Source organism: Streptomyces sp. NPDC001549 (assembly GCF_042894025.1).
In the GTDB taxonomy this organism is placed as follows: domain Bacteria; phylum Actinomycetota; class Actinomycetes; order Streptomycetales; family Streptomycetaceae; genus Streptomyces; species Streptomyces kutzneri.
Genome location: NZ_JBIAVJ010000040.1, coordinates 1 through 52,161, shown reverse-complemented (window position 1 = coordinate 52,161; position 52,161 = coordinate 1). Strand labels below are relative to the sequence as shown.

Genomic DNA, 52,161 nt, shown 5'->3' with positions numbered 1-52,161 from the left:
TCGCCCAGCTTGACCGAGATGATCGCCGTCAGACCCTCGCGGATGTCCTCGCCCGCGAGGTTGTCGTCCTTCTCCCGCAGCAGCTTCTTGTCGCGCGCATAGCGATTGACGACCGTCGTCAGAGCGGTCCGGAAGCCTTCTTCATGGGTGCCGCCGCCGTGGGTGTGGATCGTGTTCGCGTACGAGTACACGCTCTCGGTGTACTGGCTGTTCCACTGCATCGCGATCTCCACCGACAGCAACCGTCCCGGGTCCTGCGCCTCCACGCCGATCACGCTCGGGTGTACCGGCTCACCCTTGCGGCCGTTGAGGTGCCGGACGAAGTCCGCGATGCCCCCGTCGTACCGGTAGGACACCACCCGCGGCGACCCCTCGTCGCCGCCCTCGGCCGCCGAGGCGGCGGCCCGCTCATCGGTGAGGGTCAGGGTAAGACCCTTGTTGAGGAAGGCCATCTCCTGGAAGCGGCGCGAAAGCGTCTCGAAGGAGTACTCGGTCGTCTCGAATATGGCGTCGTTGGCCCAGAAGGTGATCGTGGTGCCGGTCCGGTCGGTCTCCTCGTGGCGAGCGATCGGTCCGGTCGGCTCTCCGTGCTCGAAGAACTGGCTCCACCGGAACCCGTCCGCCAGCACCTCGGCCGTCAGGCGGCTCGACAGGGCGTTGACCACGGAAAGGCCCACCCCGTGCAGACCGCCGGAGACCGAGTAGCCGCCGCCTCCGAACTTGCCGCCCGCATGCAGGACCGTGAGCACCACCTCCAGCGCCGGCCGGCCCGTCCCCGGGTGCAACCCGACCGGGATCCCGCGGCCGTTGTCGGTGACCCGTACTCCACCGTCGGCCTGGATCGTCACGTCGATCCGGTCGGCGACACCTGCCATCGCCTCGTCCACGGAGTTGTCCACGATCTCCTGCACCATGTGGTGCAGGCCCGGCGCCCCGGTCGAGCCGATGTACATGCCGGGCCGCTTGCGGACCGCGTCCAGGCCGTCCAGAACCTGGATCGCACGGGCGTCGTAGGAATCTGACGCGGGGCCCGCGTCGGTGATCTTGGCGCTGGTATTGAGTGCCGGAACGCCGGATTCGGTCAAGGCGATGCTCACTTTCAGACACGACGAACTCCGCTGACGCGCACGCGCACGACAGCGATGGGGACGCTGACTGGTGGGCCGCTCCAGGGCATGGCGAAGCACGCCCTCGGCCGTTGAAGTCCGGTCGCGCACCTCGTGACCGGACTGCTCCACTGTACCGGCCCACCTGACTCGCGATAGGGCAAGGAAGACCCTGAAGGCTACTGTGCGGCGATATCAGGAGTGGAGATTAATCCCCCCACTAAAGTTTCACCAGAAGGCTTCAGATCGCCTCTCACGGGCCCTGCCGGGCTGCCTGAGGTGAGCGATCAAGGCACGAGTTCACCATCACGCTGCGTTGCCTGGTGTCGCCATGGCGGCGAGCTGCGGACGGCAGCGACCAGGAGCGCCGGGAGGCTGAGTGGCGAGCGAGTGGCGAGCCCGGTGAACCGGAGTCACCTTGCCCGCCGATGGCGGCCGAGCGGCCCGAACGGCCGCCATCGCAGAGAAGTGACCAGGCCGGACGAGAGGGTGCCGGACCAGACGGGCCGCATCGGACCTCACCCCTGCCTGGCAGGGTTCCGTCCATGAATGATCATCTGATGGACGCGGACTGACCGCCCTGAGCCCTCCGTCACGACCACCGCCTCGCCGCCCGCTCACGTTCCGCGGGCTACGGATGGCGGTGTTCGCACTCGCCTGCCTGCCCGCAGTGCAGCTCAGCCCACTACAGCGCTCATCGTGTCGACCGCGCAGTGCCATGCACAGTGTCAGGCGTCAGGCGTCAGGCGTCAGGCCTCAGGCGTTCGTGGCTGGTTGGCGTGCGGTGAGCTCCGCCTGGTGCAGCCAGTCGATGTACCAGTGGGCGAAGGTGACCGGCTTCCCGGCCTGGTCGAGGAGCGGGACGAGGTCGGCGTCGTCCGCCCGGCAGTCGGACCAGATGGTGCCGCGGTGGGTGCCGTTGACGATCAACCACTCTCTCTGGGCGCAGCCGAGGTGGGAGATCACGATGGCGCCGACGGTGCGCTCGGGGGCGAACATCAGGGCGTCCCAGCGTTCGTCCCACGCTTCGATGGCGTCGTCGAAGTCCTCGATCTCGTCGAAGTCCTCTTCTTCAGGGCGAACAGCGAGAAGCGCGTCGAGGTCTTCGGGATCCGGGCCGTGGTCAGGAAAAGGCTGGGCGAGCATGGCCAGATCGGCCAGGTCGGCGCCGTCTCCTTCCCAACGCCAGCGACCTTGCACGCGGCGAACGGGGAAGAGGCCGTACGCAGGACCCGCGCCGCCGGCACCCACGCAGGTGAGGAAGCTCCGGTAGTCATCCGGCAACCGCACACCCACCTGCGCTTCGAGTTCGGCAAGTCCCTCATCGTCCAGTGGGTCTTCCAGGACCCACCCGTGCCAGAGCGAGCCGAACACCTTGCCGTTCGACGGCTGGGCGCCCAACGCCACCACACGCTGACGGACCCCGCTCCACTGCTGATCGACCATGCCCAGACCGTACGCGGAGCCAGTGACAGCGGAAACGGCCTGGTGTCACGCACGCCCTGCGGGATACCGCAAGCGCCCCTACGGGCCGAGCGACGGGCTCAGCCGTACGTCGGCGGACGGCCCCGCCTGCGTCGCGTGCGGCAGAACGTGTGAAACTCCTGCCACAGCTGCCCTGTCCCGACCGACCGGGCAGCACCGTCACGGGGTGGGGACGTACATGAGTGGGACCGAGAACACCGTCGAAGCCGTGCCCGAAGCCGTGCCCGACGACGGGAGCGGTGCTGAGACCGGGGCCGGGAGCGGCGCCAGGAACAGGAAGAGACTCAAAGCAACCGCCGTCGTGCTCGCCGGACTGGGGTTCATCGTCGGCGGTTCACTGCTGGCTCCGGATCCGGAGCCTTCCGGGTGGGTGGCGGAGCCGGCCTCGTCGAAGCCCCAGTACTCCGGTCCGGGGCCGACGATTGAGCAGGTCACGGCGGACTTCGAGGCCGCGGCCGCCACTGCCGGACTGGGGCCGGCGGCCCCGTCCCGATCGTTCGTGGCGCCTGGGTGCCTGGCACCCTGGGAATCCTACGAGCGCGTGAGTGATGCGCGGTTGGCCGCGCTCCTGGACGACCTCACCGGCCGCCAATGGCGGCTCACCGGGCGGCACAAGAGGCCCCCCACCGTCGCGTCTTCGCTGACCAAAGGCACATGGCGTCTCCTGGTCGTGCACGAGAAGAGGCCCGGCTCGCGTGAGCATCTCTCGCTCCTGGCCGCGAACAGCACTCCTGCCTGTGAGGAGGCGTTCAAGCAGGCGCAGGATGCCGGCACCCAAGCCGTCTAGGGCTTGCCGCCTCTACCGGGTCGGTGAGGCCCGGTAGGAAACGGTGACCGGACCCCTGAACTCCTCGGCAGGCACCCCGGTCTGGCCGGACGGGGCCCAGGACTACTCGTCGATGTTCAGGCGGGCGATGTCCGCGGCGTACGCGGCGGTGCGGAGCGCCGTGGTACCCGACACGAACAGGCCGGCACCTCCGATGGCGAAGGGGAGGGAGAGCAGCAGGCCGGCGGTGATCGGGCCCCAGTCACGCGCGCCGTCGCAGGTGTCGCCCTCGTCCACGAGGTAGGACTCGCGGAGGTATCCGGTCTCGTGGAAGGCCCGGGACTTGCACTCGACAGCACCGCGCTGGCCGTCGACGCTGAAGGGGAACACGAGCAAGTACCCCAGCCACAGCCAGATGAGTACGGCCACGGCCATCAGGCCACGGCCCCAGCCCTGTTCGCGCAGCCCCCGCACCCGGAACTCCGTGTCGTACACCTGGGCCGATGAGTTCATAGGGGTGACGTCCATACGGGTGAATCTAACCGAAACGGTTGACCTCGTCCTCTCGACTTCGGGGTGACCCACTGGGCTCCTGGTCCTGGACGGAACCGATGTGCGCGACCGGCTGCGGGACGAGGCCCGGATGCTGGAGCAGCTCGCACCGCTGGGGGTCACGCCCGGGAAGGTGCATCTGTTCGACGAGCAGGGGGACTTGTTCCTCGCCGAGGAACTCGTGCCCGGACAGCCCCTGAACCTGTGGCAGTCGGCGCGCGCCCGGGACGGCGGCCCCGGCGCGGACGAGGCGGCGGCCGCCCACGGCGTCCCCGAGGAGGAGAACGGCCTGGAGCGGTTCCTGACGGCGACACGGTGCCAGAACTTCCTGACGCCGCCGCGTCGCCACCGGGCCTTCCCCCTCGTCGAATTCCTCTGAGGCCCGCGCCGGCCCGCCGCTTCGTGCCGGCGTCGACGCGAGGAGGACGTCGGCACGAAGCGCCCGAGGGCGACAGGGGACGGCAGGGGCGACCCGCGCGCGGACCGCGCTCCCCCGCTCCCGGCACCGCGCGTCAACCGGCCGTGCAGGGCGGGACCGCCGACGGTCACCAGGACGAACAGGAACCCGGCAGTGATCAGAGCCGGTTCGGAGAACCACAGTCCGGCGAGCCAGTCGACGACCAGGGCCACGGCCACGAGGAGCACCTTCGCCGCCACCAGACCGAAGAACAGACCCCGGTCCACCGGGGTGTGCCCGCCGCGGGCGAGACGGCGGCCGACGAAGCGTCCGGCCACGCTGACACAGAGCACCACCACGAGGACGCGCAGTGCGTGCTCCCACGCGGGCGTGTCCCCGCCGAAGGCCCAGACGCCGCCCACGGCCGCACCCGCGGCGGCGTAGGCGAGCATGCGCGTGGGCCGGGCCGACCGCGTACGCGCCCCGGTTCGGCTCGGCCGGGAACAGACTCGGGTGCTGTAGACGGACATGTCTCGCCTTTCATTACAGAAAGCAAGCATTAGTTACAAATATTTACAAAACAACTTGCACTCCGAGTGTCATATCTTCGAGCGTGAATCGTCAAGCCCCGACCTCGGCGACGCGGCCGGATCCACGCGGTGACCCGGTCGGGTGGCACCGCCGCCCCGCAAGGCCTCCGCGGCGGAAAGTCCCCGGTAGAGGTGGTCCATGGCGCCACAGCTGCGGACATTGGAGGCCCAGGAATGGGACACCTGGTACCGGACCCTGGAACGGGCCTTCGGCGGCCCGCCCACACCCCCGGAGGCGCGCGAGCTGTGGGAGAGCCTGACCGAACACGACCGGTCCATCGGCGCCTGGGACGGCGACGCGTGCGTGGGCACCGCAGGAGCCTTCTCGCTGCGCCTGTCGGTACCGGGCACAGCCCTGGTCGACACGGCCGGGGTGACGATGGTGAGCGTGGCCGCCACGCACCGCAGACAGGGGCTCATGGCGGCGATGATGCGACGCCGGCTGGACGACGTCCGCGAGCGGGGTGAACCGCTGGCGGCCCTGGTGGCGTCCGAGCCCGGCATCTACGGCCGCTTCGGCTACGGCATGGCCACGCAGCAGCTGTCCGCGACGATCGACACGGCGCGCGTACGACTGGAGGTACCGGCCGGCCCCGGCACGGTCGGGGTACACCTGCGGTACGCCGACCCGCTGTCCGCACTGCCGGCCTGCGAAGCGGTGTACACGGACCAGGTGGCGGCCGCCCGGGCATGCCGGCCCGCGCACCCGGGTGGGAGCGCTTGGCCGTGCTGGCACCCCAGGGCGGCGTCCCGCTGACCGCCCCCGCCCGGGCCGGGCGGGCCGGTGAGCTGAGCGGGGGAACGCTCGAACGGGCCTCACTGGCCTTCGGCAACGAGGCCGCCCCCTGGCTGCCGCACTCCTTCCAGGGGCCGCCGGCCCGGCTTCCCCACCGGCCTTCGCGCCGCGGGACACCCTTCCAAAATACCCCCGGGGGTACCTCTGCTACGCTCGAAATATACCCCCGGGGGTAAACTTCAAGAGAAGGAGTGACCGCGTGTTCTTCATAGACACCCTTGACCTGGAAGGGCTCGGCAACCGCAGCTACCTGGCCGGCGGCGCCCGCACGGCCGTGGCGGTGGACCCCCCGCGCGACATCGACCAGGTACTCGCCGCGGCGGCCCGCCGAGGGGTGCGGATCTCCCACGTCGTGGAGACCCACATCCACAACGACTACGTCACCGGCGGCCTGGACCTGGCCCGCATCTCGGGCGCCGCATACCTGGTGCCCGCCGCGGCCCGCGTGTCCTTCGCCCGCACCTCCGTCCATGACGGCGACACCGTCACCGTGGACGAGGGAATCACCCTGCGGGCACTGGCCACCCCCGGACACACCCCGCACCACACCTCCTACGTCCTGGAGGAGCAGGGTGCGGCCGTAGCCGTGTTCACGGGGGGCTCCCTGCTGATCGGCACGGTCGGACGGCCCGACCTGGTCGAACCGCGACTGACCGAGGAACTGGCCCGTGCCCAGCACGCCTCCGCGCACCGGCTGGCCGCCGAGCTGGCGGACGAGACCGAGGTGCTGCCCACCCACGGGTTCGGAAGCTTCTGCTCCGCGGCCCAGGCGGACGGGGACACCACCACCATCGGCGAGGAGAAGGCGCGCAACGACGCCCTGGTCCAGGACGTCGACGCCTTCGTCTCCGCCCTGCTGGCGGGGCTCGACGACGTGCCCGCCTACTACGCCCACATGGCACCGGCCAACGCCGCGGGCCCGGCCCCGGTCGACCTCACCCCACCTCCCGTGGCGGACGCCGCCGACATCGCGGCCCGGCTGGCCGCCGGCGAGTGGGTGGTCGACCTGCGCAACCGCATCGCCTTCGCCCAAGGGCACGTCGCGGGGTCCTTCAACTTCGAGGCCGACGGGAAGATCGCCACGTACTTGGCGTGGATGATCCCGTGGGGCAGGCCCGTCACCCTCCTCGCGGAATCCCCCGAGCAGCTGGCGAAGGCTCAGCGCGAACTGACCCGGGTCGGTATCGACCGGCCCGCGGCCGCAGCCACCGGAGAGCCGGCCGAGTGGCTTTCGGCGGGTGAGCGGCTCCAGAGCTTCCCGCGGGCGACGTTCGCCGACCTCGCCGCCCTGGACCCGTACGAGCACCGGATCGTGCTCGACGTACGGCGGGACTCCGAGCGTGCGGAAAGCCGGATCAAGGGCTCGCTGCACATCCCGATCCACCAGCTCCACCGCCGCCAGGACGAGGTACCAGCCGGAGTGGTGTGGGTGCACTGCGCCGGCGGGATGCGCGCGGGGATCGCAGCCTCCCTGCTCGACGCCGCCGGACGCGATGTCGTAGCCGTCGACGACGCCTTCGACGCCGCCCGGCACGCAGGCCTCCAGATGGCCACGGGCCTCGACGGTCTCGGCAGCTGACGTTCGCCCTCCCCACTTCCGAAGAGAGAAGGACCCGCACATGTTCCTGTTCCGCCGCGGCCCCGTCCGCGTGACTCCGGCCCAGGCCCTGCAACGCACCCGCGACACGGACGCCGTCCTGTTCGACGTACGCGAGCGCGCCGAGTGGGCGGCCGGGCGCGCGCCCGGAGCCGTACACGCCCCGCTCTCCACCCTGATGACCGGTGCCGGCCTGCCGCCGGCCGCCCAGGGCCGGCCGCTGGTGGTGATCTGCCGCTCCGGGCACCGCTCCCGGCAGGCCGTGAAACTCCTGACCGGCCGCGGGGCGGAGGCCGTCGACGTCAAGGGCGGCATGAACGCCTGGGCCGCAGCCGGGCTGCCCGTTGTCGACGGCCGTGGAAGCAGCGGCTCGATAGCGTGAGCGCGGTCATCCTCGCGCTGGTCGCCGGGGCCGTCATCGGCCTCGCCCTCGGCGCCCTGGGAGGCGGCGGGAGCGTACTCGCGGTCCCCGCCCTGATCTACCTGCTCGGCTTCACCCCGGCGGCGGCCACCACAGCGTCCCTGATCATCGTCACCGCCACATCCGCCACCGCCCTTTACCCGCACGCCACCTCCGGCAACGTCCGCTGGAAGACCGGGGCCCTCTTCGCAGCCACCGGCATACTCCCCGCCGTGGCGGCGGCCGGCCTCGCCGCGCGGCTGCCCGAACCACTGCTGACCGCGGCGTTCGCCGCCGTCGCGGGCCTCGCCGCGCTGCGCATGCTCAGAATCCCGGCAACCTCCGACGGGTTGCGCCCGGTGCGGCCGATACGAGCCGCCGGAGCCGGGGCGGGGCTGGGCGCCGTCACCGGGTTGCTGGGCGTCGGCGGCGGATTCCTCGCCGTCCCGGCCCTCGTCGGAGCCCTGGGCCTGCGCATGCGGGCGGCCGTCGGCACCAGCCTGCTCGTGATCACCGTCAACTCGCTCGCTGCGTTCGCCGCCCGCACCGACAGCACCACACCTCTGCACTGGGCGGTCATCGCACCTTTCACCGGCGCCGCGATCCTCGGCGCCTGGGACGGCAAACGCCTCGCCGCCAAGGTCACGGGTTCCACCCTGCAACGGAGCTTCGCCGTCGTGTTGCTGGCCGTCGCGGCCTTCATGCTGACCGACGCGATCCGCTGACGCCGTAGGGGGTGTCTTGCCGCAGCACGCCCACACAGCTCACCCGGCGTCCGACCCCGGACGCCGGACCTCCTGAAAGGAAGAAGTCCGCCATGGCCATCCCCCACACCCTCGACCCCGCGCAGGCCCGCACCCGCCTGCAAGAGCTCACCGTCCTCGACGTCCGCACCCCCGGCGAATACGCCGCAGGGCACCTGCCCGGCGCCCTGAACATCCCCCTCGATCAGATCTCACGCGCACTGCCCGACATCCGCCACGCCGCTGACCGCAGGGGCATCCTCGTCGTCTGCGCCTCCGGAGCACGCTCCGACCGTGCCTGCAGGACGCTCGCCGAGCACGGCATCACCGCTGCCACCCTCACCGGTGGTACCGGTGCCTGGTCGGCCGCCGGCCACGGCCTCCATCGTCCCGAGCGCCCCTTCCGCACCACGTGGGGCATGGAACGCCAGGTACGTCTGACGGCCGGCGCCCTCGTCCTGGCAGGCTTCGGGCTCGGGGTGATCCACCCCGCCTTCCGGTTCCTCTCCGTCGCGGTCGCCGGCGGTCTGGCCTACTCCGCGCTCTCCGACACCTGCGGCATGGCAGCCGTCCTCGCCCGGCTCCCCCACAACCGTCCCCGCCGGGGCGACCTCGATGCCGCGCGCGCAGCCCTCCGCAGCGACTGACCGCCACACATACCCCCTGGGGTACCATGCACGGGAGAGATGTCAATCAGGAGGCACCCGGTGAAGGTCGACGAAGCAGCGGTCAGCTCAGTCCTCAACCGGCTGCGCCGCGCCCAGGGGCAGCTCGCAGGAGTCATCGCCATGATCGAAGCCGGACGTGACTGCAAGGACGTCGTCACCCAGCTCGCCGCCGTCTCCAAGGCACTCGACCGCGCCGGCTTCAAGATCGTCGCCAGCGGCATGCGCCAGTGCATGAACAACGCCGACGAGACCCAGGCCCCCATGACCGAGGAAGAACTCGAAAAGCTCTTCCTCGCCCTGGCCTGAGCGTCGTCGCCGCCGCCGTCCGGAAGACGGCGAGGACGGCCCGGCCGGCGGAGCCCACGTGGCTTCGACCCGCCTGGTGTCACCGATCGAGCGCACGGTTCGCCATGGCCACGGAGCACCCCTCCGCTGCTGTGACAAGAGGGAACTCCGTCCAGACGGTCTTGCCGTCCCGGGTGTAGCGGGTGCCCCATCGTTCGGTGAGCTGGGCCACCAGGAAGAGACCACGCCCGCCCTCATCGGTGGTGCGTGCCCGTCGTAGGTGCGGAGCGGTGCTGCTGCTGTCGGAGACCTCGCAGATCAGGCTGCGATCACGGATGAGCCGCAGGGTCACCGGCGTGCCGCCGCCGTACCGGTAGGCGTTGGTGACCAGTTCGCTGATGACCAGTTCGGCGGTGAAGGCCATCTCCTCCAGGCCCCACCCGATCAGTGTGGCCTCCGCCAGGTGCCGCGCCCGGGCGGCGGCGGTCGGTTCTGCGGGCAGTTCCCAGGAGGCGACCTGCTCCGGCGCCAGCACGCGGGTGCGGGCGAGGAGCAGTGCGACGTCATCCGGTGGGTGATCCGGCAGCAGGGCGTCCTGCACCGCCGCGCAGGTCTCCTCCAGCGAGCGGCCGGGCCGGGCCAGGGCTTCCCGCAGCCGCTCGAGTCCCTCGTCGAGGTCGAGGCCACGGGCCTCGACCAGGCCGTCCGTGTACAGCGCCAGCAGGCTTCCCTCGGCGAGTTCCAGTTCGGCGGACTCGAACGGGAGTCCGCCCAGACCCAGTGGCGGCCCCTCGGGAAGGTCGGGCAGGCTCACCGTGCCGTCGGAGGTCACCACGGCGGGCGGCAGGTGGCCCGCCCGCGCCAGGGTGCAGCGCCGGGAGGTGGGATCGTAGACCGCGTAGAGACACGTCGCGCCGACGATCTGCCGGCCCCCCGAGCTTCCGTCGGCAGGCTCCTGCTCATCTGCCAGGCGGTTGACCAGGTCGTCCAGGTGGGAGAGGACCTCGTCCGGAGCGTAGTCGAGGCCGGCCAGGGTGTGCACGGCCGTGCGCAGGCGGCCCATGGTGGCCGCGGCGTGCAGACCGTGGCCGACGACATCGCCGACGACGAGGGCGACGCGTGCCCCGGAGAGGGGGATGACATCGAACCAGTCGCCGCCGACGCCGGTGGCGGGATCGGCCGGCAGATAGAGGTGCGCGACCTCGACCGCGCTGTGTTCGGGCAACTCCTGCGGCAGCAGGCTGCGCTGCAAGGTCAGCGCGGCCTGATGCTGCTGGGTGTAGCGGCGGGCGTTGTCGATGCACAGGGCGGCCCGCGCGGCGAATTCCTCCGCGAGCGTGAGGTCGTCCTCCTCGAACGGCTCGGGCCGCTCGGCCCGCCACAGGCTGAGCAGGCCGAGGAGCAGGCCGCGGGCCGTCAGCGGTACGACGATCAGTGAGTGCGCGTCCAGGTCGAGGGCGCGCCGTCTGCGCTCATGGTCCTGGAAGTACCAGGCGGGGCTGCTCCGGAGCACCGGTTCGAGGATGGACTGCTGTTCGGCGAGGCACCTGGCGTGCGGGGTACGAGGGTCGAAGCGGAAGACCTCTCCGGCGGAGTGCATCACCTGCAGCGCCTCTGCCACGACCGACTGGACGGCCATTCTGCGGACCGGTCCGCTCGTCTCCTCGGCGGTCTCGTCGCCCCGGGCCACCGACTCCAGCAGATCCACCGAGACGGCGTCCGCGAGCTCGGGGACGGCGACGTCGGCCAGCTCCCGGGTGGTCTGGGCGAGATCCAGTGTGGTCCCGATGCGGGCGCTCGCCCGGTTGAGCAGGGCGAGCCGCCGCCGGGCCCGGTAGCGGTCGGTGACATCCTCCACCAGTTGGGTGACCCCGAGGATCCCGCCGGAGGGGTCCTCCATCCGGAACGCCGACACCGACACCACCCGTTCGTGGTCGGGGTCACTCCTCAGGCGGCAGGGCTGCTCGGTGAAGATCAGCGGGGCGCCCGTGTCCAGCACCCGTTGCAGCCGGGTTTCGATGGTCTTCAGGTCCGGACCGATGAGGAAGTCGCCGATCCGGCGGCTCCGGATCTCCGCCGCGGGAAGTTGCGTGAACCGGGCCAGCGCCCGGTTGATCCGCAGGATGCTCAGATCGGGGGCGTGGACGGACAGACCGATCGGGGAGCGCCGGAACAGACCGTCCAGGACCGACCGGTCCGTCTCCCACCGCAGCACCTCCTCCGCCGGGGCGACGACGAGGAACCACTCGCGGGCCGATCCGGCACGGATGACGGCGCGGGCGCGGAAACCCAGCTCCACCCGCCGCCCGCTGCGGTGCAGGACGGGCAGGACACCGGACCAGCCCCGGTCGCGCTCGCACGCGGCCACCGCGTCCAGAATCGCCTCGCGATCACGCGAATCGAACAGGAACTCGGCCGCCTTGCGCCCCAGCACCTCATCGGGCGGGTAGCCGAGGTGCTCCTGTGCGCGCTCGCTCCAGCCGACGACCCTTCCGTGGCCGTCCAGTACCGCCGAGGCCGAGTTGTGCAGCGCGAACGGGTCCTCGGGCACCTCGCCCGATCCCGGCACCGGCGCGTCCATCGCTGCCACCCTTCGACCTGCCGAACGGACCGCACAGCGGGCATTGCCACAGCGACTACCCGGCGTGATCAGAGACCAGGGGTCGAGCAGTCGGCATACCTTCAGTATCCCCGCGCCGCCGCACGTCGGCAGAGGGTCGCCCGCCGTGCGCCCCCGAGTCCGCCGGGCCCCGCCCGCCCGGCCCGTCGGCGGGGCCGGGCAGGGGCCGTGGACGGCGCGGATGCCGCACACCGGAGCTGGGGATCCTGACGACATGAATGCCGTCCTCACCAGTCTCGTCGCCGTCTTCGCAACGCTGGCCGGGTCCAGCCTCACCTTCGTCTTCCAACGGCATACCGCCCGGCAGGCGGAACGGTTCGCCCGAGATCAACGGCTGTGGCACGAACGGATCGGCGCCTACAGCGCCTTCGCGGCGGCTCTCACCGACTTCCGCCGGAGTCAGAACGACCGCTGGCACTTGGAACAGGACGACCCGGACAGCCCTCGGTCGATCAGCGCTCGTGAAGCGTCCTACCAGCGGCGGGCGGACTCGACAGCGGCACTCTGCCGAGTCCACCTCATCTGCGGCGATTCCGCCTTGATCCAGCTGGCCCAGGAGGCTCTTGACGCCACGGCCGGGATTCATGTGGCACAGGACGAAGAGGACCGCGCGGGGCGGGGGGAGACGGCACGTCTCGCGCTCGAAAGGTTCCTTGCCGGCGCCTCACCGCAGGCTCGCTGACCGCGCGGTCGACCCGGCCCCCGGGGACAGCCACGGGCTGCCCCCGGACGGCCCTGGGCGAGCCGGGGGCCGGGCCGCCGTCAGCCCTGCGGGGCGGCCGGTTTGGCGTCCTTGGACAGCGGCACCTCTCCGGTGTTGTCGACGTGACGGGCGGCGACCCACACGGCCTGGTCGCGCAGCAGGTACCAGATGCTGTTGCCGTCGATGGTCTGCGCGTGCACCTTGCTGTGCAGGCCGATCACGGTGCCGTGGTTCAGGTTGCCGACGAGGGAGGCGTCGGTACTCGGGTATCGCCGCAGGTTGACGCCGCTACTGCTGACGACCGTGCCGAACGGCTGAGCTGGACTGGGCATCGTGACCTCCAAGGGAACGCCTGAGCGGCGGGACGTGGTCCGGTATGCGGACGGGTTGCCTGCACGGTAGAGCCAATGCCCGTCGGGGAGCCGGAGGCGTGCGGGGCATCACCACGACCGCGACCGGGCGTCATTCCGATGGTTCCGTCCCGCGTCGTCGGACGCCGCTTTCAACGATTCAGCTGAACAATGATGACGGTTCAATTACCCTCTGTAGTGGACATCCAGCCGTCGAGCACGGCTCCGCAGATCGCGATCAGCACGGATACGGCGTGCTGCACGGCCCGATGACCGCCGATCCGGATCGCGAACCCGGTGCGCACGCCGGCCTTCCGGTTGCCGCGTTCATTACGGTGCGTGACGATCGAGGAGGGGGTGTCGAGGAGGGGGTGTCGAGACGCCGGCGACACAGCCGCACGAACGGGCGCGCTGACGGCCGTTGACGACGCCTGTCGGAGTGCCGGCATCGCATGGGACACACCGAGCCGCATGACGACGGCCGCAGGGCTTCCCCCACACCCGGAACCATCGGAGGCACCGAGATGACCACACTCTTCTTCGACATCGGGGCGACATTGGCGGACGGCCGTGTCGAGGCAGACGGATCCTGGCTGTTGCGTCCTCGCCCCCGGGTCCTGCAGGTTCTCGATGCTTTCGCAGGGGAACCCCAGGGCATCATCTCCGACCCGGGCACCGAACAGGATGCGGTCGCGCAGGTCACGGAAGCCCTCCATGAGGCGTTCCCCGACCGGTTCACGGATGACCGCCTCATTCACTTCGGCCCCAAGACCAGCCGCGCGATCTTCGACGACGCGGTCGCGAGCACCGGCGGCGCGGCCGACGACTGCGTCTTCGTGGGTGAGGACCACGACGAGCGCGCGTTCGCCCGCACGGCGGGCATGCGTGTCGCACCCCACCCCGTGTTCACGCGGGCCGCCATCGAGAACCGCCCGGTCTTCTGGACGAGGATCGACGTGCCGGAGGGCGGGAGCCTGGGCGTGCTGGAGTCGGTGGCGAACAGCACGGAGGCCGTTCCCGCGCATGTCGCCTCCCCTCGGCTCGTGCTCGCGATGGCGACCGCACTCGGAGTCGAGACGCTCCGACAGGCAGGGTTCACGGCCGACGTCCGGGAACAGGTGGAGGACACGGCGGCATTCCTGATCAGGGACGACCGCTCGGTCCCGGTGCCGGAGGCCCTCGCGGGCGCCTCGGCGGAGTCCCGGACGGCGGCCGAAGGGGCGATGCGCGCAGCGGCCGCGTTCTGCTTCGCCTCCGGCGAACTGACCGGGTACCCGCGGCAGATCTCGTCGCTCGGGCCGGCGCCCGGCGGTGTCTACGTCGCCGCGCCCGCCGGTGTCCCGATCGAGGAGGTGCACCCGCAGGGAGCCAAGCCCGGACACACCGAGCGGCTGCTCCCGGACCCGGCGCTCCTGTCACGTCCTGGTGAAACGCAGGCCGAGGCGTTCGCCCCGGCCCTGCCGGCCGGGTTCGCCGAGACGGGGAACGGTCTTCCCTCCCCCGAGACTCTCGCGGCCGTACGCGCGACCGTGACGCCCGAGGTGCTGCGTGCCCACGTGGCACGCATCTCCGGCGTCGAGCCGCTGGTCCCGGGCGAGCCGCTGAAGATCCGCAGCCGTGACGCGGCGAATGCCGACAACGGGCTCGTCGTGGACGCCCTGGTCCGGCACTTCCAGGATCTGGGGCTGGTGGTCCGACGGCATGCGTTCAGGTGGCGGGGACACCGATTGTTCAATGTCGAAGCCGAGCACCGCGTCGAGGGGGCCGACTCCGCCGTTCTCATCACGGGACATCTGGATTCGACGGCGGAGAGTGGTGACTTCGTCGATGCGAACGGCGATCCCCGCCCCTACGACCCCTTGGTGGACCCGGCGCCCGGCGCGGACGACGACGGGAGCGGCACCGCAGCGGTCATGGCCGCGGCGGAATGTCTGCACGCGCTCGTCGCGGAGGGCAGAGAGCCGACGCGTCACGTGCGCTTCGTCCTCTTCAACGCCGAGGAACAGGCGCTCTTCGGCAGCAAGCGCTACGCGCGCGCCGCCGCGGCGGCGGACGACCGCATCGCGGGCGTCTTCCAGATGGACATGATCGCCGGTTTGCAGGACGGCAGCGCTCCCGCGGTGGAGATCCATGCCGGCTCCTCCGTACCCGGGCCGGTCGCGGCCGCCTCCGACGCGCTCGGTGACCTGGTCGCGCGGACCATCCCTGCCATCGCCTCCGGCTTCGCGGTCCAGCAGCTCACCGGACCCGGGGACCCCGCCCTGGGGCGGAGCGACCATGCGAGCTTCCACGAGCGGGGATGGGCGGCCATCGCCGTCTCCGAGGACCTCTTCCGTGCTGACGGCAGCCAGGGGGGAACCGGCACCCGGAAGTACCACACGCCCGGCGACACCCTCCTCGACGAGGACCACGACACGCAGTACGCGGCCGCGATCGCGCGCTCCGTCACCGCGACCGCCCTGACCTTCGCGGGCCTGTAGTGCTGTGACCGGAAAGGTTCACCGGGCCGCGGCGGGCCGAAGGCCCGTCAGGTACGGCTCCCCTGCCCCGCTTCGCCAGCGGGGCCGGGCCTCCGGCTGACGCGCTGGAGCGGGAGCGCGAGCCCTCCGGGACGGAGGAGGCGTCCGCGTCTCGCCGTGGCGGCGCGCCGGGTGACCGCCTGAATGCCTCCGGCGTGTCAGGGCCGGCCCATCGCGCTCGGCGGAGAGCACCAGGCAACCGACGGCCACCATCAGGACAGGAACATGGCGCTTGGGCATGAGAGAAGCCCCCTGGTGACACGTCGATCAGGATGATCCGCCCCGAACAGCAACCGTGCCCGCTACCGGGTCTCCGACGCCCTTCCGGGCCCCACCCCTTCCGCGCCTGCGCCCGCTCGGCGAGCCCGGTCACACGGCCGTCCGAAAAACTGTTTCACAATTGACAGTTGTGGGATCGCCGCGCCGGGGGCGGTGGATGATGAGCCCGACATGGCCGGAGTCCGTGCAGGGACGCGCTCGTGTCCGCAGCCTGCGTGGCGGAGCGGACGGTGGCTGCGGGCTGCCGTGTTCACGCTGCTCAGCTCGGCGTTGGCCGTCGTAGGCCATCACCTGGCCTCGGAGCACCCGGTTTCCTGGCGGCGGGCGACGGTCGGGGCGCTGGCCGTCTTCGCTCTCTCGTGGCCGACAGCCCGTCCGTCCCTGCCTGGCCGGCACGTTCTTGCGGCGACCGGGCTGGCTCAGCTCCTCCTGCACGGGGCTCTGTCCCTGCAGCGTCACGTACGCCACGGGCACGCCGCAGCACACGACGGTGTGCTGCTGGAGATCGGGCATGCCCCACACCACGCGGCGTGGGCGATGACGGCGGCTCATTGCGTGGCCACATGCGTGATGGCTCTGCTCATGTACCGCGCGGACGAGGCGCTGAGCCGTCTGCCGGAGATGGTGGGCCGATGGGCCCAAGCGGCGGTTGCGCTTGCCGTCGCGGCTTTCGGTACAAGCCGCCGGCCGTGGTTGCGGACTGGTCCGCATGGCGTACCCGTTGCGCTCAACGGGCCTGCCGTACGGCCGGCGGTGACGACCATGCTCTGGCACGCGGTGGTGCGTCGGGGGCCTCCTGCCGGATGTGCAGGAGACGTTCCCCTGATCCTGGCGGACTCTTCACCTGCAGGGTGAGGCCCGTCCCGCGTACCGAGAGGGTTTCTCCATCATGAACAGGTCACACACCCATCTCCCGTTCTCCAGGGCGGCCTTTACGGTCGCCTGCGCCCTGGTGGTCCTGGGCGTGGCTGCCGGGCCGGCCGCCGCGCACGCCGAGGTCACCGCCTCCGATCCGCGCGCGCTCGCCGAGAACGTCACGCTGTCCTTCACCTCCGAGGCGGAGTCGGACACCGCGGGCATCGCGGAGCTGAAGGTGGTCCTCCCGAAGGGCATCACTCCGGACGCCGTGACGCTCAAGGACGCTCCCAAGGAGTGGAAGCTGACGGCCACCCCGGACGGGTACGCGATCGGTGGCCCGGCTCTGGCGACCGGCACCGATGCCGAGTACAGCATCACCGTGCGCCAGCTGCCCGACGAGAAGTCCCTGGCCTTCAAGACCCTGGAGACCTACGGCGACGGAAAGGTCTCCCGCTGGATCGAGGTGCCCACCAGCGGCGAGAAGGTCGACAACCCGGCTCCCGTGCTCGAGCTGAAGGCAGCGGCCCCCGGGGCCAAGCCGATCGCGCCGAGCGCCTCGCCGTCTCCGACGCCGAGCGCCTCGCCGTCTCCGACGCCGAGCGCCGCCCCGTCCGTCCAGCCGTCGGCCGCGCCGCCCGCTCCCGCCGCGCCCGCCGCGTCCACCGACGCGCAGGCCACGGGCGAGGAGGAAGCGGGCAACAGCACCGGCGCCATCGTCGGCGCGGTTGCGGCCGTGCTTCTGCTCGTCGCTGCCGGCACCTTCTGGTGGGTGCGTCGCAGCCGTAGCCGGGTCTGACCCACACGATCGGGGTCGGCACGCGGCTCACGCCGAGCGCCGGCCCCGATCGCGCGTAGGTCCCGTGCGCGCGCAGGTCCCGTGCGCGCTCCTCCTGCGACGACTACGCGATGCGGACGGTCTCGCGCACGGTGACCTGATCGATGTCGGTGGTGCGCACGGTGACGTTCAAGGTCCAGACACCGGGCATGGGCAGCCGCAGGTCGTAGGTGGCCCAGTACCCCTTCTGGTTCTTGAGCTTGGCGTCCAGCGGGCCGATTCCGAGGTCTTCCTGGGTGAGGCTGAGGCGGAGTTCGGGGACGGTGGCGAGGCCGCCGTCCGCGGTGAACACGACGGCTTCGACGGTGTTCTCGCCGACGCGACCGGGCGCCAGCGTGATCTGCACGGCGCCCTTCTGGTTGGCCGTCCCCATGTCGAACGGGACCGTGACCACCTTCGTCTGCGGCTCCTGCGCAGTGGCCACCGGGGTCTTGTCGGCGGCGCGGCTGGGCTGGGTTCCGGTGAGCAAGGTCGTGAGCGCCAGGACCACGACGCCGAGCACGGCTTCGACGGCCACCGTCCGGCGCAGGCTGCGCCGGTATCCGTCGGCCTCCAGGACGGGCGGCTCGGCGCCGTCCCCCGGCTCACCCCCGGCAGGTGCATCGGACTTACCGCCGTGGTCGGTTGCCCTGGGGGAAGGTGGCGCGCCGACCGTCTGTACGGCCCTCGCCGGCTCAGGATCGGGCACCGCCCGGGGTTCCGCGGCCGGTGTCACCTCGTGAACGAGGCGGGCCGTCCAACGGCGGGAGAACGACGCCGCGCACAGCACGAGAACCACGGCGGCGATCTTCACGGCGAGCGTCCTGCCGAACGACGTGGTGGACAGCGCCTGCCACGAGCCGACCTGCCGCCAGGACTGGTACATCCCCGTGCCGACCAGCACGGCGACGGCGGTGAAGGCCAGGGTGGAAAAGCGGCCGATCGCGGACGCTGGTATGTCACGGCTGCCGGGCCCTCGACGCCGGAGCAGGATCGCCAGCGTGATCAGGCCGCCCAGCCAGACCCCCATGGCCAGCAGGTGCAGCACGGAGACCGGAATCGCCAGCGGCACCTGGATACCGGCGGAGGCGTGTTCCGCGGAGGCCCAGGTGAACGCCAGGGCCAGGGCGAGAACCGCTCCGCTCAGGCGGACACGGGCACCGAGGTCACCCAGCGGTGATCCGCCGTCGTCCCGGTCGAGTCGTACGGCCAGCCGCCTCAGCAGCACAGCGGCAGCCGCGAGCAGTACAAGCCGTGCGACCAGTGCAGCCCCGGGCCTCCCGGTGACGGTCCGGCCCAGCTGAGACAGATCGAACGCCGATGTCAGCGCGCCGGCCGTCTCGTACGGGCCGCGCAGCAGCAACAGGGCCACGGTGGACGCCACCAGTGCCGCCCAGCCGACGGCCAGCACCCTGCGTACGGGGCGGACCGCGCGCGCGGTGGGCCAGCACACGAGGACGAAGGCGGCAGCTCCGACCAGAAGAGCGAGTCCGCTGTAGGCGACGTAACGGAAGAAGCCGTACAGGCGGCCGGCCGCCGTGTCCTCGAGGGAGCCGGTCGCCACCACGGCGGCGGTGCCGGACGGTTTGCCGATGGAGAAGACGAACGCGCCCGAGATCGGGTGGCCATCGGCGGAGACGACGCGCCAGGCCACCGTGTAGGTGCCCTGGGGAAGCTGGTCGGACAGCTCTACCCGTGCGGTGTTCTCCTTGCCGTCCGCGCGCTGGGCCGGGCGCGGGTTGACACGCTCGTTCTCCGGAGACAGCACTCTCAGTGAGTCCTCGGAGAAGCTGACCGACTCCGTGAAGGTGAGGGTGACCTGTTTCGGAGCCGTATCGAGGACGGTGCCTTCCGCAGGATCGGAGCCGCTGAGGCCGGCGTGCGCGAAGGCCGAGCCCGCCCCGCCGAGGATCAGGGCGAGTACGGCGGCGACCAGCGCCAGGGCGGTCAGTGACGTCCTCGCGGTAGGTGATCCGGTGTGCATGAACAGTCAGTCTCCGAAGTGGCGGTCGTCGTCGGCGGCACCGCCGCCCGGAACTCGGTCCTGCAGGTCATGACGGGATGTGGACGATAGTGCTGCCGGCCTCGGGACGGAGCCGGTTAAGCAACTTCGGCTAAAGGGCGGGCCGGAAGGTCCAGCTCGGGGCGTGTTCCTGTATGGAGCGGGAGGGGAGGCCGAGCAGCCGCGGCCGCAGCGTCCTCCGCAAGGGTGAGGCCGGCCGATCGCCTGCGCCGTCTTCACTTCGTGGAGGCTGCCGGGGCGTGCCGGCCGACGCGGCTCACCTCGGGCATCGGCGGTGTGGGCCGGTTCCGGCGTCGGCGCAGCCAGACGTACAGCATCAGGCACGGCAGGAGCACCCCGAGGACGGTGAGGGTGAGGAACGCCGTGAAGCTGCTGATGTGGGTCACCAGCCAGGCGAAATTCTGCCCGAAGAAGCCGACCACGAAGGACAGCGGGAGGAACACGCTCGCGAGGATCGTGAGCCTTTCCATCGTGGCGCTCTGCCGAAGGTTGATCTTGTTCTGTTCTACGGAGATCACCGCGATGTTCGCTTCCAGGACGGTGGTCAGGAGGTCGCGCTGGGCGGCGACCTCCTCGTTGACGAGCAGCAGGTGGTCGTGCACGTCACGGATGTACGGCTGGAGCGCGGGCGGCGTCTTGCCGGGTTGCAGCCGCCTGGTGAGCACGGCGAGCAGCGGGTGTACGGCCCGGTAGAAGTCGGTGGCCTCGCGGCGCAGGGAGTAGATCCGTTCGGTCGGGGCGACCGCCCCGGAGAACACCGTGGCCTCGATCTGCTCGATGTCGCGCTCGAGTTCACCGACGACCGGCGCGTAGCTGTCGACGACCTGGTCGAGGATCGCCCACAGGGTGGAGGCGCTGCCGGTCTTGAGCAGTTCGGGGCGGCTTTCGAGCCGGCTGCGGGCTTCGTGCAGCTCGCTCGCGATGCCCTGGCGAACGGTGATCACGAAGTGGTCGGCGAGGAAGATGCTGATCTCGCCGGTGTCGATCTCCTCGCGTTCGTCGTCGTAGCGTGCCGTGCGCAGGATGATCAGTTCGGTGCCGTCCTCGTACTGCTCGGCCTTCGGCCGCAGGTGGAAGGCCGAGGCGTCCTCGACAGCGAGCTCGTGCAGTCCGAAGATCTCGCGCACCCGGTCCAGCTCCTCGGGACCCGGTTCGAAGATGCCCAGCCAGACGAATCCGCCTTGCCGGCAGCGCGCGGCCGCCTGCTCCAGTGGCATCGCGCCCTCGTCCTGTCGGCGCCCGTCGCGGTAATGTGCGCAGTCGACGATCATGGCCTTCCTCCTCACGGCCGACCGATGTGCGCCGCCTCGTGCCCGCCGGGCGTAGCGCGCCGTAGAGGCCTCACAGCAATAGATGCTCCTCCGACTCGGCGGAGATGTCCTCGCAGCCGGCCCCCGTGGCTGCCCTCCCCGGTCGATTTCGCTGGTCACGAGGGCGTGACCGGGTCGGCCCCGGCAGGCCCGGGTAGGCCGAGGTCGGCCCAGGTCGGCCCATGGACGCTTCACGTGGCCAGAGGCGTGATCACGCAAGCGTCCGGCACGGGACAGGCGCGCAGGAGAGAGATCATGAAGCTGTACCTCGTCGCACCTCTGGTTCTCATCGCCCTGCTCATCGCCGCCTCAGGGGTGGCGGCAGCCACCCGCGGCTGGGTGCTCCCCATGAACCGGCGGCGCGATTCTGGTCGCCGGATTCGCCGTGATGCTGACGGGCCAGTTCACGGGGGGGCAGCCGGCAGGGCAGCGGCGCGCCTTAGGCGGACGCCGGACGCCGGACGCCCCGATGCGGCAGGCTCAGGGGGCCAGCTCCCGCAGGTCCAGCGGAATCCTCCAGGCGTTGCGGCGGTGTACGGATTCCAGCCCGGCCTGGAGCGGGGACGGCGGCACCGCCAGGACGGGGCAGGCGGCGTGCGCGACGCAGTAGCGGGCCACCGAGGGGCGGACGAGGCGGCGCCACACCGTACGGGATCCCGTGCCGACCACGAGGAGGTCGTCCGGGTCGCGGGCCGTGTCCACCAGGGCCGCGCCCGGGGTGGCCCGTACCGTGAGGCCCGCGAGGGCGACACCGGGATGCACGGCGCCGAAGGCCGTATCGAGGACCTCGCGCAGCCTTTCGACGGCCGCGGCGCGGCATTCCGCCAGAGCAGCGGGCCCGGGGCAGTTGCGGCTCCCGAGTTCGCCGCCCGGCGGCTGCCAGGCCAGGACGGCCCACAGCTCCGCATCACGTACACGGGCCTCTGCGGCGGCCTTGTGCAATGCGGCCAGACTCCCCGGGGTGCCCGTAGCACCGACCACGACTTTTCGCACGGTCTCGTCCCTCTCCTCGGCGTTCACCGGTTCCCATGGAAGGGCCGTGACAGGTGACGAGGACGGGGTCTTGACGGCTTTCTCACGCGGATGTCCCCACCCCGTACGGAACCCTGATGCCGCCCGGTCCCGGGCCCGTCAGTGATCCGTATGGACTCGGCCCGTCGCCGTCAAGGACCCGTCATGGGGTGGCCGCAGGTGTGTACGGGCGGGGATAGCTTCGTTGTCGCGCCCTGGACTGCCTCCCCGCGTCCGGGGCCTCAACCGTCGCTCGTGGTTCCTCTGGGAGGGCCTCATGTGTTTGTTCCAGTACGCCGACGACCCGGAGCCTGAAGAACGCGTCCCGGCCGGGCCCCTGTACGTGCCGGTCCTGCCGGGAAGGGCGGGAGTGGTGGTACGCCTGTTCCGCACCCCGCTGGGAGCGCGTACCGCTGTGGGTTTCACCAGTGCGGAGCGGCTGGCCGCGACGCTCGGCGCCGGCCAGCGCTGGATCCGGCTCTCCGAGTCCGCGCTCCGGGCGATGGCCGAACCGATCGGAGCATCACTGCTGACCGTCGACCCGACCCTCACCGCACCTGCCGTGACCGGGACGGCTGCGGGGACGGCCACGGGGGCGGTCACCACTCCGGTCCCGCAGGCTCCCGAGACCGCTGCCCCGACCGTCTGAAGGGAACCGCACCATGGCCATCGCCTCCGTCTCCGCCTCCGTCTCCGTCTCCGAGATTCCGGCTCGTGCCGGTGAACTGTCCGTGTGGCCCGCCTCCACGACCCTGCTTCCGCACGGTGACGTGACCGTCGGCGGGGTGTCCCTGACGGAGATCGCCGACCGGTTCGACACCCCGGCCTACGTTCTGGACGAGGGCGAGGTCCGCGAGCGGTGCCGCACCTACCGCGCGGCCCTCCCCGAGGCCGACGTCCTCTACGCCGCCAAGGCCTTCCTCTCCCGGGCGATGGTGCGCTGGGTGGAGGAGGAAGGACTGGGGCTGGACGTCTGCTCCGCCGGGGAGCTGGAGCTCGCCGTCACGGCCGGGTTCCCGCCCGAACGGATCGTGCTGCACGGCAACGCGAAATCGCCCCGGGACATCGGGACGGCGCTGCGGCTCGGGGTCGGCCGTATCGTCATCGACGGGCCGTCCGAGATCGCCCGGATCGAGGCCGCCGTCGGGCCGGAGGGACACCAGAAGGTGATGGTGCGGGTGGTGCCGGGCGTCTCGGCCGGGGGCCACGAGAAGATCCGCACCGGTACGGAGGACCAGAAGTTCGGCCTCTCGCTCACCGACGGATCGGCGCTGGACGCCATCGCCCGCATACTCGGCCGGCCTCAGCTCGAACTGACCGGCCTGCACTGCCACATCGGCTCCCAGATCACCGAGGTGGAGCCCTACCGCGTCGCCCTGCGCAGGATGGTCGGGCTGATGGCCCGCATCCGTGACGCGCACGGCATCGTCCTGCCCGAGCTGGACATGGGCGGCGGCCACGGCATCGCCTACCGGCCGGGCGAGTCCGCCCTCGACCTCACCGCCCTCGCCCGCGGCCTCCGCGCCGAGCTCGGCGAAAGCTGCGCCGCCGCGGGCCTGCCCGTGCCCCGGCTCGTCATCGAACCGGGACGTGCCGTCGCCGGTCCGGCCGGGGTCGCCCTGTATCGCGTGCTCGCCGTCAAGCACACCGGGGAGAAGGTGTTCGTCGCCGTGGACGGCGGGATGAGCGACAACCCGCGGCCCGCCCTGTACGGGGTGCGCTACGCGCCCCGCCTGATCGGTCGGCACTCCACTGCCGGTCCCTGCACGGCCACGGTCGTCGGCCGGCACTGCGAGGCCGGGGACGTTCTCGCGGCCGATGCGGAACTGCCGGGCGACATCCGCCCCGGTGACCTGCTCGCCGTACCGGTGGCGGGCGCGTACCAGCTGTCCATGGCGTCCGGTTACAACATGGTGGGGCGTCCCCCTGTGGTCGCCGTCCACGACGGCACGTCGCGGTTGCTGGTCCGGCGCGAGACGCTGGAGGACTTCCGCAGCCGGGACGTCGGCAGCTAGGGGTGTCGCGTCGATCAGGCCGGATCAGGGAGCGGCGACCGGTACGTGCGATCGCAAGGTGCGCCCCGTCACCTGTACGAACGCTTTCTGGGGCGGTCGGCTTACTGGCGGGCCATGTGCATGCGCATCTCGCTCTCCGCGTCGACGATGAGGTCGCCGGACAGGTCGACGGTGACGCTGTGGAGGGTGCCGGTGAAGTGGAACGGCGCGTGGTAGTCGGGGGTGACGGCCGATCCGGGGTTGGCGCCGCAGGCCATGCCTCCCGGGTTGACGGCGATCGGGGTGGTGACCGGCATGTCGCTCTGTCCGACGAGGCGGCCGTCGATGTAGAGCTGTGCGCGGCCGGGTGCGCCCTTGCCGTGGGTCATGTCGGGGGCGCCGGTGGGCTCGAAACGCAGCGCGTGCCGCCCCTCGGGCAGGCTCTCGCCGGAGACCACGTGGTGCAGGGCGCGCTGGACGAAGTTGTGGGCGTAGTGCAGGTGGTTGTCCTTGACGTAGAGGGACCAGCCGCCGGCGTTGGTGCCCTGGCTGATCAGGACGCCCTGCGCGCCGCCGGGTGGGATCTCGACGTCGGCGGTGACGCTGTGCGGGCGGTTGAGGAGCCGGGGGGCGACCGCGGCGGGCATGGCCTGGGTGCCGGAGCGGAAGGTGTAGCTGGTGCGGTTCTCGGTGATCTGCGGGCGCTCGGTCATGATGCGCTGCAGGACGCTGCCGTCGATCGGCATGACGTCGTACTTGCCGGCTTCCACGTACCACAGGGCGATCATCTCGATGAGTTTGCTGCGGTGCTCCTGGGCGAGGTTCTTGGTCTCGGCGATGTCCTCGTCGACGTGGTAGAGCTCCCAGTGGTGGGCGTCGAGGTCGTCGAGGTCGGCCATCGTGATCGGAGTGCCGAAGGGCCGTTCGGCCTCCTCGAACGAGGGGCCGGGCCAGGGGCAGACGGCGCGCCACCCGTCGTGGTCGATCGCCCGGTGTCCGAGCATCTCGTAGTACTGGGTGCGGTGGCAGCTCGCTGCGCCGGCGTCGTCGAAGGTGTGTGCGAAGCTGACGCCGTGCAGGGGCGACTGGGTGACGCCCCGAATGGTCGCGGGCGCCTCGATGCCGAGCACGTCCAGGACGGTGGGGACCATGTCGATGATGTGCGCGAACTGGCCGCGGATCTCACCGCGGGCCCGCATGCCGTCGGGCCAGTGGACGAGGAACGGGTCGCTGACGCCGCCGCGGTAGGTCCGGCGGGATTCCTGTCGGCGTTCTGACGCGGAGGGGGCTGGTTCAGCCGGCGTGGACGTGGGGGCGACGGGCCCGGTCCGGTTCGGCTTCCCGGATGACCTCGCGGGTGACGGGGGCGACCTCGCCCTGGCCGAAGAGGAAGAACCGGAGGAAGTTGGCCATCGGGTTGCCCTCGGTCCACTCGAAGTAGATGTGCGGGCGCTGGCCGGTCTCGTCCCGGACGTGGAGCAGAAGGGCCGCGAGGGCGTTGGGGATGCTGGAGCTCTCCAGGGTCAGGACGCGGTAGCGGTCGTGCAGCACTTCGCCGCGTACGCGCATGCCGGATTCGAACTCGGACGCGTCCAGGACGGTGACCTCGACGAACATCACGTCGTCCCCGGCGGGGATGTCGTTGTCCGCGCGGATCTGTTCCTTCTTCTGCCGGTACTCCTCGCGGTCCCGGTTGTCGGGCTCGTTCGCGATGAAACGGATCGTGCGGTTGGCGGTGTCGCGGATGAACCGCTGGGCCATGTCGTCGAACTCCACGTGCGTGACGCGCAGCTCGAAGACGCGGGCGAGTCGGGAGAGGAGGGAGAGGGCCATGATGCCGGCGATGAAGCAGGCGCCGATCTTCACGCCGTCGGGGCGTTCGACGATGTTGACGGCGGTCGTGTAGATGAAGACGGCGGAGATGATGCCGAAGCCGATGGTCCAGCCGCGCTCCCCCGCCCGGCGGGCGGCGATGGTCACGGCGACCGCGGCCGAGGTGATCAGGACGAGGACACCGGTGGCGTAGGCGCCGCCCTGGGCGTCGACGTCGGCGTCGAAGATCCAGGTGACCAGGAACGCGACGAGGGTGAACACGATGACCATCGGTCGCAGCGCTCGCGCCCAGTGCGGGGCCATGCCGTACCGGGGCAGGTAGCGCGGCATCAGGTTCAGCAGGCCCGCCATCGCGGAGGAGCCGGCGAACCACAGGATCAGGATCGTGGAGATGTCGTAGACCGTGCCGAAGGCGGAGCCCAGGTACTCGTGCGCCAGGTAGGCGAGCGCGCGCCCGTTGGCCTCGCCGCCCGGCTCGAACTGGGCGGGCGGGATCAGCAGGGTCGTGATGAGGCTGGAGCAGATCAGGAAGATGCTCATGATGACGGCCGCCGTGGTCAGCAGCTTCTTCGCACCACGGATCCGGCCTGCCGGCTTCTCGGGGGTGTCCTCGGGATCGCCCTTCACGTGCGGCATGACCGCCACACCCGTCTCGAAGCCGGACAGGCCCAGCGCGAGCTTCGGGAACACGACGAGCGCGATGGCGATCATCATGAACGGATTGCCGTGCTCGGCGGTCAGCGCGGTCGTCCAGTCGGTGATGACCTGCGGTGCGGTGAACACGTGCCACAGCCCGACCGCCACCACGACCACGTTCAGGCCGAGATATGTGAAGACCAGGACCACCGCCACGCCGATGGCCTCGCTGAACCCTTTGAGGAACACCGCGCCGAGGAGCGCGATCAGGATCAGGGTGATCAGTACCTCGTGGCCGTGCAGGGTGCTGGTGAGGTGCGGGTTCTCCACCATGTGGGCGGTCGCGTCGGCGGCGGAGAGGGTGATGGTGATGAGGAAGTCGGTGGCCGCGAACCCGAGCAGGGTCAGGACGAAGAGCTTCCCCTTCCAGAAGGTGAGCAGCCGCTCCAGCATGGCGATGGAGCCCTCGCCGTGCGGGCTCTCCTCGGCCACCCGCCGGTAGACGGGCAGCGCGCCGAACAGGGTGAGCAGCACGAGCACGATGGTCGCCAGCGGTGACAGCAGCCCGGCCGCGAGGAACGCGATGCCGGGCTGGTAGCCGAGGGTGGAGAAGTAGTCGAGACCCGTCAGGCACATGACCCGCCACCACGGCCGTCCGTGCGGCTGGGCGGCCGCCTCCTTGGCGGCGGGCGAACTGTTCTCGGCGGTCAAGCCTTCCAGCATCCACGCGCGCAGGCGTGACGTGCGGGCAGGGGTGGCCATCGCGGGGGGCTCCTGTCGTACGGCAAAGAATCAGCCATCGACACCGACGGCGGAGCCAGCGTATGCAGACTGATCCTTTATGCACGCGAGCGAGCAAACCCTGACGCGTCCTTAACGCGAACAGGGCCACCTGTGGCGCAGCGGACCCACTTCACGCGAGCCGCCCGGAGCGCAGCCGGCGATCTTCGACGCGGCCCTGATGACGTGCACGCATGCGAGTGAGCCCCGGCACCGGACGCACGTCAGAAGGGGCTTCGTCAGAAGGGGCGCTTCGTACGCGTCTTCACCTTCACCTCACCTCCATGGGCCGAGCCCGCACCCGTCATCCGCCGGGGCGCCGGGCGGCGCCCCCGAGCAGGGTGAGCGCGGCCTCGCGCAGGCGGGCGTCGGTGCCGGCCGTCCGGCGGCCGGTGATGCCGGAGCGGAACAGGGCGGACCCCTCCATCAGCATGACGAACACCTCGGCCCTGTGGTGTGCTTCGGCGGCGCTCAGGTCCGGCACGTGGTCCCGTACGAACGCGGCCACGTGCGTGACGTACTGGTCGTAGAAGGCGCGGACCGCCGCGGCCGCTTCCTCGTCGTGCGCGGCCAGTGCCCACACCTCGGTGAACAGCAGTACCAGGCGCGGGTCGTCGTGGTCGGAGAGGACGGCGTCGAGCAGGGCCTCGCGGTCGGTGCCGGGCGGGGGCGCGACGGTGAGGGCGGTGACCCGTTCCAGGGACGAGGCGAGGATGCGGTCGAGGAGCGCGGACAGGAGGGCGGCGCGGGCCGGGAAGTAGTACTGGAGGTGGCCCAGCCGGACACCGGCTTCCTCGGCGACCGCCCGCAGGGTCAGTTCGGACCCTCCGGAGCTGGTGAGGACGCGCTCGGCCGCGTCGAGGAGGGCCGTACGCCGCTGGCGGCCCTTGGAGGTCGGTCCGGCCGCGGCGCTCATGCGGCGGCCTGCGTTCCGGCCCGGCCGTGGCCCGTACCGACGGCGCCGTCCTCGTCGAAGGAGAGGTCGGCACCGTGTGCGGCGAGCAGCTCGACCGCGCGGGCGGGATCCGGGTGCTGCTCGGGGAAGACCACGCCCCGGGGGGCGGGGGAGCCGTCGGTGCCGAGGACGCGGCGCAGGCCTGCGACGGCTCCGACCGCCGTCAGGTGGTGCTGGCCGAGCGGATCGGTGACGGTCGCGGTGCGTGTGCGCCCGCGATGGGTGACGTCCACGCGCAGCCGGGCCGTTCCGCCGTCTCCGGGCGAGTGGAGCAGGGCCCGGCGCGCGGGGGCCCAGCGTTCCCCGTCGGCCCAGCGGAAGAATCCCGTGCCCCGCAGCGCGAGGAGCGCCCGGGTCGCGGCCGGGGAGCTGAACCCGATGCGGGTCGCCGCCGTGGTGGTGCCGAGGGTCAGCGGGAGGGTGAACTGCTCCGGGGTGTCGATGCGGGCGACGCGTACGGGTGTCCCGCCGATGCGTACCGTACGGGACTCCGTCATCGGGGAGGCGAGCCGGCGTCTCCCGCCGTCCACCACCTCGAACGCCACGCCCAGCCGGTCCATGAACTCGACGGAATCCGCCCCGGCCCGGTCGGCCATGTCCCAGCGGACGGCGATCTCGACCTGCTCGGCGCCGCCCAGTTCCTCGGCCAGCGCGGCCGCCACCAGGCTGCTGACGCCGCCCATCCAGGCGGAGGACAGCAGGACCGGGGCGGCCGGTCGGAGCAGGGCGGCGACGGTGACGGCCCGCTGCAGGCGGCCCGTCCACCGGGTGATGTCGACGTAGGGCACGCCGGCGGCCGCGGCGGCGTGCAGCACCCGGTCCTCGGGGTCGTTGACCGAGCTGATGACAGCCCGGACGCCCGCCCGGAAGGGGGAGGGGTCCGTCAGGTCCCAGGCACGCACCTCGCCACCGACTTCGGCGGCGAGCGCCTCGCCCCGGGCGGGGTTGCGGCCGGTGAGCAGGGTCGGGGTGTCCACGGCCAGGATGCGGGCGATCTCGGCGCCCACGGTGCCGTATCCGCCGGTGATCAGTACAGGGCCGGAGGGGTCCGGGCGCAGCTCGTCGTGCGGTTCGGTGATCATGCCCAGAATTCTAGGTCAGGTGACCTAAAAACGCGACTCCCCCACCAGCACCCGGATCACGGAACCCCTGGCTACGGGGGCGCGGTGGGCCCGGTATCCCGCCGGACCGGCATCGGAAGCCGGGCGAGTGCCTGTCCGTCACCGGACGGGGGAAGGGCGACGATGCTCAGCTCGGCTGCGACCACCTCGTCGTCATGGCGGCCGGGCGGCAGGTCCAGCAGGAGGTGGTAGTCGCAGGACTCGCCGTCCGGAACGTCGATGGGGTACTCACGGGTACCAGGGCCGGCCTGGTACCCGTGGCCGGTGAGATCGTCCACGGACGGGGTGAGCTGCTTGACGAACCGCACCTGCCCGCCCCCCGGCATCGCGACCCGCAGGGCGAGGCTGCGGGCGAATGCCTGGCGGGTCCGGGCGATGAGCGAGGCCAGCTCCCCCGTGAGGGGCGACGCGGGCTCCGAGGCATCCATGACGATGTCCGTCGTGCCGGACAGCGCCGTGGTGATGGATCTGATCGGGGCCACCTCCCAGTCGGTGCCGATACCGCGGGCGTGGCAGGAGAAGCGGCCGGCGCACGAGGCGAGCACGGCCGGCAGCTCTTCGGGGCTCTCCGCCGTGACGGTCAGGTCCATGAGGAGGATCGCGGTGCGCACGGCGTCGCCGTGCGCTGCCAACAGCCGGTCTGCGAGCCGCAGCCACCTGCCGAAGGCGACCGCCCCGATCGGCACGAGCCCGGCCAGTGCGGCGCGCGCCTCGGCCTTGGTCTCCGCGTTCGCCCGGACCAGGCGCATGGTGTCCGGGTAGAGCATCCGGGCATGGTCCGAGCCCGCCACGACGGCGAAGGAAGCGCCCTCGTCCAGGCCTTCGACGGCGGCACCGACCGCAGCCGTCACGGCGCGGAAGTCCGCTTCGGGAAGCCCCTCGGAGAGCCCGAGCAGGAAGACCAGAGCACGGGGTGCCGCGGCCGCCGTATCGTCGGGGGCTGCGCCCGCACCCGTCACCGTGACGATCGCGTTGACCTCGGCCGCCTCCGGGTCAAGACACTTGTCGTAGTACGCCTCCATGGTGAAACCGGGGGCGGGAGGAGCCGGCGCCGGGCGACCGGCGTACGCGTACCTGGGGTCCGGTCCCGAGGCGGAAGCGGACGTCGGGACCTGTCGCGGCACGGAGAGCCGCCCGCCGGCACGCCAGGAGGTCAGGTCCCTGAGCCGGTCCGCGACGACCCCGGCGCAGGCCAGGCGGTCACCGGGATCCTTCGAGAGCAGCACCGAGACGAGCCGGTCGAGCTCGACGGGCACGCCGGGCCGCAGAGCGGCCAGCCGCGGGGGCGGCGTGTGGATGTGATCCATCATCACGACCCGGAAGTCTCCGTGTGTCGTGAACGGCGGCTTCCCGGTGAGGAGGGCGAACAGGACACAGCCGAGGGCGTACAGGTCGGCCCGGCCGTCGACCCGCCGGCCCTGGCACTGTTCGGGCGCCATGTAGTCGGGCGTCCCCATCAGGCTGCCCTCCCGGGTCAGGCCGGAGTCCGCATGGACGAACCCGGCGATCCCGAAGTCGCACACCTTCACCCGGCCGCCGGCGACCAGCATGAGGTTGGCGGGCTTGATGTCCCGGTGGACGATGTCCGCCCGGTGGGCGTACGAGAGCGCGTCGGCCACTTGCGCGGCCAGGTCCACAGCCCGGTGCACAGGCAGCCCGGACGTCCGCTCCTGCAGCACCGCACCCAGATTCCGCCCGTCGAGCAGCTCCATCACCAAGTGGAGCTGTCCGTCCTGCGCACCGCTGTCGAAGACCTGCGCGATACCCGCGTGCTGGAGCCGCGCCGTGACCTGGGCCTCGCGGTGGAACCGGTCCACGACGTGGCCGTCCGCCAGATGCGGGGAAAGGAACTTGATCGCGACCTTGCGATCGAGCCGGGGATCGTGGGCCTGCCACACCTCACCCATCCCGCCGCGTCCGAGCAGCGCCTCCAGCCGGTACCGGCCGCCGATGTGCATCCCCGCCACGTTCAAGGCCCCCCGCATCCCGCCCGATCCCCCGGGCCGGCCCCTGCTGCCCCTACGGAATCCGCCGCCGCATCCTGCCGACCGGCTCCTCCCCCGTGCCGTCCTGCGGGGAAACCTGCAGCACCCGTACGAGGCCAGGCTGCCTCCGCCGGCCCCCTCCGGCTCGTCGTGCGACGTGGGATCCCCGGCGGTGGAACGAGCAGGAACCGACCGGCCCCCGGCTGACCGGGCCGACCGAGGAGTCGGTGCCCGGCACGGATCTGCGGATCGGCGACCTGGTGGTCTGCGAGGCCGGGGACATCATCCCCGGCGACGGTGACGTGGTCGAAGGCGTCGCGTCCGTGGACGAATCCGCCATCACCGGCGAGTCCGCCCCGGTCATCCGCGAGTCGGGCGGCGACCGCAGTGCGGTCACCGGTGGCACCAAGGTGCTCTCCGACCGGATCGTCGTCAAGATCACGACGAAGCCCGGCGAGACCTTCATCGACCGTATGATCGTCCTCACCGCGCTGCTGGTCTGCCTGATCCCCACCACCATCGGCGCGCTCCTCTCCGCCATCGGCATCGCCGGCATGGACCGCCTCGTCCAGCGCAATGTCCTGGCGATGTCCGGCCGGGCCGTCGAAGCTGCCGGTGACGTCTCCACGCTGCTGCTCGACAAGACGGGCACCATCACCCTCGGCAACCGCCAGGCTTCGGAGTTCGTCCCGGTCAAGGGCACGACGGAAGCCGAACTCGCCGACGCCGCGCAGTTGTCCTCGCTGGCCGACGAGACCCCCGAGGGCCGCTCGATCGTGGTTCTCGCGAAGGAGAAGTACGGCCTGCGCGAACGCCACCAGGGCGAGCTCGCCGGAGCCGAGTGGATCGCCTTCACCGCCCAGACCCGGATGTCGGGTGTCGACGTGGACGGGAGGAAGACCCGTAAGGGCGCGGCCGGTTCGGTCATCACCTGGGTCAGGGAGCAGGGCGGTCATGTCTCCGACGACGCCGACCTCCTCGCCAACCACATCTCCGAGGCCGACGGCACCCCGCTCCTGGTGGCGGCCGAGGACGAGAAGGGCGCCCGCGTCCTCGGTGTCATCCACCTCAAGGACGTGGTCAAGGAGGCATGCGCGAGCGGTTCGACGAGCTGCGCCGCATGGGCATCAAGACCGTCATGATCACGGGTGACAACCCGCTGACCGCGAAGGCCATCGCCGAGGAGGCGGGTGTCGACGACTTCTTCGCCGAGGCCACTCCCGAGGACAAGATGGCCCTCATCAAGCGGGAGCAGGCGGGCGGCAAGCTGGTCGCGATGAACGGTGACGGTACGAACGACGCACCGGCGCTGGCTCAGGCCGACGTGGGCGTGGCGATGAACACGGGTACCTCGGCCGCCAAGGAGGCCGGGAACATGGTGGACCTGGACTCCAACCCCACCAAGCTCATCGAGATCGTCGGGATAGGCAAGCAGCTGCTGATAGACGCACACCGAGGGCCGCACCCTCGGCTTCATGGGCGAACCGCGCGTCAACGTCCTCGAACTCAACACCGCGCTCAAGGCACTGACCACGAGCTGAGATTGAGCACAGCAAAGGTCTGGAGCCGGCGGGACGCCCATCTCCCCCCAGCTACTGCCGGGTGGGGGAAGCCCAGCGTCCCGCTTCAACCGGGGCCCGGGTGTCCCCGACGAGGCCAAGGACCGGATATTCGAACCCTGCCAGCGGCACGGAGACGCGCCCGCCGGCACCGGGGTCGGCCTTGGGCCGGCGGTCGCCAGGGGTTTCCTGGAGGCGATGGACGGCACCCTGACCGCCGAGGACACCCCCGGCGGCGGCCTGACGATGGTCCTCACGCTGCCCATCGCCGGAAACGCCCGTCCGGTGGCCGGCGAACTCCCGGCCGATGCCACCACGTGGCCGGTGGCGGGTCCCCGACCACCGCCGTCGGCGAGTTCGCCCTCCTGCCGGAGGCGGCACCCTGATCGGGAAGCCCGGCCCTCCGACCTCTGGCGTGCGCCCCGCGGAAGGGCACGGCCTGTGGAGCGCTCCCTCGTAGGAGCGCTCCACAGGCCTTCAGCTTCTCGCCGTCAGCTTCCGGCAGCCGCGCCGAACTCGGTGGTCAGGATGTCGGCGAGGACGGCCAGGCCGCTCCAGTCGCCGTTGACCTGGCTGGTGAGCAGGTGTTTGCCGTCACGGAAGCCCATGGCACAGGTCCACGAGCCGTACGTCGCGCCCGCGTTGCCCCAGACCGTGGCGCCGGTCGGCAGTGACCAGGAGAACACGCCCAGGCCGTACCGGGTGCCCGGGATCCACGGGACGGGTCCCGTGGTGTCGACGGTGGTGAACATCTCCCGCTGCTGTTCGGCGGGCAGCAGGTGCCCTTGGAGCAGCGCGCCGAAGAAGCGCTGCAGATCGCCCGTGGTCGAGATGATGCCGCCGGCCGCCCACGCGAAGGACTGGTTCATGTCGGTCGCGTCGTGGATACCGGGCTGCGCACCGGAGGCGAAGAGGGTGGAGTAGTGCCGGGTGTGCGGCCCTTGGATCGTCGGTTCCGTGCCGGGCAGGCAGGTCCCGGTCAGCCCCAGGGGGCGGACGATCCGCTGGGCGAGCGCTTCAGCGAGCGTCCCGCCCGTGACCTTCTCGACGATCAGGGCGGCCAGGAAGTAGTTGGTGTTGGAGTAGAGGAAGGCGTCCCCGGGAGCGAAGGGCGCCGGGGTGGCCAGGCCGATCCTGATCAACTGCTCGGGAACATAGGTGTCGTAGCGGTGCTGGAACCACGCCGCGCCGATGCCCTTCTTGAAGAACTCCGCGTCGTTGCCGTAATTGAAGATGCCGCTGGTGTGGTTGAGCAGCTGCCGGACGGTGATCGCACGGCCGTCGTAGCCGTTGCCCGCCACCATCCCGGGCAGCCACTGCTCGATCGTGTCGTCGAGGCTGAGCCGGCCTTCGGCCGCCAGCTGCAGGACGAGCGTGGCGGTGAACGCCTTCGTCGTGCTCCCGATCCGGAACCGCTCGGACGGCCGGCGTTTCTCCCCGGTCCCGGTGTCGGAGACTCCCGCCGAACCGAACCACGCGCCACGGCCGTCGCGCACCTCGACGACGATGCCGGGAGCGCCGCCCGGGGCGGCGGCGCGGTCCAGTACGTGCTGCATCGCGGAGCGGTCGGGGGTGGCCGTGATGGCCGCTGCGGAGACCGCCGGCGTACCCTCTGCGGTCGCCTCGGTGGAAAAGTGACGGGTCATGTCGGTGTTCCTTTCGGGAGTTCGGGGTCGGTTCGCCGGATCAGGGAAGTGGTGTCAGCGCGCCGGGTGGGCGGGCTCGGGGATCCCGGCCGGTCGCGCCGTGGCACGCTCGGCCGTGGCGCGCCGGGCCGTGGCACGCTTGGCGGTCACGATCACTCGTACGGTGGTCCCCGCCGTGAGCAGCAGCACCGCGGCGAGGGCGAGGAGGGTGGCGGCGTCCGGATGGATCAGGGACTGTCCGCGCCACGCCTGCCAGGTCACCACCGCGACCAGTCCCGTGTAGCCGAGGGCGGCACTGCCGACCAGGCGGGCCCGTACCTTCTCGTCGCGCAGCCAGACCCGCTCGGCGGCCAGGGCGGCCAGTACCACGGTGATCAGGAGGAGCACCTGGATGCCGTGCAGGGCGAAGAAGTGCGGTACCCGGAAGTCGCCGCCGGTCACGCTCCAGTTGGTGAGGGGCATGCCGTGGCCGTCGGGGTCGCCGATGCCGTGGCCCTGGTACATCTGCACGGAGTGGCCGTTGGCGTCGGTCACCGTACGGGAGTGGATCTCGGTGACCATCCAGAAGACCGGCACGACCATGCCGAAGGTGGCGAGCGCGAGACCGGAGCGGATGGCACGGTTCAGCGCCGCTCCGCCCGTGCGCTGGATCAGGACGACGACGGCGAGGACCAACTGCGCGATGACGATGACCATCACGCCGAAGGTGAGGAGCGGGACCAGGGCCAGGGTGACCGGGTCGGTCTGGTCCGCGTTGAAGTGACTGAAGGTGCCGCGCGCCGCCTGAACGGTGATGGCGCCCACCTCCACGGTGGCGGCCACCGCGAAGACGGTACCCAGCCATCGTCCCAGCCGCCTGCCCCTGGTCAGCTTGGTCAGCAGCCATGCCAGTGTGCCCGCGTAGAGGCCGAAGGCGAAGCCGAACTTGAGCGGCTTGACCCACACCGACTCGTCCAGCAGCGTCCGTCCGTCGACGACGGTACCGACGCCGGAGGCGAGCACCAGGCCGAACATGAGGACGGCGCAGACCATCAGCGGCCGGTGCCAGGCACGGACGGGTGTGAGTAAGGACGTCATGGGGGGGGGCTCCGATCAGGGCGGCGAGCAGCCCTCGTCCGGGCCCGCTCGGTTCACATCGCTTGTTCGCGAATGACTAAAAGCTAAATTGCTTTCACTCTTTCGTCAATCAAAAAATCGATCCGGCCTGCATTTATGCAGGTCAAAAGGAAAATCTCTTGCAATGACAATGAAGGCGAATGCAAATGCAGCCTCGGCAGATTTGCAATGAACTGGTCGTGAAAGCAATACTGACCCCACACGCGGACCTGACACGGAGGCAATGCCGATGCCCGGAGGCAGACTGACCCACGACGAGCGGCTGGAGATCGCCGAGGGGTTGAGGGAAGGGCTCAGCTACACCGACATCGCCGGGCGCCTGGGCCGGCCCATCTCCACCGTCACCCGGGAGGTGGCACGCAACGGCGGCCCCGCCGCCTATCGGGCCGACGCGGCCCATCGCGCCACCACAGGCCGCGCCCGCCGCCGCAAGCAGTCCCCGGCCGCCTCTCCGGCCGCCTCCCCGACCGCGGGCGACGCACACGGACGCGACCCGGAGGCTGTCCTCGAACTGGAGGAACAGTTCACGGCGATGATGGTCGGTACGGGTCTCCCGCGGATGACCGCCCGGGTACTGACGTGCCTGTACGTCACCGACGGAGGCAGCCTCACCGCCACCGAGCTCGCCCAGCGCCTCCAGGTCAGCCCCGCCTCCGTCTCCAAGGCCGTCGGCGAACTCGAACAGCAGGAACTCATCAGGCGCGAACGCGACACCGGCCGGCGGCGCGACCGGTACGTCATCGACGCCGACGCCTGGTTCCGCGGCTGGATGGCCAGCGCCCGTCAGAACACCATGCTGGCCGACTTCGCCCTGCGCGGCGCCCAGGTCCTCGGCACCGCGACGCCCGCCGGCACCCGGATGCAGGACATAGGCCACTTCTTCGAGCACGTCGGCCGGACGATGATCCAGGCGGCCGAGCAATGGCGGCAGGCCGATGCCGCGAGGCGAGGCACACCCGACTGAGGTACGGCGCACGCGCGTTGCCGACCGCACCGGAGCCGGCCTGAACACGAGGAGACCCACCCCCAACAGACAGCGGCACACCGGCACCGGCACCGGCACCGGCACCGGCAGGGACAATGACCGCCATGCACATCCGCATCGCCGCCGTCGACCTGCCCGGCCTCATCTGCCCGCCCGATGCACCGGCCAACGACCGGGCCGCACACCGCAACATCCACGTCGCCGTGCAACGCCGAAACCGCCCGGCCGAGCTCCTCGATCCGCAGCCCGGCAACGCCGCCTCCGCGAGCTGGACTCTGGAGTGCACCACGACCGCCTCGCCGACAGGCCTCGACGTGAAGGGGCCTTACGTACAAGGCGGTCCGGGAGGCCGGTTCATCTATCTGTCGTGGGGCGCGGTGGACGAAGCAGGTGCCTTCACCATGTTCCGCCGCGCCAAACTCATGCTCGACGCCGTACCCGCCGAGGCGCTCGATGCCGCCGACCGCAGCGGCCTGCTGGTGGGCAGCCTCGGCCTGACCGACGCGTGTGGCGCACCGCTGTGCGCACGGGTCGTCCCCCCGACCATCACCTGGAGTGCCGCCACCTGAGGAGAGAGGAGTGCAGGGTCCTCCACCCTTGGGCTCGGCGAGGACCCTGCGTGCCGGACAGTCCCGGTGGAGTGGACAGCCGGCTGGGGGCCGGGAGTCTGCGCCGTTGACCCGAAACCGGCCGGAGCCGTTGCTCAAGGTCAGCGAGGGGTGAGGAGGCAGAACTCATTGCCCTCCGGATCGGCCAGAACCGTCCAGGGGACGTTGCCCTGACCGACGTCGGCGAGCGTCGCGCCCAGATCCTGCAGGCGCGCGACCAACTCCGTCTGATGGGCGGTAGAGGTGGTGGCCAGATCAAGGTGCACCCGGTTCTTCACCGTTTTGGGTTCCGGGCGGGCGACGATGTCGATGCAGACGGCCACGGGGTCGGGGTAGGCGAAGCCCACGGGTTCGAGGTTCGTCACGCCGGGTGCCTCGCTGTCGACACCCCACCCGAGCGCCTCCGCCCAGAACCGGCCGAGCACGGAGTCGTCCTGGGCCTTCATGTTGATCTGTACGAGTCTTGTTGCCATACCGGAGATCCTAGAAGCCGCCGTCGGCCCGGGCCGCGGCGACGACATGTGCCGGCATCGCCTGCACCAGCTGCCGGTGCCGCCGAAGCCGGCACCCCGGCGGTCTCGGCCCCATCGATGGCTCTGGCGTTTCGGCTCCCACCACACCGGGCCGGCTCGACCGCGCGGGCGCGCACGGGGGCTTGCCCTCACCGCCTCGCCGTACTGCTCAGGTCGCAGTGCCGACGGCCGGAAATCATCATCAGGGCGCACCGGCCGTAAGGGGGGATACCGCCATGATGTCCGTCATGGCACAAGAACTCGCAACACTCGCCCAGCAGACCGCGGACCGGCTGGCCGAGCAGCACGTCGGCGTGGTGGTGGCCGCGGTGGCGGATGACCTCGTGGAGATACGGGGCGCCGGAAGCACCGGCGCCGGCCACAGGCGCGTCCCCGGCCCCGGCACCCTGTTCGAGGTCGGCTCGGTGACCAAGGCGTTCACCGCCCTGGCCCTGGCACGCCTGGCATCCACCGGCGCGGTGGGCCTGGACGAGCCGCTCGGCGATCTGCTGCCCGCCGGGACGGCCGTTCCGTCACGGGACGGCCGGCCGATCACCCTGCAGCATCTCGCCACCCACACCTCCGGCCTGCCGCGGCTTCCGAAGGGCATGCTGCTCCAGGCTCTGCTGCGCCCGTCGAAGCCGGATCCGTACGCCGACTGCACGGCCGACGCCCTGCTGTCCGGGCTGGCCCGGACCCGCCTCGGGGCCACTCCGGGGAAGCGGTTCCGCTACTCCAACCTCGGAGCCGGCCTGCTGGGGCTGGCCCTCGCCCGCCGGGCGGGCACGGAGTACGAGACCCTCATCACCCGTGAGATCTGCGCCCCCTTGGGCATGACCGACACCGTCGTGACGGTGGACGCCACCCGCTCGGAACGCTCCGCGCAGGGCCACGCGCGCCGCGGGCGGCCCGTCGCACCGTGGCACCTCGCCGACCTGGCGGGAGCGGGAGGCCTGCACTCGACCGCGACCGACCTGGTGGCCTTCGTACGGGCCCAGCTGGACGGCGGTCCCGCAGGGCTCGACGAGGCGATCCGCCTGAGCCGTGCGGTCGAGCACCGCAGGAGCTCCTTCGCCTGGGTGCACCTCGGCTGGATGGCTCACCGCCTGCACCCCCGGCAGGGCGCCCACCTCCAGATCTGGCACAACGGAGGAACGGGGGGCTTCTCCTCCTTCGTCGGCTTCGACCCGGAAAGACGACTCGCCGTCATCGCCCTCGGCAACACCCGGCGCCCGGTGGACGGCCCTGCCTCCGACCTCCTGCGCACCCTGCAGGCAGAGCGTGCGGCCAAGCCGAACTGACCACGGCTCAGGCGCTCGTTCGCCGCTTCGCGGCGATGGCGTTGAGGAGCGCGGCGCCGCGTTCGGCATCGTCAACGCTCACGGCGAACTCCGGGCCCTTGCGGGGGTGGATGACCAGGCATTCGCCGGACCGGAGCATGACGGTGGTTCCCAGCCCGCCGAGCCGGTAGCCCCAGCCGCCTACCTGGGCCGGCCTGCGGTTCTCCACGCGCGCCGAGACGATCTCACCGGCCGCCCAACGGCGCGCCGGCCAGCCCAAGGGGCCGAAGGCCACCTCCAACCCGGCCTCCGTCACCCGCGCTTGCACCGAGGCAAAGGCGAACATCACGAGGGAGGCGACGGCGAACGGAGTGATCAGCGCCCACTCCACACCGATCAGGCCACCCGCGGCCGCCATGGTGCCGGCAACGGCCACCAGGCCCGCGAGCGCGCCGATCAGGTGGAGCCAGGGGTTCGACGTGCGGGAGAGCCAGACGCGGCGCTCCCCCGCCGGGATCTCCATGACGTCACCCGCCGCGGGCCGGACCGCCGCGGTGGGCAGCGCCGCGCGCCGACCGGCCAGCCGGCCGAACACGCCCGCCGCCACCGCGACGACAGCCGTGACCACCACTCCCGCGCCCACCGACTCGGCGTCCTTCCAGTCGGTCCGGTCCAGGTTGGCCCGCACGATCGACGCCTGGGCCCCTGCCAGAAACACCCCGCCGGACAACAGCGAGGCGCCCACCCAGGCTCCCGAGGGGGATCCTCCACGCCGGCCGGCGAGGGCGATGGACAGCGCCAGAACGGCCCAGGCCAGCGCCGGTAACAGCGCCGCTGCCCACAGGGGCATCGAGCCGTCCGGAGCCCTGCCGTCCCAGTGCGTTGCGAGCCGGTCCGGCAGGCGTCCGCTCGCCGCGAAAGGAAGAGCGGCCAGAACGACCAGCACCCCGGCCGCCCATATCGCCGTGCCCCACCGGGCGCCGTTCTTCGTCATACGGTCAGTCACGAAAACTCCTGATCATCTCGATGAGATCGTTCCTGCTGTATCCGAGGTGCGCCGCCTCGGCCACCAGCTGCCGCGCCCGCTCAAGCAGCTGTGCCCGCTGGTCGGCGGCCTCGGCAACGGTGACGCCGCGGCCGCGCCGGAACTCCAGCACGCCCTCGTCCCGCAGGGCGCGCAAGCCGCGAAGAACGGTGTTCGCGTTCACTCCCAGCGCCGCCGACAGGTCCCGTGCCGGAGGCAGCCGGTCCCCCGGCACGCACTCGCCTTCGGCGATGGCGCGCCGGATCGCTCCCGCCACCTGCTCGTGAAGAGGGCGGCTGTCCGTGGTGTCCAGTCTCAACAGCATGACGCTAATGGTAGTAGCACTATTGATGTTATGGGGGCGTACAGATGCCGGGGCACGGCCGAGCCGTGCGGCGCAGGCCTCCGGGGGCAGGCGTCAAACCATCACACAGCACTATTTCGCGCCCCTCGATTACGGGTATCCCACGAGCAGAATGCTCTGAGGAGGCGGGAGTTGTGACAGCGAAGCCGACGGAATCGATGCGTCAGCGGATGTGGAAGGCCGGCAAGGCCGGTGCGCTGGGAGGCGCCGCCATCGGGCTCGCCTTCGGGTTCGTGGCGATCCCGCCGCTGTGGCCGGCCGCGATCGCCATCATGACACCGGCGGTCGCTGCGGTTGCCGCGGGTGCGGCCGGCGGTGGCGCAGCCGGCATGGGCGCGGCGGCCTTGTGGCAGCGGATGTTCGGCACGGAGGACGACCCGAACGGCACGGGGGAAGAGGAGCCACCGGCACCAGATGCCGCGTGACGGGCCGCGCCGGACGCCGCCCGCTCGGCCCCGCCCCGGCAGGGGTCACATCGGCCCGAACCCTTCTCCCGTAGCCGCGGCCGACACACGAAGCCGGTCGCGGGTGACGGTGCAGTCGGCGATCTCCGCGCTGATCCGGGCGGCCGACTCCGGAGGCAGCAACGCGTAGAGGGAGCAGGCGGTTTCGGCCGCTTCCCGGGCCCGGTCGAGTTCCCTCCCGGCTTCGAGTCTGATTCCGGCGAAGGTGGCGAGGACGTGGGCGACCGTCGTGGTGGTCGACGGCAGCGCCGGCGACCGTGCGGGATGGAGGCGGACGACCGACGACCGCGCACTCTCGGTGAGGCGCAGGGCATCCTCGTGGCGGCCGAGCTCCGACAGGGCCAGGCTCTGATTGATCAAGGCCCACATGTAGGTGGTCCGCTCCCGCGAACGCCACGGGGACTCGATGCGTGCCGCCAACAGCTCGGCGGCGCGGCCCGCGTCCTTCTCCGCATCGGCCGGAGCCTCCTGCCAGCGCAAACCTGAGCGCAGCGCCAGCAGTCGCGCAAGGTCCGCCTCGTGCAGATCCGGGTGTTCCCCGTACATCCGTTCGGCCAGGGCGATCGCCACGTCGGCCGCCTCGACCGCCTCCGAGACCCGCCCCGCCCGGGAGAGCAGCACAGCGCGGTTGTTGAGATTCGCGAGCGCATGACCCTGCCGTGGTACGAGGATCTGCGCGGGGAGGTTTCTGTACAGGTTCGCGGCGGCCGAGTTGCTGAGAGCGGCCTTGCTCGCCGCCCCGAGGTCCGCTTGGATCGCGCCCAGCACCGTCAGTGCCTCGGCCAGCCGCGCCTGGTGCTCCGGCTCGGGCAACCGGGGCCCCTCGCTCGCAGCAGGCTCCAGCAGGCGGACGGCCTTCTCCGCTCTCGGCAGGCCATCGGCGTGCCGGTCGACTTGGACCAGGAGGGTGGCGAGGAGCACGAGTACAGCACTGTGTGCCAGGACGTCCGCGGCCGGATCGTCGGCCGCCAGCGCTTCGTGGACCTCCAGGGCGCGCTCCCCGGCTTCGACGGCCTGCTCAAGCCTCTGGGACGCCGCGCGGATCTGGGCCAGTTGACCCAGGGCGTCCGCCAGTGCGGGACGGTGGGACGGTGTCGTGACCGCTTCCCGCTCCAGGATCGCGACCGCCTCGACGGCCGCGTCGGCCGCCTCGGGGAGGCGACCCGCGAAGCTGAGCCGGCGGCTGAACTCCATCAGCAGGAAGACGTGTTGCCCCGGCCCGGGACCCAGTGCCAGCAGGCTCGGCAGGCACCGTTCGAGTGCCGCGGCAGCGGCATCGGCGAACTCGGCGTTCCCCCAGGGCAGCAGGAGGTAGATCCGTCCGAGGACCTCAGGACTCGCCTCCGCCAACGCGGCGAACCTGGCCACGACCGGGCCGCCCGCCGCGAGCGCGAGTCCGGGCCACGTGCCGAACAGGGTGTTGAGGTGCCGCTCGGCGACATGCGGCCACCGCACTGCCGCCTCGACCAGCATGCCGAGCCCTTCTTGCGCACGGATGCGTGCCGCTCGGTCGCGAGCGTGTGAGCGGCCGGCCACAGGCCCCGCCGCCGGCCGTCCGAACAGTTCCCCGGGCAGCCCCCGTACCGCCCGAGGAGTGGCGGGTACGTGGAGGATGTGCGGCAAGGCGTCCTGCGACCACTGGGGAGTGAGGCGTTCAGGTGTGTAGTCCCCGGACGTCCGGCCCGGGAGGACCAGCGCCAGGAAGTCCTCGCCCAAACGGTCCGGGAGAAGGGGTTCGAGTACCGATGTCTCCGACGGATAGCAGGCCGAGTGGGCTTCGACCGCCACTCTGGCCTCGGTGCGCGTCACCTCCAGTGCGCGTGCCACCGTGTCCACGGCTTCGTCGTAGGGGGTCGAGCGGGTGAGGGTGGCGATGAACACGGTGCGTTCCAGATCCGCCGTGCGCACCCCACCCGGATCGACGGCGGCCAGCGAGCGCCAGTACGCCTGTTCGCGCCTCAGCAGGAGCGCCGAGAGGCCCCCCGGGATCTCCGGTCCCGGGGAGGGGGGACCCGAGGAGCCGTCCGTGTGGCTTCCCTCCGTCGACGCCAGGACCGCGGAAAGCGCCGCCATGTGGATGGCCAGGACCTGCCCGTAGCGGTCGTCGGCCAGGCCGGCGGGCTTCCGGGCGGTAGCGATGCCCGGCAACTGCAGCACCTCGGCGAACTGCCGGACGGCCCGGTCGAAGAGATCCGCGCGTTCTGCTTCCCCCGAGGCGATCGCAGCAAGCGGGAAGGCGTCGTGGGCGATCTCCGCCTCTTCCAGCTCGGCTCGCACCCGGCTCCACCAGCTGTCCGCAGCCCTGGCCAGGAGCAGGACCCGTACGCGGGAAGAGACGAAGACTGCTGCCAACGCGGCGAGCAGATGGTCAACGGGCCAGCGGTCCGCGTAGTCGATGACGACGAGCCGCCTGTTCGGTCTGCGCGGCGCCGTGCGACGGCCCGCTGCCGAGGACTCCGCCGCGCGGCCCGGCTGTAACGCCGCCCCGCCGGTTCCGTTCTGCGCTGCGGGCTCCGTACGTGGCCGACGGAGGGCGGACAACGGCCTCTGCGGACGTATCGTCACCGTCTGCCAGCCCTGTGCCTGCGACAGCGCGGCGAAGTGCTGGGCGAGCCGGGTCTTGCCCTGACCGCCTGGGCCGCAGCACACCTGCACCGCCCATGCCACGGAGGGCTCGTCACGCCACTGCGCCAAGGACTCCAGCTCCTCGTGCCGCCCCACGAAGTCGATCACGTGGTGATGGGCCCCCAGCAGGCGGCTCGGCGCGGGAGGTGTCCCCCAGTCCTGGCTGCCGGCTGCGTCCGGGAAGGGCTCGACGACGTACCGCTGACCGTCCACCACGAGGTGGTCCGGCACGCTCCGGCCGAGCAGGGCATCGTGGTGCAACGCCTCCCAGCGGCTGCGCTGTTCGGCCCACCAGGGGCGGTCCACGGCCGCTCGCGCCCGGTCGGTCCCGGCGAGCGGCCGGCCGAGCGGCGGGAGGGGACGGCGCTGGTGCACAGCCGTGAGCAGATGCTCCAGGACGGGCCACAGTGCGTCGAAGTCGGTGGGCGTACTGGCCCCGGTGAACCAGTCGTTGAGGGTGGACCGGCGGGTTCCGGTGGCCTGAGCGATCCTGGCCTGGACCGCCGAGCCGGTCACCCGTTTGTACTCGGCCCACAGGAGACGCAGCTCCGCAGACAGCCGGGAATCCAGAGGTTCGCCGGGGACGTGCGACGGCGTCACGGACGAACCCCCGCGGCCGCCTTCCCTGCCGGCCGACCGGGCAGTGCCGCGGCTTGTCCGGAGCGTCCGGTCGCATCCCCGGAGTCCCTGCTGTGACCTGTACGAACGCGCCGGGCAATCCGGAGGCTCCGGACCCGGGAGAGGGCCCCTCCCTCAGATGGCTTCCTGAGGGCATTCGACGCTCGCCCGGCGCGAGCACGACCCGGAGGGGATGGACACGCTATGGAATTCCTGGTCATCGGTGCGCTTGTCTCACTGGCCACGCTGCTGATTCTGGCAGTCGCAGCCGTCCGCATCATCCGCATCACCACACACGGGACGGACTCCGCGCACCGGGCGGACATCCTGTCCGCCGTGGCCGACGTCATCCGGGGGATCCGCGGCAAACGCTGATGTGGCGAGCGCTGATGTGGCGAGCGCTGATGTGGCGAGCGCTGATGTGGCGAGCGCTGATGTGGCGAGCGCTGCCGGCCTGGCCCACGGGCCCGGCCGGCAGAGCGGTGGAGCGGTGGAGCCGGGTGGCACGGGGAGGCCCACGCGGGCCGGCTCCGCGAGGTCCGCGCCCTCTCGGGGCGGCAGGTGCTGCTCATTGCGCCTCGGACCCCGCCCCGCGGCTCCAGGCCCGATAGGCCTCCAGAGCCGTGGGCAGGGTCGGATAGATACGGTCGGCGCCCACCGAGGCGGTCAGGCCGTAGGCATCCAGGTCCTCCCGGAGTTCCTGTTTGACCCTGGCCAGGGCGAGGACGATGCCCCGGTCCGTGAGTTCCTGACGGAGTGCGTCCACGGCGTCCAGGGCCGTGATGTCCACCTCCACGTTCGCCTCGGTGTTGAGGACGAACCATCGCGTCGGCGGGCTCTGTTCGTCGACCGCTGCCAGGGCACGACGGCGGAAGTTCTCGGCGTTGGCGAAGAACAGCGGCGAGTCGTAGCGGTAGATCACCAGGCCCGGAACCGTCCGCGCCGTCGGGTAGTCGTCCACGTCGTGCATGCCGGCGAGCCCGGGCACCATGCCTTCCACGGCGTCGTGCGGGCGGGCCACGCGGGCCAGCAGCTCGACCACGGACAGGGTCACGGCGATGAGGACCCCGTACAGGATGCCGAGGGCCAGAACGCCCAGGAGGCAGCCGAGCGCCAGAAGCAGTTCGCGTCGGCGGAAGGCCGCGAGGCGCCGGAACTCGCCCACTTCGACGAGGCGGACGGCGGCGTAGACGACGATGGCCCCGAGCACGGCGCTCGGGGTGTGGGCCAGGAGGGGGCCCAGGAAGAGGAGGACCAGCAGTACCGCGAGTGCGGCGAACAGGGAGTAGGCCTGGCTCCGTGCCTTCGCGGACTGGGCCAGGGCGGTGCGGCTGGCGCTGCTGCTGACGGGGAACCCCTGCATGAGACCCGCCCCCAGGTTCGCCGCACCCAGGGCGAGCAGCTCGCGATTGGGGTCCAGCGGGAGCGGATCACCCCGGTCGGCGAAGGCCCGGGCGGTGAGGATCACGTCCGAGTAGCCGACGAGGAGGACGCCCAGCGCCGGGATCACCAGCTGCGGAAGGTCACCGGGGGACGGCAGCGCGGGCACCGGCAGCCCGGACGGTACGGAGCCGATGACGGCGATCCCGTACCGGTCGTCCAGCCCGAATGCCGCCACCAGGGCTGTGGCGACGACAAGGACGAGCAGGGGACGCGGAACCAGCCGCCAGTATCCCGGTGCCACCAGGAGCAGGACCAGGACAACGGCGGCCAGGAAGGCGGTCGGCCGGTGGACGTGCGAGACGTTGAGGGCGAAGGTGTACAGCTGTGAGAAGAATCCGGAGCCGGAGACTCGTACTCCGGTGAGCCGGGCCAGCTGGTCGACGATCATAATCAGGGCGACACCGGCGAGGTAGCCGACGAGCACGGGCCGCGAGAGCAGGTCGGCGAGGAACCCGAGGCGCACGGCCCAGGCGGCCAGCGACACCAGGCCGACGACCACGGCGAGGCCCGCCGCGAGCACCGCGTACCGGCCCGGGTCCCCACCGGCGAGCGGCCCCACGGCGACGGCCGTCATCAGCGCGGTGGTCGACTCGGGTCCCACCGACAGCAGCCGCGAGGAACCGATCAAGGCGTAGAGCACCATGGCCGGCAGCACGGCCCAGAGCCCCACGACCGGTGGCAGCCCGGCCACCCCCGCATAGGCCATGACCTGGGGCACGAGATATGCGGCAACGGTGATCCCGGCCAGTGCGTCCCGGCCGAGCCACTTCCGGCGGTACCCCCGGAGACCGAGAGGCAGCAGGGACGGCCTTCCATGTGGGGACATCGCGCTCCTCGCTGACGGTGCACTCGGCAACTCCGCGTCGGCATCCGCCGCCTTTCAGTCCTTCCCGAGCGTGGACGCATGGTCGGGGACGGCGTTCTGGAGGTCCTTCGGAGGACGCTGGTATCCCGTGGAGGGAGGACGGGGCGGCAGGGTGAGCGAAGGCGGGGGCGCGGCCGCGTAGGGAAGCGAGGACAGCAGGTGGGCGATCATGTTGAGCCTCGCGCTGCGCTTGTCGTCGCTCTCGACCACGTACCAGGGGGAGTCCGCGGTGTCGGTGTGGACGAGCATTTCGTCCTTGGCCCGCGAGTACGCCTCCCATCGCGTGAGGGACTCCAGGTCCATCGGGGAGAGCTTCCAGCGCCGCAGCGGGTCCTCCGCCCGGGCGCGGAACCGCTCCTCCTGCACGGCGTCGCTGACGGAGAACCAGTACTTGCGGAGCAGGATCCCGTCTTCCACGAGCATGTGCTCGAAGACCGGGCACTGGCGCAGGAAGAGCCGGTGTTCCGCGGGTGTGCAGAAGCCCATGACGTGCTCGACTCCGGCGCGGTTGTACCAGCTGCGGTCGAACAGGACGATCTCGCCGGCGGCGGGCAGGTGCTCCACGTAGCGCTGGAAGTACCACTGGCTGCGCTCCCGCTCCGTCGGCGTGGGCAGCGCCGCGATGCGTGCGACCCGGGGGTTGAGGTGTTCCGCGACGCGCTTGATCGTGCCTCCCTTGCCCGCTGCGTCGCGGCCCTCGAAGACGACGACGAGGCGGGCCCCCTCCGCACGCACCCACTCCTGAAGTTTGATCAGCTCCGTCTGCAGCCGCAGCAGCTCGTCCTCGTAGACCGCCTTCTTCAGACCCATGGCGTCTCCTCCCCGTCGTCGTCCGTCGCTTCGATCAAGTCAGTCACGGCGGGCATCCCCGCGCAACGACGCCCATCGGGCCCGGGCGCGTCGATACGCTGACCGTGGATCGGGCAACCGAGCGGGCCGTCGGAGGGGAAGCGCGTGGGTGTGGGGGATCCGTTGACCCGGGTACCGCGGATGCGGCTGGACGAGCTGCTGGACGAGCTCCAGGTGCGCATCGACGAGGTGCGCGGCACCCGGGACCGGGTACACAGCCTCCTGGAGGCCGTCGTGTCGGTGGGACGGGAGCTGGATCTCGCCCAGGTGCTCCGGCGGATCGTGGAGGCGGCCGCAGTGCTCGTCGACGCCGAATACGGCGCGCTGGGAGTGATCGGCCCCGACGGCCGCACGCTCTCGCAGTTCCTGACCGTGGGACTCGCCGATGAGGAGATCGCCGAGATCGGCCCCCTGCCGGCCGGCCACGGCCTGCTCGGGGAGGTCATCCACCACCCGGAGCCCCTGCGCATGAGCGATCTCGGCGCGCACTCCTCTTCCTACGGCTTTCCGGCCCATCACCCGCCCATGCGTACCTTCCTCGGTGTGCCGATCCGGGTCCGCGACGAGGTGTTCGGCAACCTCTACCTCACCGACAAGCGCGGCGGGATCGACTTCGACACCGAGGACGAGACGGTGATCTCCACCCTCTCGGTGGCGGCGGGTGTCGCGATCGACAACGCTCGGCTCTACGAGGGCTCGCAGCGCCAGCAGCGCTGGCTCAAGGCCAATGCGGAGATCACCGAGAGCCTGCTGTCCGGCAGTTCCCGCCCGGCGGTGCTGGAGCTCATCGCGCGCCGCGCACAGGAGATCACGGCGGCACGCCTCGCGGACATCGGCATGCCCGTGGCCGGTATCGACGGCCTGGTCGTGGAGTTCGCGGCCGGTACGGACGCAGGCGCGCGGCAAGGCCTCGTCGTCCCCTTCGCCGGCACGCTCTCGGGAGCGGCGCACCGGGCCGGCAAGCCCGTGACGGCCGTGCTGGCCTCGGCCGACGCACGCTACCCGGCCGAGGCCCAGGTGCAGGACGGACTGGGGCCCGCCGTGGCCGTCCCGTTGGGCACCGCGGGGGGCGAGAGCAGGGGCGTCCTGCTGCTTGCGCGGGCTGCGGGGGAACCGGCGTTCGGCGAGGGCGAGCTGGAGCCCTTGGTCGCCTTCGCAGGTCAGGCCGCACTCGCCCTGGAGCTGGCGGAGCGGCGCCGGGACGCCGAGCAGATAGCGCTGCTGGAGGAGCGCGACCGGATCGCCCGTGACCTGCACGACCTGGCCATCCAGCGGCTCTTCGCCACCGGCATGACCTTGCAGAGTGCCTCCCGGCTCGTCGCGCACGAGGGGGCGGCCGAACGGGTCGGCCGGGCGGTCGACGACCTGGACGAAACCATCAAGATCATCCGATCGACGATCTTCGGACTCCGTACCCGGGACCGCGGGAGCGACCCCGGTCTGCGGGCGCGCGCCGCCCGGGCCGTCGGGGACGCGGCCACCACCCTCCGGCACCCGCCGCGCCTGAGCATGGAGGGCCTGCTCGACACCGACGTACCACCGCAGATCGCCGACCATGTCATGGCCGTACTGGGCGAACTCCTCAGCAACGCCGCCCGCCACGCACAGGCGACGCGGGTCGGCGTGACCCTCAAGGCCGGCCAGGGCGAGATCATGCTGACCGTCTCGGACAACGGGAAGGGCATTCCGGCCCAGGGGCGCAGAAGCGGCCTGCGCAACCTCGACGAGCGGGCACGGTGCCTGGGCGGGTCCTTCACCCACGAGACTCCCGACGAGGGGGGCACCACGCTCGTCTGGCGGGCGCCTCTCCCCACCGGGAGCTGAGGAGCGGGGCGTCAGCCCCGGACCGCCGGCTCCAGCCGCGCCGGGTCCAGCAGCGTCGGCTCCAGCCGCGTCGGGTCCGCCTCCAGCCGGAACCCGGTGACCAGATCAGGGTGGATCCGCAGGGCGCTGGTCATCGGATGTGCCACCCAGGGGCGCAGCAGGCGCGCGTACCGGTCCGCCTCGCCGGGGTCGGTCACCACGCTCGCGTAGCCGGTCACGACGACGCTCCAGCCGAGGTGCGTGACGGGATCGATGACGTCCGCTTCGTAGGCGACCACCACGCCGGGGGCGTCGGAGGGCGCCGGCAGGGAGGCCAGTGCCCCGTGCTCATGGGTCCGGATGATGACGTCCTCGCCCACGACGAGGTGGTTCACCGGACGGACGGCGGGCAGCGCGTGCTGCGTGAAGACGATGCGTCCCAGTGACACCGTCGCGAGCAGCCGCAGGGCCTCGGCCCTGTCCAGCTCCCGCATGTGCCGGGCAGCGGTCGTGTCACCGACCCGGCCGCCGGGTCCCCGTAGGGCTTTCTGATCCATGATGTGCACCTCACGAAACGACGAACTGCAGGTCGCGGTCGGCAGCGAGCACCCGCATGGACTTGGCCACCAGGGGCGGCACATCGCAGAGCAGGAGCCGCGTTCCCTCCGCACGACAGCGGCGGTGCAGACCGACGAAGAGGTCGATGCCCGCGCTGTCGCAGAAGGAGAGGCCGCACAGGTCCAGGACGATGTTCCGGTGGCCCGATCCGGCAAGTTCGCGCAGGCGCGGCCCCACTTGCTCCGCCGTCCAGAAGTCGAGCTCTCCGGCCAGGGCGATTCTCAGGCCGCGGTCGTCACGTGCCACGGTCTTCAGGTCGATCAAGGCGGTCGTCATGACGTCCTCCGCGTTGCGTGCGGCTCCGTCGAGTCGCGCCGTTCCCCGTCCGCCATCAGTTCATCCGGTTCCGCATGCGCTCGGGAAGGCCCGGCAGGCCCTTCGGACAGGGCCGAAGGTCCCTTCCCGGGGCCCGGCCGGTACCCGTTGCGTGAGGAGCCCCGCCGATGAGGGCCGATCGGCCCTGTCCGTCCGGCCCGTGCAGAAGGCACGATGCCGGTGTTCGTGTGCCCAGGACGGACCCAGGCGAAGGAGTTGCGTCATGACCGGCAGCAGTGCCCCCTCCCCCGCGACGGAGCCCATCAGCGTCTTCCTGCTCGACGACCACGAAGTCGTGCGCCGAGGGGTACACGACCTGCTGGACGCGGAGCCCGACCTGACCGTGGTCGGTGAGGCGGGCACGGCGGAGCAGGCGCTGATCCGCATCCCCGCACTGCGCCCCCGGGTCGCGGTCCTGGACGTACGGCTGCAGGACGGTGACGGGGTGAGCGTGTGCCGGGAGCTGCGTTCGCGGATGCCGGAGCTGGCCTGCCTAATGCTCACGTCGTTCGACGACGAGGAGGCACTGCTGGACGCCGTGATGGCAGGGGCCTCCGGGTACGTCCTGAAGCAGATCACCGGCACCGACCTGGTGACCGCGGTCCGGACGGTGGCCTCCGGCCAGTCGATGCTCGACCCCGGCGCCACGACGCGGCTGCTGGCCCGCATGCGCGGCGACGTGCCCAAGGAGGAGCAGGTCCCGGGGCTTCCCGGCTTCACGGACCGGGAGAAGGAGATCCTCCTCATGGTCAGTGAGGGTCTCACCAACCGGGAGATCGGCAAGCGGCTGCACCTCGCGGAGAAGACCGTCAAGAACATCATTTCGCGGCTCTTCGTCAAGCTCGGCGTGGAGCGGCGTGTCCAGGCCGCGGTGATCGCCAGTCACGCGCTCACCCCGCCCGGACGGCACCCGGTCCCGGCCGCGGAGTAGGCGCCCTCCGTGGCAAGGGCCGGGCACGCCGTACGACCGCGTGCCCGGCTTCACCGCCGGCCTGCCGCCGGCCCGCCGTCGGCTCGGTGCTCAGTGGTGCGGGACGACGGCGACGGGGCAGGCCGCGTGGTGGAGCACGGCGTGGGCCGCCGACCCGATCCGCCTACCCACCGCCGACTCCCGGACCCGTCGGCCGACGACGAGCAGCTGGGCGTCCGACCCGGCGGACAGCAGCACGTGGCCGGCACTCCCCCGCTCCACGTGCGCGACGACCTCCACCTCGGGGAACCTCAGCCGCCACTGCTCCAGGGCCTGATCCAGCGCGGCCTTCTCGAACGGCTCCAGCCCGCCGAACTGCTCGGCGATCCACATCGAGCCGGGGCTGGAGCCGTACACCGGGGGCAGGCTCCAGGCCCGGACCGCGCGGAGCGGGACCCTGCGCGCTGCGGCCGCCTCGAAGCCAAAGCGCAGTACCTCGGCGGATTCCGCCACGCCGCCCTGCTGACCGACGACGACCTCGCCCTCGGATCCCCCGAACACCGGCCTGCCGTCCCGGGCCCGGACGGAGACGACGGGGCACTCGGCGGAGGCGATCAGCTGCTGCCCGTAGGAGCCCAGCAGGAAGCCTGCCAGCGCGCTGTGTCCGCGGGTCCCGAGCACCAGCATCTCCGCGTCCTTGGCCGCGCGCAGCAGGGCCGGCACGGGGACGTCCGGCACCACTTCCGCGGAGAGCGAGAGCCGCGGGTGGCGGTGGACGAGCTCGGTCTCCGTCTCCTCCAGGATCTCCTGGGCCCGGCGGGCCTCGGTGCCGCGGTCCTGGACCACCGGGACGGCGAGCGGCTGCCAGAGCCAGGCGTGGACCACGTGTACGTGCAGGTCGCGGCGCACGGCTTCCCGCGCGGCCCAGTCGGCAGCGGCCCGGCTCTCGGGGGAACCGTCCACTCCGACGACGAGGGTGCGCTTCACAGGTCTGTCCTCCGTACTGATGCGCGAGGCATCGGGGTCGCCGGCAGGGATGGGTGGCGCCGGCCGGGGGAGGGCCGGGCGCCACCGGGATCCACTTTCCCCGGGCCGGTCCGGTGCGGAAAAGGGCCGACCGTCCCTCCCCGAGGGACGGTCCTCCCCTGCCGGCCGCACCCTCGCAGGGCGCAGGGTGTCGGCATCGGCTCAGTCGACGAACGTCCCGGACCCTCGCACGCAGGAGCGGACATGACCGCGTTGACCGCGTATTCGATCTCGGAGCTGGACGCCCACTGGCGCGCCGCCAACTACCTCGCAGTCGGCCAGATCTACCTCATGGACAACCCGCTGCTGACCGAGCCCCTGCGCCCGGAACACATCAAACCGCGGCTGCTCGGCC

Annotated in this window: 43 protein-coding genes and 5 pseudogenes; 24 read left to right on the top strand and 24 right to left on the bottom strand. The window is 71.3% G+C overall.

Annotated features, from left to right (window positions below; genetic code table 11):
• On the bottom strand, nt 1-1,085 hold a 1,085-nt coding region (locus tag ACFY04_RS40075), incomplete at its 3' end, for an ATP-binding protein (RefSeq protein WP_389125344.1).
• Nucleotides 1,086-1,862: 777 nt separating this feature from the next.
• On the bottom strand, nt 1,863-2,552 hold the full coding sequence (locus ACFY04_RS40070) for an SMI1/KNR4 family protein (protein WP_389125335.1): 690 nt from the start codon (nt 2,550-2,552) through the stop codon (nt 1,863-1,865).
• 205 nt (nt 2,553-2,757) lie between these two features.
• Here ACFY04_RS40070 and ACFY04_RS40065 point away from each other — a divergent pair, with 205 nt between their 5' ends.
• The gene (locus ACFY04_RS40065) at nt 2,758-3,378 is read left to right on the top strand and encodes a hypothetical protein (RefSeq protein WP_389125334.1); all 621 of its coding nucleotides are present in this window, start codon (nt 2,758-2,760) and stop codon (nt 3,376-3,378) included.
• A gap of 102 nt (nt 3,379-3,480) precedes the next feature.
• On the opposite strand, the gene ACFY04_RS40060 is transcribed toward ACFY04_RS40065, so the two are convergent.
• Nucleotides 3,481-3,885, bottom strand: coding sequence for a hypothetical protein (locus ACFY04_RS40060; protein WP_389125332.1), 405 nt, complete (start codon nt 3,883-3,885; stop codon nt 3,481-3,483).
• Nucleotides 3,886-3,970: 85 nt separating this feature from the next.
• Here ACFY04_RS40060 and ACFY04_RS40055 point away from each other — a divergent pair, with 85 nt between their 5' ends.
• The 7 genes and pseudogenes from ACFY04_RS40055 to ACFY04_RS40025 all read left to right on the top strand — a co-directional run bounded on the left by ACFY04_RS40055 (nt 3,971) and on the right by ACFY04_RS40025 (nt 9,406).
• On the top strand, nt 3,971-4,288 hold the full coding sequence (locus ACFY04_RS40055; protein WP_389125330.1) for a hypothetical protein: 318 nt from the start codon (nt 3,971-3,973) through the stop codon (nt 4,286-4,288).
• A 747-nt stretch (nt 4,289-5,035) separates the two neighbouring features.
• Nucleotides 5,036-5,700, top strand: a pseudogene (locus tag ACFY04_RS40050) (GNAT family N-acetyltransferase); the annotation flags it as partial.
• A 191-nt stretch (nt 5,701-5,891) separates the two neighbouring features.
• The gene (locus ACFY04_RS40045) at nt 5,892-7,271 is read left to right on the top strand and encodes a rhodanese-like domain-containing protein (protein ID WP_389125327.1); all 1,380 of its coding nucleotides are present in this window, start codon (nt 5,892-5,894) and stop codon (nt 7,269-7,271) included.
• Between the two features lie 40 nt (nt 7,272-7,311).
• Nucleotides 7,312-7,671 (top strand): rhodanese-like domain-containing protein, encoded by a 360-nt coding sequence (locus tag ACFY04_RS40040; RefSeq protein WP_389125325.1) that lies wholly within the window; start codon nt 7,312-7,314, stop codon nt 7,669-7,671.
• The gene (locus tag ACFY04_RS40035; RefSeq protein WP_389125323.1) at nt 7,668-8,414 is read left to right on the top strand and encodes a sulfite exporter TauE/SafE family protein; all 747 of its coding nucleotides are present in this window, start codon (nt 7,668-7,670) and stop codon (nt 8,412-8,414) included. The genes ACFY04_RS40040 and ACFY04_RS40035 overlap by 4 nt, the downstream gene beginning before the upstream one ends.
• Before the next feature lie 92 nt (nt 8,415-8,506).
• Nucleotides 8,507-9,079: a rhodanese-like domain-containing protein gene (locus ACFY04_RS40030; RefSeq protein ID WP_389125322.1), complete on the top strand. Its 573-nt coding sequence runs from the start codon at nt 8,507-8,509 to the stop codon at nt 9,077-9,079.
• 60 nt (nt 9,080-9,139) lie between these two features.
• Nucleotides 9,140-9,406, top strand: coding sequence for a metal-sensitive transcriptional regulator (locus ACFY04_RS40025; protein ID WP_389125321.1), 267 nt, complete (start codon nt 9,140-9,142; stop codon nt 9,404-9,406).
• Nucleotides 9,407-9,485: 79 nt separating this feature from the next.
• Here the strand turns inward: ACFY04_RS40025 and ACFY04_RS40020 are convergent, their stop codons facing one another.
• Nucleotides 9,486-11,966 carry a SpoIIE family protein phosphatase gene (locus ACFY04_RS40020; protein ID WP_389125320.1) on the bottom strand — a complete coding sequence of 827 codons (2,481 nt, stop codon included), beginning with the start codon at nt 11,964-11,966 and terminating at the stop codon, nt 9,486-9,488.
• Nucleotides 11,967-12,219: 253 nt separating this feature from the next.
• Between ACFY04_RS40020 and ACFY04_RS40015 the strand changes: the two genes are divergently transcribed.
• Nucleotides 12,220-12,687 carry a hypothetical protein gene (locus ACFY04_RS40015; RefSeq protein WP_389125318.1) on the top strand — a complete coding sequence of 156 codons (468 nt, stop codon included), beginning with the start codon at nt 12,220-12,222 and terminating at the stop codon, nt 12,685-12,687.
• Between the two features lie 80 nt (nt 12,688-12,767).
• Here ACFY04_RS40015 and ACFY04_RS40010 read toward each other — a convergent pair whose 3' ends face one another.
• On the bottom strand, nt 12,768-13,040 hold the full coding sequence (locus ACFY04_RS40010) for an SH3 domain-containing protein (RefSeq protein WP_389125317.1): 273 nt from the start codon (nt 13,038-13,040) through the stop codon (nt 12,768-12,770).
• A gap of 542 nt (nt 13,041-13,582) precedes the next feature.
• Here ACFY04_RS40010 and ACFY04_RS40005 point away from each other — a divergent pair.
• Together ACFY04_RS40005 and ACFY04_RS40000 are read left to right on the top strand one after the other, a co-directional pair.
• Nucleotides 13,583-15,538 (top strand): M20/M25/M40 family metallo-hydrolase, encoded by a 1,956-nt coding sequence (locus ACFY04_RS40005; protein WP_389125315.1) that lies wholly within the window; start codon nt 13,583-13,585, stop codon nt 15,536-15,538.
• Between the two features lie 1,207 nt (nt 15,539-16,745).
• Entirely contained in the window at nt 16,746-17,510 is a 765-nt protein-coding gene (locus tag ACFY04_RS40000; protein WP_389125314.1) for a DUF1775 domain-containing protein, read from the top strand.
• Between the two features lie 103 nt (nt 17,511-17,613).
• Here ACFY04_RS40000 and ACFY04_RS39995 read toward each other — a convergent pair whose 3' ends face one another.
• From ACFY04_RS39995 to ACFY04_RS39985, 3 genes are all read right to left on the bottom strand, one after another.
• Nucleotides 17,614-19,512, bottom strand: coding sequence for a copper resistance CopC/CopD family protein (locus ACFY04_RS39995; protein ID WP_389125313.1), 1,899 nt, complete (start codon nt 19,510-19,512; stop codon nt 17,614-17,616).
• A 254-nt stretch (nt 19,513-19,766) separates the two neighbouring features.
• Nucleotides 19,767-20,822, bottom strand: coding sequence for a CorA family divalent cation transporter (locus tag ACFY04_RS39990; protein ID WP_389125311.1), 1,056 nt, complete (start codon nt 20,820-20,822; stop codon nt 19,767-19,769).
• Nucleotides 20,823-21,341: 519 nt separating this feature from the next.
• The gene (locus ACFY04_RS39985; RefSeq protein WP_389125309.1) at nt 21,342-21,854 is read right to left on the bottom strand and encodes a universal stress protein; all 513 of its coding nucleotides are present in this window, start codon (nt 21,852-21,854) and stop codon (nt 21,342-21,344) included.
• 295 nt (nt 21,855-22,149) lie between these two features.
• Here ACFY04_RS39985 and ACFY04_RS39980 point away from each other — a divergent pair, with 295 nt between their 5' ends.
• Together ACFY04_RS39980 and lysA are read left to right on the top strand one after the other, a co-directional pair.
• On the top strand, nt 22,150-22,521 hold the full coding sequence (locus ACFY04_RS39980; protein WP_389125307.1) for an SAV_915 family protein: 372 nt from the start codon (nt 22,150-22,152) through the stop codon (nt 22,519-22,521).
• Nucleotides 22,522-22,534: 13 nt separating this feature from the next.
• A complete protein-coding gene (gene lysA / locus ACFY04_RS39975; RefSeq protein WP_389125305.1) occupies nt 22,535-23,887 on the top strand; it encodes a diaminopimelate decarboxylase in 1,353 nt (450 codons plus the stop codon).
• Nucleotides 23,888-23,988: 101 nt separating this feature from the next.
• On the opposite strand, the gene ACFY04_RS39970 is transcribed toward lysA, so the two are convergent.
• The 5 genes from ACFY04_RS39970 to ACFY04_RS39950 form a co-directional block, all read right to left on the bottom strand.
• On the bottom strand, nt 23,989-25,065 hold the full coding sequence (locus tag ACFY04_RS39970) for a hypothetical protein (protein WP_389125303.1): 1,077 nt from the start codon (nt 25,063-25,065) through the stop codon (nt 23,989-23,991).
• Nucleotides 25,066-25,159: 94 nt separating this feature from the next.
• Nucleotides 25,160-27,097: an amino acid transporter gene (locus ACFY04_RS39965; protein WP_389125301.1), complete on the bottom strand. Its 1,938-nt coding sequence runs from the start codon at nt 27,095-27,097 to the stop codon at nt 25,160-25,162.
• A 322-nt stretch (nt 27,098-27,419) separates the two neighbouring features.
• Nucleotides 27,420-28,031, bottom strand: a complete 612-nt coding sequence (locus tag ACFY04_RS39960; RefSeq protein WP_389125298.1) for a TetR family transcriptional regulator — start codon at nt 28,029-28,031, stop codon at nt 27,420-27,422.
• Nucleotides 28,028-29,152 (bottom strand): saccharopine dehydrogenase, encoded by a 1,125-nt coding sequence (locus ACFY04_RS39955; RefSeq protein WP_389125295.1) that lies wholly within the window; start codon nt 29,150-29,152, stop codon nt 28,028-28,030. Before ACFY04_RS39955 ends, ACFY04_RS39960 begins: the two co-directional genes overlap by 4 nt.
• A gap of 71 nt (nt 29,153-29,223) precedes the next feature.
• On the bottom strand, nt 29,224-31,176 hold the full coding sequence (locus tag ACFY04_RS39950) for a serine/threonine-protein kinase (protein WP_389125294.1): 1,953 nt from the start codon (nt 31,174-31,176) through the stop codon (nt 29,224-29,226).
• A 209-nt stretch (nt 31,177-31,385) separates the two neighbouring features.
• Between ACFY04_RS39950 and ACFY04_RS39945 the strand changes: the two are divergent.
• The 3 pseudogenes from ACFY04_RS39945 to ACFY04_RS39935 all read left to right on the top strand — a co-directional run.
• Nucleotides 31,386-32,620 (top strand): annotated as a pseudogene (locus tag ACFY04_RS39945) (HAD-IC family P-type ATPase); the annotation flags it as partial.
• A gap of 4 nt (nt 32,621-32,624) precedes the next feature.
• Nucleotides 32,625-32,717 (top strand): annotated as a pseudogene (locus ACFY04_RS39940) (potassium-transporting ATPase subunit C); the annotation flags it as partial.
• A gap of 87 nt (nt 32,718-32,804) precedes the next feature.
• Nucleotides 32,805-33,053 (top strand): annotated as a pseudogene (locus tag ACFY04_RS39935) (sensor histidine kinase); the annotation flags it as partial.
• 173 nt (nt 33,054-33,226) lie between these two features.
• Here the strand turns inward: ACFY04_RS39935 and ACFY04_RS39930 are convergent.
• Together ACFY04_RS39930 and ACFY04_RS39925 are read right to left on the bottom strand one after the other, a co-directional pair.
• Nucleotides 33,227-34,381, bottom strand: a complete 1,155-nt coding sequence (locus ACFY04_RS39930) for a serine hydrolase domain-containing protein (RefSeq protein WP_389125292.1) — start codon at nt 34,379-34,381, stop codon at nt 33,227-33,229.
• 54 nt (nt 34,382-34,435) lie between these two features.
• Nucleotides 34,436-35,458 carry a hypothetical protein gene (locus tag ACFY04_RS39925; RefSeq protein WP_389125290.1) on the bottom strand — a complete coding sequence of 341 codons (1,023 nt, stop codon included), beginning with the start codon at nt 35,456-35,458 and terminating at the stop codon, nt 34,436-34,438.
• Between the two features lie 268 nt (nt 35,459-35,726).
• Here ACFY04_RS39925 and ACFY04_RS39920 point away from each other — a divergent pair, with 268 nt between their 5' ends.
• Nucleotides 35,727-36,461 carry a DUF480 domain-containing protein gene (locus ACFY04_RS39920; protein WP_389125288.1) on the top strand — a complete coding sequence of 245 codons (735 nt, stop codon included), beginning with the start codon at nt 35,727-35,729 and terminating at the stop codon, nt 36,459-36,461.
• 125 nt (nt 36,462-36,586) lie between these two features.
• Entirely contained in the window at nt 36,587-37,051 is a 465-nt protein-coding gene (locus tag ACFY04_RS39915) for a DUF5990 family protein (protein ID WP_389125285.1), read from the top strand.
• A 143-nt stretch (nt 37,052-37,194) separates the two neighbouring features.
• On the opposite strand, the pseudogene ACFY04_RS39910 reads toward ACFY04_RS39915, so the two are convergent.
• Nucleotides 37,195-37,563, bottom strand: a pseudogene (locus tag ACFY04_RS39910) (VOC family protein); the annotation flags it as partial.
• A gap of 287 nt (nt 37,564-37,850) precedes the next feature.
• Between ACFY04_RS39910 and ACFY04_RS39905 the strand changes: the two are divergent.
• On the top strand, nt 37,851-38,903 hold the full coding sequence (locus ACFY04_RS39905; RefSeq protein ID WP_389125283.1) for a serine hydrolase domain-containing protein: 1,053 nt from the start codon (nt 37,851-37,853) through the stop codon (nt 38,901-38,903).
• Between the two features lie 7 nt (nt 38,904-38,910).
• Here ACFY04_RS39905 and ACFY04_RS39900 read toward each other — a convergent pair whose 3' ends face one another.
• Nucleotides 38,911-39,876: a DUF1648 domain-containing protein gene (locus tag ACFY04_RS39900; RefSeq protein ID WP_389125342.1), complete on the bottom strand. Its 966-nt coding sequence runs from the start codon at nt 39,874-39,876 to the stop codon at nt 38,911-38,913.
• Between the two features lie 4 nt (nt 39,877-39,880).
• Entirely contained in the window at nt 39,881-40,231 is a 351-nt protein-coding gene (locus ACFY04_RS39895) for a GntR family transcriptional regulator (RefSeq protein ID WP_389125281.1), read from the bottom strand.
• 173 nt (nt 40,232-40,404) lie between these two features.
• Here ACFY04_RS39895 and ACFY04_RS39890 point away from each other — a divergent pair, with 173 nt between their 5' ends.
• Nucleotides 40,405-40,695, top strand: coding sequence for a hypothetical protein (locus tag ACFY04_RS39890; RefSeq protein WP_389125279.1), 291 nt, complete (start codon nt 40,405-40,407; stop codon nt 40,693-40,695).
• Between the two features lie 45 nt (nt 40,696-40,740).
• On the opposite strand, the gene ACFY04_RS39885 is transcribed toward ACFY04_RS39890, so the two are convergent.
• Entirely contained in the window at nt 40,741-43,959 is a 3,219-nt protein-coding gene (locus tag ACFY04_RS39885; protein ID WP_389125276.1) for a hypothetical protein, read from the bottom strand.
• 222 nt (nt 43,960-44,181) lie between these two features.
• Here ACFY04_RS39885 and ACFY04_RS39880 point away from each other — a divergent pair, with 222 nt between their 5' ends.
• A complete protein-coding gene (locus tag ACFY04_RS39880; RefSeq protein ID WP_389125275.1) occupies nt 44,182-44,352 on the top strand; it encodes a hypothetical protein in 171 nt (56 codons plus the stop codon).
• 193 nt (nt 44,353-44,545) lie between these two features.
• Here ACFY04_RS39880 and ACFY04_RS39875 read toward each other — a convergent pair whose 3' ends face one another.
• Together ACFY04_RS39875 and ppk2 are read right to left on the bottom strand one after the other, a co-directional pair.
• Entirely contained in the window at nt 44,546-46,246 is a 1,701-nt protein-coding gene (locus ACFY04_RS39875; protein ID WP_389125273.1) for a SulP family inorganic anion transporter, read from the bottom strand.
• Between the two features lie 54 nt (nt 46,247-46,300).
• Nucleotides 46,301-47,095, bottom strand: coding sequence for a polyphosphate kinase 2 (ppk2, locus tag ACFY04_RS39870; RefSeq protein WP_389125271.1), 795 nt, complete (start codon nt 47,093-47,095; stop codon nt 46,301-46,303).
• Nucleotides 47,096-47,275: 180 nt separating this feature from the next.
• Between ppk2 and ACFY04_RS39865 the strand changes: the two genes are divergently transcribed.
• Entirely contained in the window at nt 47,276-48,958 is a 1,683-nt protein-coding gene (locus ACFY04_RS39865) for a GAF domain-containing protein (RefSeq protein ID WP_389125340.1), read from the top strand.
• Nucleotides 48,959-48,969: 11 nt separating this feature from the next.
• Here the strand turns inward: ACFY04_RS39865 and ACFY04_RS39860 are convergent, their stop codons facing one another.
• Together ACFY04_RS39860 and ACFY04_RS39855 are read right to left on the bottom strand one after the other, a co-directional pair.
• A complete protein-coding gene (locus ACFY04_RS39860; RefSeq protein WP_389125269.1) occupies nt 48,970-49,494 on the bottom strand; it encodes a pyridoxamine 5'-phosphate oxidase family protein in 525 nt (174 codons plus the stop codon).
• 10 nt (nt 49,495-49,504) lie between these two features.
• Complete coding sequence (locus tag ACFY04_RS39855) at nt 49,505-49,831, bottom strand: STAS domain-containing protein (RefSeq protein WP_389125267.1); 327 nt, start codon at nt 49,829-49,831, stop codon at nt 49,505-49,507.
• 262 nt (nt 49,832-50,093) lie between these two features.
• Between ACFY04_RS39855 and ACFY04_RS39850 the strand changes: the two genes are divergently transcribed.
• Nucleotides 50,094-50,801 carry a response regulator gene (locus ACFY04_RS39850; RefSeq protein ID WP_389125265.1) on the top strand — a complete coding sequence of 236 codons (708 nt, stop codon included), beginning with the start codon at nt 50,094-50,096 and terminating at the stop codon, nt 50,799-50,801.
• Between the two features lie 90 nt (nt 50,802-50,891).
• On the opposite strand, the gene ACFY04_RS39845 is transcribed toward ACFY04_RS39850, so the two are convergent.
• A complete protein-coding gene (locus ACFY04_RS39845; protein WP_389125263.1) occupies nt 50,892-51,767 on the bottom strand; it encodes a universal stress protein in 876 nt (291 codons plus the stop codon).
• 243 nt (nt 51,768-52,010) lie between these two features.
• Here ACFY04_RS39845 and ACFY04_RS39840 point away from each other — a divergent pair.
• Nucleotides 52,011-52,161 (top strand): hypothetical protein (locus ACFY04_RS39840; RefSeq protein WP_389125338.1); only part of this gene is annotated, 151 nt, incomplete at its 3' end.

Coding starts and splice junctions, on each gene's coding strand:
- ACFY04_RS40070 (WP_389125335.1), bottom strand. CDS start 2,552: ATGGTCGATCAGCAGTGGAGCGGGGTCCGTCAGCGTGTGGTGGCGTTG.
- ACFY04_RS40060 (WP_389125332.1), bottom strand. CDS start 3,885: ATGGACGTCACCCCTATGAACTCATCGGCCCAGGTGTACGACACGGAG.
- ACFY04_RS40040 (WP_389125325.1), top strand. CDS start 7,312: ATGTTCCTGTTCCGCCGCGGCCCCGTCCGCGTGACTCCGGCCCAGGCC.
- ACFY04_RS40030 (WP_389125322.1), top strand. CDS start 8,507: ATGGCCATCCCCCACACCCTCGACCCCGCGCAGGCCCGCACCCGCCTG.
- ACFY04_RS40020 (WP_389125320.1), bottom strand. CDS start 11,966: ATGGACGCGCCGGTGCCGGGATCGGGCGAGGTGCCCGAGGACCCGTTC.
- ACFY04_RS40015 (WP_389125318.1), top strand. CDS start 12,220: ATGAATGCCGTCCTCACCAGTCTCGTCGCCGTCTTCGCAACGCTGGCC.
- ACFY04_RS40010 (WP_389125317.1), bottom strand. CDS start 13,040: ATGCCCAGTCCAGCTCAGCCGTTCGGCACGGTCGTCAGCAGTAGCGGC.
- ACFY04_RS40005 (WP_389125315.1), top strand. CDS start 13,583: ATGACCACACTCTTCTTCGACATCGGGGCGACATTGGCGGACGGCCGT.
- ACFY04_RS40000 (WP_389125314.1), top strand. CDS start 16,746: ATGAACAGGTCACACACCCATCTCCCGTTCTCCAGGGCGGCCTTTACG.
- ACFY04_RS39995 (WP_389125313.1), bottom strand. CDS start 19,512: ATGCACACCGGATCACCTACCGCGAGGACGTCACTGACCGCCCTGGCG.
- ACFY04_RS39990 (WP_389125311.1), bottom strand. CDS start 20,822: ATGATCGTCGACTGCGCACATTACCGCGACGGGCGCCGACAGGACGAG.
- ACFY04_RS39980 (WP_389125307.1), top strand. CDS start 22,150: ATGTGTTTGTTCCAGTACGCCGACGACCCGGAGCCTGAAGAACGCGTC.
- lysA (WP_389125305.1), top strand. CDS start 22,535: ATGGCCATCGCCTCCGTCTCCGCCTCCGTCTCCGTCTCCGAGATTCCG.
- ACFY04_RS39970 (WP_389125303.1), bottom strand. CDS start 25,065: ATGCGGGCCCGCGGTGAGATCCGCGGCCAGTTCGCGCACATCATCGAC.
- ACFY04_RS39965 (WP_389125301.1), bottom strand. CDS start 27,097: ATGGCCACCCCTGCCCGCACGTCACGCCTGCGCGCGTGGATGCTGGAA.
- ACFY04_RS39960 (WP_389125298.1), bottom strand. CDS start 28,031: ATGAGCGCCGCGGCCGGACCGACCTCCAAGGGCCGCCAGCGGCGTACG.
- ACFY04_RS39955 (WP_389125295.1), bottom strand. CDS start 29,152: ATGATCACCGAACCGCACGACGAGCTGCGCCCGGACCCCTCCGGCCCT.
- ACFY04_RS39950 (WP_389125294.1), bottom strand. CDS start 31,176: ATGCGGGGGGCCTTGAACGTGGCGGGGATGCACATCGGCGGCCGGTAC.
- ACFY04_RS39930 (WP_389125292.1), bottom strand. CDS start 34,381: ATGACCCGTCACTTTTCCACCGAGGCGACCGCAGAGGGTACGCCGGCG.
- ACFY04_RS39925 (WP_389125290.1), bottom strand. CDS start 35,458: ATGACGTCCTTACTCACACCCGTCCGTGCCTGGCACCGGCCGCTGATG.
- ACFY04_RS39920 (WP_389125288.1), top strand. CDS start 35,727: ATGCCCGGAGGCAGACTGACCCACGACGAGCGGCTGGAGATCGCCGAG.
- ACFY04_RS39915 (WP_389125285.1), top strand. CDS start 36,587: ATGCACATCCGCATCGCCGCCGTCGACCTGCCCGGCCTCATCTGCCCG.
- ACFY04_RS39905 (WP_389125283.1), top strand. CDS start 37,851: ATGGCACAAGAACTCGCAACACTCGCCCAGCAGACCGCGGACCGGCTG.
- ACFY04_RS39900 (WP_389125342.1), bottom strand. CDS start 39,876: ATGACGAAGAACGGCGCCCGGTGGGGCACGGCGATATGGGCGGCCGGG.
- ACFY04_RS39895 (WP_389125281.1), bottom strand. CDS start 40,231: ATGCTGTTGAGACTGGACACCACGGACAGCCGCCCTCTTCACGAGCAG.
- ACFY04_RS39880 (WP_389125275.1), top strand. CDS start 44,182: ATGGAATTCCTGGTCATCGGTGCGCTTGTCTCACTGGCCACGCTGCTG.
- ACFY04_RS39875 (WP_389125273.1), bottom strand. CDS start 46,246: ATGTCCCCACATGGAAGGCCGTCCCTGCTGCCTCTCGGTCTCCGGGGG.
- ppk2 (WP_389125271.1), bottom strand. CDS start 47,095: ATGGGTCTGAAGAAGGCGGTCTACGAGGACGAGCTGCTGCGGCTGCAG.
- ACFY04_RS39865 (WP_389125340.1), top strand. CDS start 47,276: ATGCGGCTGGACGAGCTGCTGGACGAGCTCCAGGTGCGCATCGACGAG.
- ACFY04_RS39860 (WP_389125269.1), bottom strand. CDS start 49,494: ATGGATCAGAAAGCCCTACGGGGACCCGGCGGCCGGGTCGGTGACACG.
- ACFY04_RS39855 (WP_389125267.1), bottom strand. CDS start 49,831: ATGACGACCGCCTTGATCGACCTGAAGACCGTGGCACGTGACGACCGC.
- ACFY04_RS39850 (WP_389125265.1), top strand. CDS start 50,094: ATGACCGGCAGCAGTGCCCCCTCCCCCGCGACGGAGCCCATCAGCGTC.